Source organism: Imperialibacter sp. EC-SDR9 (genome assembly GCF_902498805.1).
Taxonomy (GTDB): Bacteria; Bacteroidota; Bacteroidia; order Cytophagales; family Cyclobacteriaceae; genus Imperialibacter.
On record NZ_LR701574.1, the window covers coordinates 1 to 57,671 of the forward strand.

General features: G+C 47.4%; 50 protein-coding genes (1 of these 50 running past the window's edge). 36 read left to right on the forward strand and 14 right to left on the reverse strand.

Annotated elements, in window-relative coordinates; genetic code table 11:
* Positions 1–368: 368 nt before the first annotated feature.
* Entirely contained in the window at positions 369–824 is a 456-nt protein-coding gene (locus GC130_RS01490; protein WP_151996484.1) for a (2Fe-2S)-binding protein, read from the forward strand.
* Positions 825–836: 12 nt separating this feature from the next.
* Positions 837–3,044, forward strand: a complete 2,208-nt coding sequence (locus GC130_RS01495) for a molybdopterin cofactor-binding domain-containing protein (RefSeq protein ID WP_151996485.1) — start codon at positions 837–839, stop codon at positions 3,042–3,044.
* Between the two features lie 856 nt (positions 3,045–3,900).
* Here GC130_RS01495 and GC130_RS28495 read toward each other — a convergent pair.
* Together GC130_RS28495 and GC130_RS01500 are read right to left on the reverse strand one after the other, a co-directional pair.
* Positions 3,901–4,044, reverse strand: a complete 144-nt coding sequence (locus tag GC130_RS28495; RefSeq protein ID WP_193217726.1) for a hypothetical protein — start codon at positions 4,042–4,044, stop codon at positions 3,901–3,903.
* Positions 4,028–4,492, reverse strand: coding sequence for a PIN domain protein (locus GC130_RS01500; RefSeq protein WP_151996486.1), 465 nt, complete (start codon positions 4,490–4,492; stop codon positions 4,028–4,030). Before GC130_RS01500 ends, GC130_RS28495 begins: the two co-directional genes overlap by 17 nt.
* 363 nt (positions 4,493–4,855) lie before the next feature.
* Between GC130_RS01500 and GC130_RS01505 the strand changes: the two genes are divergently transcribed.
* The 10 genes from GC130_RS01505 (at position 4,856) to GC130_RS01545 (ending at position 17,366) form a co-directional block, all read left to right on the forward strand.
* Positions 4,856–6,205 carry an MFS transporter gene (locus tag GC130_RS01505; protein ID WP_151996487.1) on the forward strand — a complete coding sequence of 450 codons (1,350 nt, stop codon included), beginning with the start codon at positions 4,856–4,858 and terminating at the stop codon, positions 6,203–6,205.
* Positions 6,206–6,913: 708 nt separating this feature from the next.
* Positions 6,914–7,789 carry a pirin family protein gene (locus tag GC130_RS01510; RefSeq protein ID WP_226940360.1) on the forward strand — a complete coding sequence of 292 codons (876 nt, stop codon included), beginning with the start codon at positions 6,914–6,916 and terminating at the stop codon, positions 7,787–7,789.
* Between the two features lie 186 nt (positions 7,790–7,975).
* Positions 7,976–8,308, forward strand: a complete 333-nt coding sequence (locus tag GC130_RS01515; protein WP_151996488.1) for a PadR family transcriptional regulator — start codon at positions 7,976–7,978, stop codon at positions 8,306–8,308.
* A gap of 4 nt (positions 8,309–8,312) precedes the next feature.
* The gene (locus tag GC130_RS01520; RefSeq protein WP_151996489.1) at positions 8,313–10,907 is read left to right on the forward strand and encodes an ABC transporter permease; all 2,595 of its coding nucleotides are present in this window, start codon (positions 8,313–8,315) and stop codon (positions 10,905–10,907) included.
* A gap of 127 nt (positions 10,908–11,034) precedes the next feature.
* Positions 11,035–11,208, forward strand: a complete 174-nt coding sequence (locus GC130_RS28500; protein ID WP_193217727.1) for a hypothetical protein — start codon at positions 11,035–11,037, stop codon at positions 11,206–11,208.
* Between the two features lie 185 nt (positions 11,209–11,393).
* Positions 11,394–12,941 carry a M20/M25/M40 family metallo-hydrolase gene (locus tag GC130_RS01525; protein WP_151996490.1) on the forward strand — a complete coding sequence of 516 codons (1,548 nt, stop codon included), beginning with the start codon at positions 11,394–11,396 and terminating at the stop codon, positions 12,939–12,941.
* A 354-nt stretch (positions 12,942–13,295) separates the two neighbouring features.
* Positions 13,296–14,243, forward strand: coding sequence for an acetyl-CoA carboxylase carboxyltransferase subunit alpha (locus tag GC130_RS01530; RefSeq protein ID WP_151996491.1), 948 nt, complete (start codon positions 13,296–13,298; stop codon positions 14,241–14,243).
* Between the two features lie 364 nt (positions 14,244–14,607).
* Complete coding sequence (locus GC130_RS01535) at positions 14,608–15,384, forward strand: patatin-like phospholipase family protein (protein WP_151996492.1); 777 nt, start codon at positions 14,608–14,610, stop codon at positions 15,382–15,384.
* Between the two features lie 23 nt (positions 15,385–15,407).
* Positions 15,408–15,944, forward strand: coding sequence for a 1-acyl-sn-glycerol-3-phosphate acyltransferase (locus GC130_RS01540; protein WP_151996493.1), 537 nt, complete (start codon positions 15,408–15,410; stop codon positions 15,942–15,944).
* 273 nt (positions 15,945–16,217) lie between these two features.
* Complete coding sequence (locus GC130_RS01545; protein WP_151996494.1) at positions 16,218–17,366, forward strand: DUF2911 domain-containing protein; 1,149 nt, start codon at positions 16,218–16,220, stop codon at positions 17,364–17,366.
* Positions 17,367–17,448: 82 nt separating this feature from the next.
* Here GC130_RS01545 and GC130_RS01550 read toward each other — a convergent pair whose 3' ends face one another.
* Positions 17,449–18,159, reverse strand: coding sequence for a YebC/PmpR family DNA-binding transcriptional regulator (locus tag GC130_RS01550; RefSeq protein ID WP_151996495.1), 711 nt, complete (start codon positions 18,157–18,159; stop codon positions 17,449–17,451).
* Positions 18,160–18,301: 142 nt separating this feature from the next.
* Positions 18,302–19,069, reverse strand: a complete 768-nt coding sequence (locus GC130_RS01555) for a glucose 1-dehydrogenase (RefSeq protein ID WP_151996496.1) — start codon at positions 19,067–19,069, stop codon at positions 18,302–18,304.
* Positions 19,070–19,199: 130 nt separating this feature from the next.
* On the opposite strand from GC130_RS01555, the gene GC130_RS01560 reads away from it, so the two are divergent.
* Positions 19,200–20,537, forward strand: coding sequence for an APC family permease (locus tag GC130_RS01560; RefSeq protein WP_151996497.1), 1,338 nt, complete (start codon positions 19,200–19,202; stop codon positions 20,535–20,537).
* A complete protein-coding gene (locus tag GC130_RS01565; protein ID WP_151996498.1) occupies positions 20,537–20,989 on the forward strand; it encodes a MaoC family dehydratase in 453 nt (150 codons plus the stop codon). The genes GC130_RS01560 and GC130_RS01565 overlap by 1 nt, the downstream gene beginning before the upstream one ends.
* Before the next feature lie 44 nt (positions 20,990–21,033).
* Here GC130_RS01565 and GC130_RS01570 read toward each other — a convergent pair whose 3' ends face one another.
* Entirely contained in the window at positions 21,034–21,429 is a 396-nt protein-coding gene (locus tag GC130_RS01570; protein ID WP_151996499.1) for a TerB family tellurite resistance protein, read from the reverse strand.
* A gap of 990 nt (positions 21,430–22,419) precedes the next feature.
* On the opposite strand from GC130_RS01570, the gene holA reads away from it, so the two are divergent.
* The 9 genes from holA to trmB all read left to right on the forward strand — a co-directional run bounded on the left by holA (position 22,420) and on the right by trmB (position 33,148).
* Entirely contained in the window at positions 22,420–23,442 is a 1,023-nt protein-coding gene (holA, locus tag GC130_RS01575; RefSeq protein ID WP_151996500.1) for a DNA polymerase III subunit delta, read from the forward strand.
* Positions 23,443–23,471: 29 nt separating this feature from the next.
* Entirely contained in the window at positions 23,472–26,549 is a 3,078-nt protein-coding gene (locus GC130_RS01580; protein ID WP_151996501.1) for a tetratricopeptide repeat protein, read from the forward strand.
* 11 nt (positions 26,550–26,560) lie between these two features.
* Positions 26,561–28,204 carry a hypothetical protein gene (locus tag GC130_RS01585; RefSeq protein ID WP_151996502.1) on the forward strand — a complete coding sequence of 548 codons (1,644 nt, stop codon included), beginning with the start codon at positions 26,561–26,563 and terminating at the stop codon, positions 28,202–28,204.
* 147 nt (positions 28,205–28,351) lie between these two features.
* Positions 28,352–29,164 (forward strand): SPOR domain-containing protein, encoded by an 813-nt coding sequence (locus tag GC130_RS01590; RefSeq protein ID WP_151996503.1) that lies wholly within the window; start codon positions 28,352–28,354, stop codon positions 29,162–29,164.
* Positions 29,165–29,172: 8 nt separating this feature from the next.
* Positions 29,173–29,838 carry a MotA/TolQ/ExbB proton channel family protein gene (locus tag GC130_RS01595; RefSeq protein WP_151996504.1) on the forward strand — a complete coding sequence of 222 codons (666 nt, stop codon included), beginning with the start codon at positions 29,173–29,175 and terminating at the stop codon, positions 29,836–29,838.
* A 10-nt stretch (positions 29,839–29,848) separates the two neighbouring features.
* A complete protein-coding gene (locus GC130_RS01600; protein ID WP_151996505.1) occupies positions 29,849–30,238 on the forward strand; it encodes a biopolymer transporter ExbD in 390 nt (129 codons plus the stop codon).
* A 3-nt stretch (positions 30,239–30,241) separates the two neighbouring features.
* On the forward strand, positions 30,242–31,189 hold the full coding sequence (locus GC130_RS01605) for a hypothetical protein (RefSeq protein ID WP_151996506.1): 948 nt from the start codon (positions 30,242–30,244) through the stop codon (positions 31,187–31,189).
* 7 nt (positions 31,190–31,196) lie between these two features.
* Entirely contained in the window at positions 31,197–32,489 is a 1,293-nt protein-coding gene (locus GC130_RS01610) for a folylpolyglutamate synthase/dihydrofolate synthase family protein (RefSeq protein ID WP_151996507.1), read from the forward strand.
* Between the two features lie 2 nt (positions 32,490–32,491).
* Positions 32,492–33,148 (forward strand): tRNA (guanosine(46)-N7)-methyltransferase TrmB, encoded by a 657-nt coding sequence (gene trmB / locus GC130_RS01615; protein ID WP_151996508.1) that lies wholly within the window; start codon positions 32,492–32,494, stop codon positions 33,146–33,148.
* 14 nt (positions 33,149–33,162) lie between these two features.
* Here trmB and GC130_RS01620 read toward each other — a convergent pair whose 3' ends face one another.
* The 8 genes from GC130_RS01620 to GC130_RS01655 form a co-directional block, all read right to left on the reverse strand.
* On the reverse strand, positions 33,163–33,765 hold the full coding sequence (locus tag GC130_RS01620) for an N-(5'-phosphoribosyl)anthranilate isomerase (RefSeq protein ID WP_151996509.1): 603 nt from the start codon (positions 33,763–33,765) through the stop codon (positions 33,163–33,165).
* A gap of 114 nt (positions 33,766–33,879) precedes the next feature.
* The gene (locus GC130_RS01625) at positions 33,880–34,137 is read right to left on the reverse strand and encodes a DUF86 domain-containing protein (RefSeq protein ID WP_201568474.1); all 258 of its coding nucleotides are present in this window, start codon (positions 34,135–34,137) and stop codon (positions 33,880–33,882) included.
* The gene (locus tag GC130_RS01630) at positions 34,130–34,420 is read right to left on the reverse strand and encodes a nucleotidyltransferase family protein (protein WP_151996510.1); all 291 of its coding nucleotides are present in this window, start codon (positions 34,418–34,420) and stop codon (positions 34,130–34,132) included. Before GC130_RS01630 ends, GC130_RS01625 begins: the two co-directional genes overlap by 8 nt.
* An 80-nt stretch (positions 34,421–34,500) precedes the next feature.
* A complete protein-coding gene (locus tag GC130_RS01635) occupies positions 34,501–37,185 on the reverse strand; it encodes a CHAT domain-containing tetratricopeptide repeat protein (RefSeq protein WP_151996511.1) in 2,685 nt (894 codons plus the stop codon).
* Entirely contained in the window at positions 37,186–38,043 is an 858-nt protein-coding gene (locus GC130_RS01640; protein ID WP_193217728.1) for a hypothetical protein, read from the reverse strand.
* A gap of 309 nt (positions 38,044–38,352) precedes the next feature.
* Positions 38,353–39,309, reverse strand: a complete 957-nt coding sequence (locus GC130_RS01645) for a hypothetical protein (RefSeq protein ID WP_151996513.1) — start codon at positions 39,307–39,309, stop codon at positions 38,353–38,355.
* A gap of 151 nt (positions 39,310–39,460) precedes the next feature.
* On the reverse strand, positions 39,461–40,207 hold the full coding sequence (locus GC130_RS01650) for an ankyrin repeat domain-containing protein (protein WP_151996514.1): 747 nt from the start codon (positions 40,205–40,207) through the stop codon (positions 39,461–39,463).
* Positions 40,207–40,812, reverse strand: coding sequence for a trans-aconitate 2-methyltransferase (locus GC130_RS01655; RefSeq protein ID WP_151996515.1), 606 nt, complete (start codon positions 40,810–40,812; stop codon positions 40,207–40,209). The genes GC130_RS01650 and GC130_RS01655 overlap by 1 nt, the downstream gene beginning before the upstream one ends.
* A gap of 224 nt (positions 40,813–41,036) precedes the next feature.
* Between GC130_RS01655 and mnmA the strand changes: the two genes are divergently transcribed.
* The 13 genes from mnmA to GC130_RS01720 all read left to right on the forward strand — a co-directional run bounded on the left by mnmA (position 41,037) and on the right by GC130_RS01720 (position 57,236).
* On the forward strand, positions 41,037–42,155 hold the full coding sequence (mnmA, locus tag GC130_RS01660) for a tRNA 2-thiouridine(34) synthase MnmA (RefSeq protein ID WP_151996516.1): 1,119 nt from the start codon (positions 41,037–41,039) through the stop codon (positions 42,153–42,155).
* A complete protein-coding gene (locus GC130_RS01665) occupies positions 42,139–42,837 on the forward strand; it encodes a hypothetical protein (RefSeq protein ID WP_151996517.1) in 699 nt (232 codons plus the stop codon). The genes mnmA and GC130_RS01665 overlap by 17 nt, the downstream gene beginning before the upstream one ends.
* Positions 42,824–44,479, forward strand: coding sequence for a S8 family serine peptidase (locus GC130_RS01670; protein WP_151996518.1), 1,656 nt, complete (start codon positions 42,824–42,826; stop codon positions 44,477–44,479). Before GC130_RS01665 ends, GC130_RS01670 begins: the two co-directional genes overlap by 14 nt.
* Positions 44,480–44,491: 12 nt before the next feature.
* On the forward strand, positions 44,492–45,166 hold the full coding sequence (rpe, locus tag GC130_RS01675) for a ribulose-phosphate 3-epimerase (protein WP_151996519.1): 675 nt from the start codon (positions 44,492–44,494) through the stop codon (positions 45,164–45,166).
* A complete protein-coding gene (locus GC130_RS01680) occupies positions 45,166–47,550 on the forward strand; it encodes a TonB-dependent receptor (protein ID WP_151996520.1) in 2,385 nt (794 codons plus the stop codon). Before rpe ends, GC130_RS01680 begins: the two co-directional genes overlap by 1 nt.
* Before the next feature lie 52 nt (positions 47,551–47,602).
* Positions 47,603–48,193, forward strand: a complete 591-nt coding sequence (locus tag GC130_RS01685) for a penicillin-binding protein activator LpoB (RefSeq protein WP_151996521.1) — start codon at positions 47,603–47,605, stop codon at positions 48,191–48,193.
* A gap of 123 nt (positions 48,194–48,316) precedes the next feature.
* Positions 48,317–49,726 (forward strand): COG3014 family protein, encoded by a 1,410-nt coding sequence (locus tag GC130_RS01690; RefSeq protein WP_226940361.1) that lies wholly within the window; start codon positions 48,317–48,319, stop codon positions 49,724–49,726.
* 131 nt (positions 49,727–49,857) lie between these two features.
* Positions 49,858–50,379 (forward strand): DUF4168 domain-containing protein, encoded by a 522-nt coding sequence (locus GC130_RS01695; RefSeq protein WP_151996522.1) that lies wholly within the window; start codon positions 49,858–49,860, stop codon positions 50,377–50,379.
* Between the two features lie 120 nt (positions 50,380–50,499).
* Positions 50,500–51,114, forward strand: coding sequence for a hypothetical protein (locus GC130_RS01700; RefSeq protein ID WP_151996523.1), 615 nt, complete (start codon positions 50,500–50,502; stop codon positions 51,112–51,114).
* 60 nt (positions 51,115–51,174) lie between these two features.
* Positions 51,175–52,134: an FKBP-type peptidyl-prolyl cis-trans isomerase gene (locus GC130_RS01705; RefSeq protein WP_151996524.1), complete on the forward strand. Its 960-nt coding sequence runs from the start codon at positions 51,175–51,177 to the stop codon at positions 52,132–52,134.
* 53 nt (positions 52,135–52,187) lie between these two features.
* Positions 52,188–53,309: a hypothetical protein gene (locus tag GC130_RS01710; RefSeq protein ID WP_151996525.1), complete on the forward strand. Its 1,122-nt coding sequence runs from the start codon at positions 52,188–52,190 to the stop codon at positions 53,307–53,309.
* A 100-nt stretch (positions 53,310–53,409) separates the two neighbouring features.
* Positions 53,410–55,962, forward strand: coding sequence for a DNA gyrase subunit A (gyrA, locus tag GC130_RS01715; RefSeq protein WP_151996526.1), 2,553 nt, complete (start codon positions 53,410–53,412; stop codon positions 55,960–55,962).
* 77 nt (positions 55,963–56,039) lie between these two features.
* Positions 56,040–57,236: a hypothetical protein gene (locus GC130_RS01720; protein WP_151996527.1), complete on the forward strand. Its 1,197-nt coding sequence runs from the start codon at positions 56,040–56,042 to the stop codon at positions 57,234–57,236.
* Positions 57,237–57,290: 54 nt separating this feature from the next.
* Here the strand turns inward: GC130_RS01720 and GC130_RS01725 are convergent, their stop codons facing one another.
* A protein-coding gene (locus tag GC130_RS01725; protein WP_255471483.1) for a DNA polymerase III subunit alpha crosses the window boundary here: on the reverse strand, positions 57,291–57,671 show its 3' end. Its footprint extends 2,655 nt past the window's final position; 381 of the gene's 3,036 nt are visible here — the last part of the coding sequence; its start codon lies beyond the right edge, outside the window — the gene reads right to left on this strand; the stop codon is at positions 57,291–57,293.

Consider the following 57,671-nt stretch of genomic DNA (forward strand, 5'->3'; position numbering starts at 1 on the left):
TTGAGATGATCTGCGAGAATAAGTTTAGATTTACCATGGGAGGTGTAGTCTTTTGTTGTGCAACTCAAAGCTAACTTTGAGATACTTAATTCACACCTCCCTACTCTATTCGTTTAGGACGCTATTGGTAAGGAATATACGTAGTCTTGAGAACATTCGAAGGAATTTCTGACAGCACTTGCTAGATTTTCTAGCCCTCAAGCCCTAGCACATCCCACTGGTGCGAGACTTTGGCTCGCACCGGTGGCAATCGTGACGGCACGTTCAATTGAACAGATTACTCCAGCCACCCACCCATGCCAACATTTCACTTTCACTCTTCCCTAAATAACCCTATCTTTAACATTATCCCTCTAACTAAACTACCGATGGCAATTTTCAAACTAACGATTAACGGACAACAAAAGCAGGTGGATGTGGATCCCGCTACGCCCATGCTGTGGGTGCTACGGGACAATCTCGACCTGGTAGGCACCAAGTTTGGCTGCGGCATTGCCCAGTGCGGCGCTTGCACCATTCATGTGAATGGCAACGCCACCCGCTCATGCCAGCTGCCTGTGTCGGCCGTAGGCGACAACAAAATCACCACCATTGAAGGCCTTTCCGAAAACGGAGACCACCCGGTGCAGCAAGCATGGCTGCAGCACGACGTGCCCCAATGCGGCTACTGCCAGGCAGGCCAGATCATGACCGCCTCAGCGCTGCTGGCGTCCAATCCTAAGCCCACCGATGAAGAAATTGAATCGGCCATGAATGGCAACATCTGCCGCTGCGGCACCTATGTTCGGATCAAAGCCGCCGTGAAAACTGCCTCAACACTCTAAAACCATCAGCTTATGACTTTAATAAGAACGAAATTTGGCAGAAGATCATTTCTGAAGACCTCGGCAGCCGCCGGCGGTGGACTGATGATCGGTTTTAGCTGGCTCACCCGGTGCTCGCCGGTGTCGGAGCCCCTGGTGGCCGTGCCCAACGAATGGTTCAAGATCAACGGCTACATCAAAATTGGCGATACAGGCCTGGTGACTATCTTCAACCCCAATCCGGAGATAGGCCAGAACGTGATGACCTCCATGCCCATGATAGTGGCCGAGGAGCTGGACGTGGCCTGGGACCATGTGGTGGTAGAACAAGGCATGCTCGATGAGGATGCTTTTAAAAACCCGCAGTTTGCAGGGGGAAGCCTGTCGATTATGCTTGGTTGGGATGCCCTGCGCATGGCCGGAGCCACTGGCCGCAGGATGCTGCTGGAAGCCGCCGCCAAAGAGTGGGGCGTAAAGGTGGAAGACCTGACAGCCAGTGAGGGAACTATCAAAGAGAAAAACGGAACGAGGACGATAGGGTACGGTGCCATTGCCTCCAAGGCGGTGGGCATTGAAGTGCCCGAAGAAATAGCGCTGAAGGAGCCCAAGGACTACAAGCTGCTGGGCACCGCCCAGAAGAACGTGGAGGGCCCCAAAATTGTGACCGGCAAGCCGCTGTTCGGCATCGACTTCAAAAAAGAAGGCATGCTGCTGGCCATGATCGAGCATCCGCCGGCATTTGGCATGAAGGTGAAGGACTTCAACGTAGACGAAATCAAGGCGATGGATGGCGTGAGGGACGCTTTCATCATCGACACCACCATACCGGAGCCAGCCTGGTCGGATGTAAATGCATTCAACAACCTGATTGCCATTGTGGGCGATTCTACCTGGCAGCTGATGAAAGCCAAGAAGGCGCTCAAAGCCAATTGGGAAACAGTGACAGAGCCCGAAAACACGGCCATGCACGTGCAGCGCCTGAAAGACACACTGAAAGACGGCGAAGTAGGGGGCAGCAGAAAAGACGGAGACACAGAGGTTGCTTTTGCCTCGGCCGCCAAGGTCATTGAGCGGACGTATACGTCGCCATTCCTTGCCCACGCCACCATGGAGCCCATGAACTTCTACGCCAATGTGACGGCCGACGGAGCGGAGCTGGCAGGGCCAATCCAAACGCCTAAGGCGCTGGAAGACTCTGCTGCCAAATTACTGGGCCTTCCTGTAGAGAAAATCTCTGTGCAAATGACCCGCATAGGTGGTGGCTTTGGCCGCAGGCTGTATGTGCACTTTGGGTTGGAAGCAGCGGCGATCTCCAAAAAAATGGGAGCGCCCATCAAAATGATTTACACCCGGGAAGACGATATGACCCAGGGCACCTACCGACCAGCCTACCGCTCGACGTACAAAGCTGGTCTGGATGAAAACAACAACCTGATTGCCTTTTCGGTGAGAGGGGCGGGGCTACCCGAAGGCCCTGTTTTCCCCAACAGGTTCCCTGCGGGCTCGGTGCCCAATTACACCGCTGAAAGCATTGGCTCAACGACGAACATTTCTACAGGAGCCTGGCGGGCACCGAGGTCGCACTTTACGGCAGGAGCGGAGCAGTCCTTCCTCGACGAGGTGGCGGAGCTGGCAGGCAAGGATCCCATCGACTTCAGGCTGGAGCTGTTCGACAAGGCCATTGCCAATCCTGTAGGAGAAAAATACGAATACGATGCCGAGCGCTATGCTGGTGTGCTGAAGCTTGTGAAAGAAAAGGCCAATTGGGGCGTGGAAACGCCCGGCGTGTTCCGTGGAGTGGCTGCCTACTTCTGCCATAACTCTTACGTGGCCCAGGTGATGGACGTGGTGATGGAGAAGAACCAGCCCAAGGTAAAAAAGGTGTGGTGCGCTGTGGATTGCGGTATTTTGATCAACAAGGAAGGTGCCGTGAACATTATTCAGGGAGGTGTGGTGGATGGCATTGGCCATTCGCTCTACAGCGAGTTGACGTTTGAAAACGGTGCGTCGGTGCATAAGAACTTTAATACCTACCAGCTGATCAGGCATAGCCAGGCACCGGAGGAGATTGAGGTGTTCTTTGTGGAGAATGAGATCAAACCGACAGGCCTGGGCGAGCCAGGGTTGCCCCCTGCGATAGGGGCATTGGCCAGCGCTCTTTATAAGGCAACGGGTAAACGCTACTACCATACACCTTTCAGCACGGCCGATCAATCGCCGGAAAAGATAGAGGTGATGTAGGGGCTGCATCAACCAGAAAGACAAAAGGTGATCGAAAGGTCACCTTTTTTGTTGGGGGGTATTTGTGAAGTGACAGGGTGTGCAATGGGTGGTTGAGACTCCGAATTAATACACGCCAACACAAACTCATCGGTTATTGCTGCCTGTCCGACTTTCGGCGGAAGGGAGCTAAGTAATTGTCAATTGTGATTAGCGGACTCCAGCGACTGAAGCAATCTGCCTGTTCCGAAGCCAAATCGTGGACTAGCGTACTATGGGTGCCCTGCTCCAGAACAGGCCAGAACGGCAACTAGGATCGATTTTCTCTCAAGGGTTCTGCACATTTCTTAATTTCTGTTCCACTAAAGGTTGGCTTTTGCCCTCAAGCCGGACTGGCTGTTACCGCATCGGCGGACCGTTTTTCTTGCCGTTCCCGGATGGGACAAAAAGTAACCCGCTTCGGCGGCGGTTCGCCGAGCGACCGAAAAGTCAACGAAAAATTAACGCACAAGCCAAGAGCCCGCACCCAGCCACCATTTTTCGCCCACCCGCCTGGTAGGGCGTTGCTTCTTATTAAGATTTCGTGACCGATAAAGGTTATTGTTGCGAAAACTGGAAATGACAGAGTGGGCAGTCGTTCCGAAGCGAAATCGTCGACTTTCGCCCTTTAGGTTTCCCCGATTGGGCCGGGGTAGATGGCAGTTAGGAGCAAGTGTTCTTGGCTCGAAGATACAATTGTTGACTACGATCAATCACCGACAGGGGGTGATTTACACTTTGGGACTGCTCCGCTAACACCAAATTAATGAGGTCACTATCTGCTTTGTGGCAGAGTGACCTCATTAATAGTGTCGACTGGCAGCCGTTATTGCTGAACCTAGTTTGATTTGAGCTTCTTTCTCTTCTTGAAATAGGCCAGAATCTCCAGAGGTGTTTTACCTGCTGTCTCTTTGGCTATCCGCTCACGTTCTTTTCTGACGCTCTTCACACAGTCAAAATCTTTTTCAATCGTCATTTTCATAATCGAAAATCTCTCGTGGATTCCTAATTTCTATCGCTTGATAGTCGTTCAATAAGTTCACGGCATTATAGCCATGTATTCTTTGAATATTTACAATATGCTTAAAGTTCCAGCTAGCCAGAATATCTGCCTTTAAAACTGTTGCTATCGCAATATGATAACAATCTGCCCGGCTGGTTTCTCCAACCACTTTCTTTTCGAGGTATTTCTCTGCAAGGAGAATAGCTTCCTCCGAGAGCTCAACCCTCAAAAGCGATTTTTCCGGAAGGCTTTTTACAAAATTCCTAACATTCTCTGGCGCCCCAGAAAGTTCATCCTCTGCTACGTCGGAGTAAATGAGCTTTATCTGGGAGTCAATTGCCTTTTTAAAGAACAGGTCTGTCCAGAGCTCAAACTCAGCATCAAATTTTCCCCCAAACACTGACGTGTCAATGTAAATAGTTTTCATTCCTCCTAAAATTACAACAAATGATGGGAGTATTTGCCAAGGCCCGAAGTGAAATCGCCGATCTGCTCCCTTTAGGGGCGCCCGGCTTAGGGGTGCCCGGCTTAGGTTTCCCCGATTGGGCCGGGGTAGATGGCACTTAGAAGCAAGCGTTCTTGGCTCGAAGATACAATAGTTGACTACGATCAATCACCGGCAGGGGGAGGTTAACGCTTTAGCGCCGTTCTGCTAACACCAAATTAATGAGGTCACTATCTGCTTTGTGGCAGAGTGACCTCATTAATCGTTTCCGCTGGCAGCCCTCGAAGGAACGATATTGCGTAAGTAGCCAACTCCCTCCAAAGTTTATTACCTTCACACCTTGCTATGAAAAGACGAGCGTGGGCGAATTTTCCGTTTCATCCCGGAAAGTGGCCCTTTTTTTACGGATGGATGATCCTCATCTGGGGATCTCTGGGCATCATCATGAGCATTCCCGGTCAAACCATGGGTGTGTCGGTATTTACCGACTCGCTGTTGGGCAGCCTGCATATCAGCCGGGATGAGCTGAGCTTTGCCTACATGCTGGGCACCATTGGCAGCTCCTTTATGCTGCCCTGGGCAGGTCGGCTGTACGACCGCCTCGGCGTGCGCCCTACAGCTGTGGCTGCCGCAGTTGGGTTGGGGTTAATTCTTATTTGGCTGAGTAATATCGACAACTTGCTGTCGGGCTGGATAGCTGCACAAGCCACGACTGCCATCGTCATCACGTTGTTTGCCACCTTTCTGCTGCTGCGCTTTTTCGGGCAGGGTGTGCTCACCATCGTGTCCCGCAATATGATGATCCAGTGGTTCGATCAGCGCCGTGGATTCGCTACAGGCTTTAGCAATGTATTCGTGTCGCTGGCCTTTTCTATTTCTCCACTTTTCCTCTTCACTCTCATCGAAGCCTATACCTGGGAGGGTGCCTGGGTGGTAATGGCGCTGCTGGTCGGCTTGCTGTTCCCTGTCGTGATCATCGTGTTTTTCCGCAACCGCCCCGAAGACAGCGGCCTGTTGCCTGATGGCCGCTCGCCGGGGGAGGAGCTGGCAGTGTCCGCTAAAAAGAAGAAAAAGATCCTTTTCCCGGTCATCAAGGAGTTTACCGCCGCTGAGGCCATCCGCAATTTTCCTTTCTGGGTCTTTGCCCTCATGATGGCCATGCAGGCTTTGTATTTCACGGGCTTCACTTTTCACGTCATGTCCGTTTTTGCTGAGGCCGGGCTGCCCGACACCATGGCGATCACCATCTTCCAGCCTGTGGCCATCATCGCCGTGGTGGTTACGCTGGTGGCGAGCAGCGTGAGTGACCATATCCCGCTCAAATACCTGCTGTATTTCAAAGGAGGAGGTGCCTGCCTCGGCATCCTTGGCGTGATCTTCCTTGGTACTACCAGCTGGGGCTACTACCTCATCATTATTGGCAACGGTTTCATGACAGGCCTCTATGCCGTTTTGGCCACCGTCACCTGGCCAAGGTATTACGGCCGTACTCATTTGGGTGCCATCAGCGGCCAGGCCATGATGATGATCGTTTTCGGCAGTGCCCTCGGGCCAATGCTGTTCAGCCGTTCGTTGTCCTACTTCGGCACCTACAATGCGAGTGGGTGGCTGTGCTTTGCGGTGTACTTCAGCCTGACCATCATGGCCTTTTGGGCGGATAATCCGCAGAAGGTGCTGGCGGAGAGGCGGGGTTGAGAAGGGGAGTGGTTGACGCTCCGAGTTTATATACGCTAACCCAAACTCACCGGTAATTGCTGCCTGTCCGACTTTCGGCGGAAGGGAGCTAAGTAATTGTCAATTGCGATTGGCGGACTCCAGCGACTGAAGAAATCTGCCAGTTACGCAGCCAAATCGTGGACTTGCGTACTATGGGTGCCCTGCTCCAGAACGGGCTAGAACGGCGACTAGGATCGATTTTCTCTCAAGGTTTCTGCATATTTCTTAATTTCTGTTCCACTAAAGGTTAGCTTTTTGCCCTCAAGCGGGGCTGGCTGTTACTTTTTCTTGCCGTTCCCGGATGGGACAAAAAGTAACCCGCTTCGGCGGACCGAAAAGTCAACGAAAAATTAACGCACAAGCCAAGAGCCCGCACCCAGCCACCATTTTTCGCCCTCCCGCCTGGTAGGGCGTTGCTTCTTATTAAGATTTCGTAAGAGAAGGAGTTTAGTGTAGAAAAACAGGCAATAATGTGCGGGCTCCCCAATAATCGGCAGGGGGTGTTGATTGCTCCGAATTAATTCACACCAACGCAAGCTCATCGGTCATTGCCACTCTGCCGGTCTTCAACCCCATTACTCACCTTTTTGATAGTGCTATACCAAAGTATAGTACCGTAAATAATCAGCTCAACCTGCGTTAATGACTGTAGTGCACCAGGAAGACAATAATTAACTAAAAATTCAAATGATGAGCTTACATAGAAAACTAGGAAAGACCTATACACCTGCCAATCAGCAGGGGTTTCTCGGCCCAGGTCACATTGCCAGGGCTGTGATACAAGTTCCTTATCCCGACAGCGATCCATTTATCATGCTAATGGACGATATGCTCGACAAAAAGGACGATACTCCGGTTGGCGGGCCACACCCCCATGCCGGTTTTGAAACGGTAACCCTGATGCTTGAGGGAGAAATGGGTGACGAGGAGCATACAATGAAAGCTGGCGACCTTCAACTGATGACGGCAGGAAGTGGTATTGTGCATACCGAAACCATTGACAAGGAAGCCAGAATGCGCATACTGCAACTGTGGCTTAACCTTCCTAAGAAAGACAGGCAGGCCTTGCCGAGGGTGCAGGATATTGCCCTGGAGCATGTGCCGACCAAAAGCGAAGAGGGGCTGGTACTTAGGTTATACAGCGGATCGTTGGCCGGTTTAACATCTCCCATCAAAAATTATACGCCATTCATTTTGGCAGACATTACCCTGCAACCCGGTGCTACCACCGTGCAAGACATCCCAGCCTCTTACACGGCCTTTCTGTATGCTATTGATGGAAATGTGTTGGTAGGAAATGAAGCCAGGCAGCTGAATGCCAATCAAGTGGGGTGGTTAGACAGGTTTTCAGAAGAGGGAACCAGCCAGCTTCGGTTGGAGGCAGGTGAAACGGGTGCCCGTGCAATTTTGTATGCCGGGCAGCCGCAAAACGATGAAATTGTTTCTCATGGCCCATTCATTGCCGACACACAGGAAGACATCAGGCGGCTGTATAGGGAGTATCGAAACGGTGAAATGAATCATATTTCGATGGTGGAGGAAGAACAAAAAATGGCTTGGTGATTAGGTTCAGCCTCAGAGTATGGAAACACAAAGAAGAGCGGCACGTTATGCCGCTTTTTTTATTTTGGTTATTCCTGTCGTTCGATTGGATTAGCACTGGTTTTTATCGTTTACCCAACATTTCATCTATTTAATAGAACAAATTAAAATAGCTCTCGTATATTTGTTCTATTAAATAGATAAAATATGTCAAAGGAGCATTTGGGCGAATTAGAGGAGTTGATACTACTGGTTATTCTTAAGCTTGAGAAAGACGCCTATGGTTTGGCCATCCGGCAGGAGATCATCAAACAGGCGCAACGCTCAGTGACTATCGGTGCTGTGCATGGCACTGTTAACCGGCTGGAAGACAAGGGCCTGATAGAGTCCGAATATGGAGGAGCCACAGAGGAGAGAGGCGGGCGGCGTAAGCGGATACTGACCGTGACAGCGGCTGGACTGAAAGCCCTGGAGAGGAGCAAGGACGTGAAAATGAACTTATGGCAGCAGATTCCTGTGCTGGTCGTCAACAAATCATAAAGGCATGAAACGAAGACAACCACCCAGATTGCCCGAATGGTTGCTTAGCATATTATGTCGGGAGGAGCTTGTGGAAGAGATCATGGGCGACATGTACGAATACTATGAGCTGCTCAGCCACAAACCAACATGGAAGCGCCACCTGCTTTACTGGTTCCACAGCTTTCAATTCCTCAGACCCAGAATGATCAAAAAACTACCCATTGGACAAAACAGCAGTTTCTTCGGACTTTTCAGAGCAAATCTTCGAATGGCCTTTCGCAGTTATTCAAAAAATAAGCTGGTGTCGGGCTTGAGCCTGGCCACGCTGGTATTTGGGGTCGTCTGCTTTCAGCTTGTGTATGCCTGGATAAGGAATGAGCAATCTATGGACGATTTCCACTCGAAAGGAGATCGGATTCATCTGGTGGTGGGCAAACTGAACCCCGATACCGATTGGAATGCCTTCGATGTGCAGCGTATGTTCAATATCAACTACGCTGAAATTGCTCATGTGGAGAAAAGCATGGTAGTACACAGCTACCGGCCCGATGAAATCAAACTTGTGAACAAGGGCATGGATCACCGGGGCAAAGCGTTGATTGTAGATAGCACGTTCTTCGACTTTTTCGATTTTGAGCTCACAAGGGGTGACCGTGACGTGCTGAATGATCCGCAGAGTATCGTGATCACCAAAGCCTTCGCCAACAGGGTATTTGGCAAAGAAGACCCCATGGGGCAGGTTGTCGATATTAAATGCGACCAAACGGGCACCTATAAAGTCGCAGGCTTGGTGGAAAAGATTCCATCCAATAGTTCTATCTCGTTCGACTTCCTGGTGCCCCGCCAATCGAGCCGGTTTTGGAGGCGCATGCCACAGAACATTATCCTCAGTGACGCTTTCTTTGACCAGGCCACTTTCGATGACGATATGGCCGTGGCGAAGGCCGAAAGCACCCGGTTTCCTGAGAGTGTGCTGTCGTCTTTTCCGCTGAAATCCATTTACCTCGACCGGTCGGTGGAAATTCCGCTGTTCGCCAAATATGGCAACCGAACCAACAACCAAACCATGGAAGGTGTAGCGCTGGTGCTGCTGCTGATTACCCTGGTGAGTTTTGTCAACCTGCAAACGAGCCTTCAGCTTACTTTGGTTCGAAAAATTGGGGTCAAGTACATGATTGGCGCCTCCCGCTTTGACGTCGGGCTGGAAATTGCCGTCAGCAGGCTTATCTACCTTTTTGCTGGTGGTGGGCTTGCCTTTTTGCTGTATCAGTGGCTGTTTCCTTACTATGTGGGCTTGCTGGAGCTCGATCTTGATAGTACACCATCATTTGATATGGTGAGCATGTCCACAGTAATGGGCGGTATCGTGCTGGTATCGTGGCTGGTATCGTTTGTGCAGGTGTATCGGCTCAAAACGTCGCAGGCCATCGCTGGCAAACTCAGCCTGAAGATTCCCCGCTTGCAGCGGATACTTACTACTCTACAGTATGCCATCACTATTTTGCTGCTGGTAGCCACTACTGTAGTGTTTTTACAATTGGGCTACATGCTCAACAAAGACACGGGGCTGCACCAGCACAATATTGTTCAAACCGATTTCTTCGAAATGATGCCCAATCAGGCACAAGACAGCGTGGCGATGGAACGAATGATGCGGCAGCATGACTATGTGCTCAATCAGTTGAATAACCACCCCGGCATTCGTACCGTGTCGCAGGGTACGATTCCTATCGACATGGCGTTTGAAAGCTCGTGGAAAATTGCCAGCGATGGCAATGAATATACGCCTGTGTATACGATGCCCGCCGACCCTCGTTACGACGACGTGTTTGGTATGGAGCTGGTAGAGGGCCGGTTTTTTTCTGATACGCTGGACAACAACAATGACAACAAGCTGGTCATTAATGAAGCCGCCAAAGCGTACTGGGGTATTGACGATATCAGTCAGGTAAAGCTGACTACCAACACCAGGTCGTCCAATCAAGTGGATTACACCATCATAGGGGTGGTGAAAGACTACCACTATCAGCACCTTTCTCACAAGATCAGGCCGTTGATTCTTTCTTATTCCATTTACCAGGACAGAGATGTGCTGGTAAGGGTAGAGGAGGGGCACATGGACGAAGTCGTTACTTTTTTGGGTGACCTTTACAGGGAGGTGAACCCTGGTGGCATTTTCACTTTCGAAACAATGGAAGATAAGATAGATGCCCAGTATGCCAGCGAAAAACGCCTGAGCAGCATTTACCTTACCTTCAGCGTGGTGGCTTTGGTGCTGTCGTCCATCGGCTTGTTTACTTTTGCTTTTCACGAGACCAGGCGAAGAACCAAAGAAGTAGGCATACGAAAAGTAAGTGGTGCAGGCTTTGAGCACGTGTTTTGGCTGTTGAACCTCTCTTTTTTGAAATCGGTGGCTGTGGCCTTTGTGCTGGCAAGCCCTGTTGTGTGGTATCTGATGACCATGTGGCTCGATAACTTTGCATACAGAGTAACCCTAAGCTGGTGGATATTTGCTGGTGTGGCGGTGGTGGTATTGGTGGTCGCCATGGCAACCGTGCTTTGGCAAACCGTTAGGTTATCCCGTGCCAGTCCGGTGGAGAGCCTGCGGTATGAATAGGTGATTGGCGGCATCACTGGCGCTTCAACTTTGCCCGGATAAACTTTTTTTGTACCTTTTTACATACTAGTCTCGTGAGAAACCTGGCCTGACATGTTATCTAACAGCAGCGAAAAATTCGAAACTTATGAAAAAGAACAGCCGACTTGCCACTGGGATAGCCATGGGCATAGCCATTGGCACTGCCATAGGTGCCGCAACAGATAACTTGGGCTTTTGGATTGCGCTGGGTGTCGCCATGGGTGCCGCCTTCGGGCAGTCGCTCATGAAAAAAGAAAGCGAAGAAAGTACCGACGACTAGCATGGTTGTTTGTATTGCCCCTACTCCGAAGCAGGTAGCTTTGCCTGTTCTCTTTTCTCACACCTCAGCAAACGAGCCGTCAAATTAACAGCCAGCCACTCATCAAAACCGGCTTCTTCAAGGTTGAAAATCCGATACTTTAGCAGCTCATTAATCCTGATTACAACCAAATTACCAACCAACGTATGAAGAAGATATTCCAGCTGGCATTCCTGCTATCCATTTTAGTGGCCGGGGTGGCCGTTGCCCAAGATGACGCCATCGTAGACAAAATCGTCGCTGAAGGTACCGACAATTCCCAACTCGAAATACTGGGCCACCAGTTGATGGACGTAATAGGCCCACGCCTGGTGGGCACACCACAAATGAAAGCAGCCAACGATTGGGCGGCGAAGACCTATGCTAGTTGGGGCATTACAGCCAAAAACGAAGAGTGGGGCAAATGGAAAGGCTGGGAGAGAGGCATTACGCATATCGACATGGTGTCGCCACGGGTGGCAACGCTGCACGGCACGCAGCTGGCCTGGAGTCCGCCAACGCCCAAGAAGGGGACTACCGCAGGGCTGATCACGCTGCCGGAAGTGGCAGATGCCGAGGCTTTCACGAAATGGTTGCCCAGTGTGAAAGGCAAGTTTGTGATGGTGTCGATGCTGGAGCCCACAGGTCGCCCCGATTATAACTGGGAAGAGTTTGCCACCGAAGAGTCATTCGAGAAAATGAAGAAGGAGCGGGAAGCGCAAACAGATAAGTGGAATCAGAACATAAAAAATACAGGCTACACTACCCGCAACATCAACGAAGCACTGGAAGCTGCCGGCGCCGTGGGCATTGTGCAGTCGAGGTGGTCAAAAGGCTTTGGTGCCAACAAAATTTTTGGTGCCAACACCAAGGCCATCCCGGTAGTAGACCTATCGCTGGAAGATTACGGCATGCTCTACCGCATGGTTGAGAAAGGCGATGCGCCTGTGATCAAAGTGGTGGCAGAGTCGAAGGACCTGGGTACCGTGCCCACGTTCAATACCATTGCAACAATTCCCGGCTCAGAGCTGCCTGATGAGTATGTCATGCTTTCTGCTCATTTCGATTCCTGGGACGGCGGCACAGGCGCTACCGACAATGGCACCGGCACCCTCACCATGATGGAGGCTGCCCGCATCCTCAAAAAAGTGTATCCTAATCCGAAGCGCACCATCATTATTGGTCACTGGGGAAGCGAAGAGCAGGGATTGAACGGCTCAAGGGCTTTTGTGGAAGATCACCCGGACATCGTAGAAAACCTGCAAGCTCTTTTCAATCAGGACAACGGCACCGGCAGGGTAGTAAGCATATCCGGCCAGGGCTTCCTTCACTCATACGACTACATCACCCGCTGGCTGGAGGCTGTGCCCAAGCAGTTTAAAAACGAAATTGAAACTACCTTTCCCGGCACTCCTGGTGGCGGCGGCTCCGATTACGCCTCATTTGTAGCTGCGGGTGCTCCGGGCTTTTCGCTCAGTTCCCTGAGCTGGAGCTATGGCAACTATACGTGGCACACCAATCTCGACACCTACGACAAAATCGTGTTCGATGATGTGCGCAATAACGCCATCCTGACGGCTATTCTGGCCTACCAGGCCAGTGAAGATCCGGAAAGGACTTCCCGGGAAAAATCTGTGCTTCACCTCAGCCCCCGGACAGGCGAGCCCATGACCTGGCCTGAGCCAAGGTCGCCAAACAGGGATGGGGGGAATTGAAAGATGTTGAATTTGAAGTCTTCTTGCTGATAACTGCACAGGGTATAGTTGTGAGGAATTGGCCTCGCCAGAGCCAGAAGGTTCAACGGTAACGAGAACATCAGTTTAAAGCTGTTTGATTTCGACAACTTCCATGTATTTGTTAAAGCCTCTTGTTCTCCGGTTGTTTTTTATGGTGTAAGGAAATTATCGGAGTACAACTGGTTTTTTATAGCTGCGAGAGTTAATCCCCTCGCTATCATTCAGTTCCAATCAATGCATTTGTTTCGATAGAATGTCGTTAATTAGGTTTATCATACAGTTGCGAGTAGTTAAGAATTTAATCCTAAATTTGTAGCATAAAACCACTAGGCGATGCATTTAGAATTTGAAAAACCCATAGTAGATTTAGAGGCGAAGCTGAACGAAATGAAGAGGCTGGCTTCTGACAATGGGGTGGACGTGACAGACGCAGTTCACAAGCTCGAAGACAAGATCATTAGATTGAAAGAAGAGACGTTTACCAATTTGACCAGGTGGCAAAGAGTTCAGCTGTCGAGACACCCCGACCGCCCCTACACCCTTGACTACATATACGAAATAACGAACGAATTTATAGAGTTGCACGGAGACAGAGCCGTGAGTGACGACAAAGCCATGATAGGCGGACTGGGCGAAATGGACGGGCAATCGGTCATGTTCATTGGTCAGCAGAAAGGTCGCAACACCAAGCAGCGCCAGATGAGAAACTTCGGTATGGCCAATCCTGATGGCTATCGCAAAGCGCTCAGGCTGATGAAAACAGCAGAAAAGTTCAACGTGCCCATCATCACCTTTATCGACACCCCCGGGGCCTTTCCTGGGCTGGAAGCTGAAGAGAGAGGACAGGGAGAGGCTATTGCCAGGAACCTGAAAGAAATGATGACGCTAAAAGTACCTGTGATATGTATCGTCATAGGTGAGGGGGCATCTGGCGGAGCCCTGGGTATTGGTATTGGAGATAGGGTGCTGATGCTGGAAAATTCGTGGTATTCTGTGATTTCGCCGGAAAACTGCTCAGCCATTCTATGGCGCACATGGGATTATAAAGAGCAAGCGGCTGATGCATTGAAACTGACGGCAAAAGATATGCTGGGCGTGAACCTGGTCGATGGCATTATTAAGGAGCCCCTTGGCGGTGCGCATACCGACATGAAGTCGGCGGCAGCTGAAATAAAGAAAGTGATTTTTGCTGAGCTGAAAAAGCTTCAAAAGATGTCTGCTGAAGAAAGAATTAGCTCCCGCATCGACAAATTTTGTGCGATGGGTGTCGTGTCTGAGTAGCGATCGGCAAACTCGTTAAAAGTATACCGGCCTAGTGCCGGTTTTTTGTTAAAGGAGGCGTCATGAAATAGCCATGAGGAGTACCAAGCCCGACGAAACCGGCGTGGAACGATGAATAAGTGGATCGAAAAGCTAAATATTCATTCTCATTGATAAAAGCTATTCCCGCTTCGGCGGACCGATCGCTCCGGCGAACCGGTGGCCGCTGAAAAACAAATTTTATACAGATGAAATAGCCATAAGGAAAGCCATACCCAGCGGAATGAATAAATCGGTCACGAGACTAAATATCCATTCCTCAATGGTAGAGGCTATTCCCGCTTCGGCGGACCGATCTGGCCGCTAAAAATTAAGTTTTATACAGATGAAAACAGGTTTGGCTTTATCGGGGGGAGGCGCAAGGGGCATTGCTCACCTTGGGGTAGTGAAAGCGATGTTGGAAAAAGGCATTCACTTTGACGTGATTTCGGGTACATCGGCAGGTGCCGTGGCCGGCTTGTTCCTGGCCAAAGGATATTCTCCCGACGAGGCCCTGGAAATCTTCACCAGAACAAGCGTGTACAAATTCCTCAGGCCCGCTATTAACATCAGGGGGTTGTTCAAAATAGGGAGTGTGGAATCGATCATCAAACCCTATTTTGGAGAAGCAATTTTTACTGATCTCGACACACCTTTTTATGTGTCCGCCACCAACGTGAGGACGGGCAAAATACGGGTGTTTTCAGACGGAGAACTGGTTCGTCCCGTGCTGGCGTCGTGCTGTATCCCGGTGGTGTATGAGCCAATGGCCATTGGCGATGAGTTGTACATGGATGGGGGCGTGGTCAACAACCTGCCTGTGGAGCCATTGCTGGGCAATGTCGACAGAATTGTCGGCGTTCATTGCAATCCTATTTCTGACCAATACCAGGGGCGCAATATGCGGCGCCTGATGGAAAGAAGCCTGCTGCTGGCCATCAACGAGAATGTGGCGGCACGTAAGCCCAAATGCGATTTGTTCATTGAGCCAACAGAGCTCAAAAACTTTCATGTGTTCGACTTCAGAAAAGCGAAACAGATTTTTCAGGTTGGTTACGACTATGCTTCCGACCTTCTTTCCAATAAATCTGTGTTGTCGAAGTTAAAGCAGGACGTATCTTGAAAATATAAACAACATCTGACCTGATGAGAGCTGTTTTTAGATTTCTGTTTTGGCTTTTGGGCTGGGAAGCCATAGGTACCAAACCTACGGATAAGAAGTTCATCATTGTAGTAGCGCCTCATACCAGCTTCTGGGACTTTTTTGTTGGCGTGGCTGCCCGCTCCATTTTTCGGCTTGATACTAAATATTTAGGTAAAAAAGAGCTTTTCTGGTTTCCCCTGAGCGTTTTTCTTCGGTTGCTGGGCGGTTATCCTGTCGACAGAACCAATGCCGCCGGCCTTGTCGAGTCGGTAGTAGACCTGTTTGACTCGAAGGAGGCATTCTCCATTGCACTGGCACCGGAAGGTACCAGGAAGAAAGTGAACAAGCTTAAGACAGGATTTTGGAGGATTGCCAAATCTGCCAATATCCCGATTGTTTTGGTGAGCTTTGATTTTAAGCGAAGAAGAGTAGAAATGCTTGAGCCTTTTATGCCGACAGATATGGAAACGGACATGGAGCGGATCATGGCCTACTACAAAGGTATTACCGGCAAGCGGCCCTGGCAGGATTTAAGATAACACAGTGTCTTTGCTGTTTTTGTTTCTGAAAAGCGTTTCTGGAGCATCAGCATCAACATGCTATTCTTTTCTGCCAATATAGTATAGGGGGCAAACCAGTCCGGGCTGTTAGTCCATTATTCTATTTCACCTCATTGGTATTAATAGTGAAATAGAACCAACCCCACAACCGTAGCTAACGTTATTGATTTTTATCGACCTCCTTGCGAGGTGGAATTATTTTTTTTTGTTGACCAACCGTCAAAAGCTTTTTTTACAACAAATAAACATTCTATGAACAACTCTACAAGAAAGTTGGGCTTGTCTACGGCCCTTGCATTTTTATGTGTTACAGGTCTTTTGGCACAGGGAATTACGTTACCTCCCAGCGGCGACAATCAAAAGTCGATTGTCACGCAGTATATAGGCTCCATTGCATCTGTGACAATCGACTACAACAGTCCGGACGTGACGGCACCCAATGGAGCCGACAGAAAGGGTAAAATATGGGGCCAGCTTGAGCCTTATGGAATGAATTACCTTGGCTTTGGCACAGCTACGGCCTCACCATGGAGGGCCGGAGCCAACCAGAATACCACCATTACCTTTTCTCATGACATGGAAGTAGAGGGAAAAGCGATAAAGGCAGGTACCTACGGGCTTCATATGATTATCGAGAAAGACAAGCCATGGACACTTATCCTTTCCAACAACTCAACAGCCTGGGGAAGCTATTTCTACGATGCCAAAGACGACGCTCTGAGGGTGGAAGTGCAGCCAAGGGAGGCTCCTTACCATGAGTGGTTGAGCTATGAGTTCATCGACAGGCAGCCCGAGTTTACTGTGGCAGCGCTGTACTGGGATGAGCTGATGGTACCCTTCAAAATATCGGTACCTAACATGAATGACCTGTACCTGGCCAAAATCAGAAACGAGATGGAGAATGCTCCTGGCTTCAACTGGCAAAACAGAGTGGCTGCGGTGCAGTTTTGCTTATCGAAAAACATCAATCTGCAGGAGGCGCTTACCTGGGCGGAAGCTGCATCGACCAATTCTTTTATTGGTGAAGAGAATTTCACCACCTTGTCCACCAAGGCAGGTGTGTTAACGGCGCTGGGCAAAAAGGAAGAGGCGGCCGGGATAATGGACAAAGCTATCAATCACCCCACAGCAAGTGTTTTTCAGGTACATGCCTACGGTCGTCAGCTGATCGCTCAGGGAGAAAAACAAAAGGCCCTGGAGGTGTTCCAGTTCAATGCTAACAAGAACCCTAAAACCTGGCCGGTGAACTTTGGACTGGCACGTGGATATTCCGCAGTGGGTAACTATAAATCAGCGCTTAAGTATGCCAAACTGGCGCTGGAAAATGCTCCTGACCAGCCCAACAAAGACGCTCTTGTGGCTGGCATAGCCAAGCTGGAAAAGGGGGAAGATATTAACTAGGGCAGGCTATATTAGAGTCTACATTGCACTAAAACGAGAAAGGCCCGGGTTCGGGCCTTTCTTTATTGTGAATCAGCGGCGGCTACTTCATATTATGAAAATAGCTCTGCACATCGTCGTCCTCATCAAACTTTTCAAAAATCTTCTGCACTTCGGCTTCCTGTTCTTCAGTCAGCTCTTTGGTGTCGACAGGAATACGTTCAAACTCAGAATTCACAATTTCATAGCCTTTGTCTTCCAGATAGTGTTGAATAGCGCCATACGATTCGAAAGTGCCATATAACACAACATTTTCTTCTTCAGCTTCCACTTCTTCTACGCCCAGGTCTATCATTTCCAGTTCCAGCTCTTCCAGGTCAACGTTTTCAGGCGTCACAATTTTGAAAACGCTTTTTCTGTCAAAAAGGAAATCAAGGCAGCCACTGGTGCCGAGCGAGCCGCCGTATTTGGTAAAGGCATGTCTTACGTTGGCCACTGTTCTGGTAGGGTTGTCGGTAGCAGTTTCTACCACTATAGCCACACCGTAGGGGCCGTAGCCCTCGTAAATCACTTCTTTGTAGTCTTTTTCTTCTTTTGAAATCGCCCTTTTTATTGCCCTGTCAATGTTGTCCTTCGGCATGTTGGCAGCCTTGGCATTTTGTATCAGGGCACGAAGCCTGGAGTTTGTGCTGGGATCGGGGCCACTCGCTTTCACGGCGATAACGATGTCTTTGCCTATTCTGGTGAATGTTTTAGCCATTTGGCCCCACCTTTTGAATTTTCTGGCTTTTCTGAATTCAAATGCTCTTCCCATATATGTCTATTTCAAAAATCAGATGCGAACAGCAAAACTAGTGTTTTTCCAAATTTTTGCATTTTCTATTTCAATATTCTTCACCGAATCATTGCTCGGTAGCGATACCAGCCCGTTTCTCGTTTTGTAGCTATTCTGCGATTTAGATTGTATACCCGCCGTCGGCCACAAACACGCCGCCAGTGGTATAGCTGGAAGCTTCCGATGCGAGATACAATGCCAGTCCAGCCATTTCATCTGTTTGACCAACCCTGGCAATAGGCAGCTCTTTTACTATCTTGTTGAGAATGGCCTCATTAGCCCACAGGCCCTGGCTGAACTTGGTTTGGATAAGCCCGGGACAAATGACGTTGGCCCTGATGCCAGTTGCACCCCATTCCCGTGCAAACACCTTTGTGAGTGAAATCAGTGCCGCCTTGCTTACGGCATACATGCCCATAAATGGCTCAGGACTGAGACCTTCAATGCTGCTGATGTTGATAATAGAGCCGCCGCCACGTTGTTTCATGATAGGGAAAGCCAGCTTGCTCAGCATAAAAGGCCCCTTTACATTCACCTGCATGATTTTGTCAAAAGCGGCTTCATCTGTTTGCACTACAGGGCCGAACACCGGATTGGTGGCGGCGTTGTTGATGATAATGTCGACACCACCAAATGCCTTTTCTGTCGCCTTCAGCAAGTTTTCCAGGTCAGCTTTTTCACCTGCATTGGCAGCTACGCCAATGGCTTCAATGCCCTCAGCCTTTAGCTTTTTAGCCACCTCGTTCACGGGATCTTGCTTACGGCTGCTCACCACCACTTTGGCACCCGCTTGTCCTAGTGCCAGGGCCATGGCCTCCCCAATACCTTTGCTGGCCCCGGTGATCACAGCTACTTTTCCATCGAGCCTGAATTTTTCCTGAATCGTCATTGGATGTCTTTTAGGGGAAGATAAGTAAATAATACACCCACGACATGAATTTGCCCCATTTAAAGTCGAATCATGCCTTTGATTGGGCTGTGTACAATTTGTTTGATCGAAATACCTATTTTCGGCAACGATGAAAGACAAGATCAACGACATAGAGCCGAAGCTCGGTTTGTTCGACACCACCATGATAGTGGTCAGTTTGGTGATTGGAATAGGCATTTTCCGCACACCCTCTCTGGTAGCCAATGCGGCAGGCTCGGAGTCTGCTTTCTTCCTGGCCTGGGTAATTGGCGGTGTGATTGCCCTTTTTGGGGGCTTGACGTACGCCGAAATTGGCTGTAGAAAGCCCATGGCGGGTGGGTATTATAAGATCGTGTCAGAAAGTTTTCATCCTGCGCTGGCCTTCATGCTCAACTGGATTGGGATCATCCTGGTGCAGGGGGCCGGCATGGCGGCGGTGGCCATACTTGGCTCAGAGTACATTCAACCTTTTGTTCCCATGACGTTTTTTCAGGGCGAAACAGGTCTCCAATGGCTCGCTGGAATGATCATTGTGTTGTTGTTCCTTATCAATTTTGCAGGGCTTAAGATGGGGGCCAGGGTATTGAACGCAATCACGGTGATCAAGATTGTGATGATCTTGCTTTTTAGCCTTTTGGGGCTTCTTGCACCGGAAGTGGCACAGGTTGCTGTTAAATCAGAGCCTTCCGCATTCAATTTCGCAGGCATTGGCATCGCCCTGATCTCCGTGTTTTACACCTGTGGCGGCTATCAGTCGATCATGAATATGGGCGGCGACGTGATCAACCCCAGAAAAAACTTTCCAAGGGCAGTGATAGGAGGGGTCGCCATTATTTTCTTTCTCTATTTGTCCATTAACCTGGGTTATGTGGCCGTGCTTGGCTTTGAAGGTGTTAAATCTGCCAACCTCATCGCTGCCGACATGGCTGAGGTGGTGTTCGGAGAAGTAGGAAGAAGGATCGTGTCTGTCACGATATTTATTTCGGTGCTGGGTTTCATCAATGCCACACTGATGCAGCTACCCAGGGCCTACCACGCCATGGCACAGGACGATGCCGTACCCCGGCTGTTTATGAAGGTCAACCCCAAAACTCAGGTACAAGAGTTTGCCCTGTCAATATTTACCGGGCTGGTGCTGTTTTTTATCATTACACAGGGTAAGTTCGACCAGATCATCAACCTTGTGATGTTCAACGATACGCTGATACTGGCAACGGCTGCCGCTGCTATTTTTGTGCTCCGGAAAAAGATGAAAGACAAACCGTACAGTGGATTCAAGGTGCCGCTCTATCCGGTCATTCCTGTCGTGTTTATTCTCTTTCTTCTTATCGTTTCTTTCAACGCCCTTTTAGAAAACCCGATGGCGGCTCTGGTAAGTACTTTGTTTTTGTTAGCCGGATTTCCCATTTTCCTCTTTTTAAGAAAGATTAACTCAAAGAAGCACTAATGATCGAAATCACCAGCATTAAGCAAATGGAGGCTCTGGTAGGGCAAGAGATAGGAACCTCTGACTGGCTGAAGATAGACCAGGGCATGATCAATGCATTTGCGGCTGCTACCGGCGATCACCAGTGGATTCATGTGGATACTTCCAGGGCGGCTGCCTCGGCCTTCGGCACAACTATCGTTCATGGCTTCTTCCTGCTTTCACTTCTTCCCAGGCTGAAAGCGCAGCTTGTTGAGTTTAAACTGGCAGCTATGGCGATCAATTACGGCAGTGAAAAGATCAGATTTCTTGCACCAGTGCCAGTAAATGCCAGGGTGAGGTTGAAGACAAAGCTATTAAAAATAGAGGAGGGAACTTCTGGCATTAAACTATTCACTAAGAACAACCTGGAGTTAGAAGGAAGTGAAAAAGATGCATTGGTAGCGGAAACTATTACGCTGCTAATGGCATAAAAAAAGGCTCACTAGTGAGCCTACATTTAAGATTTTAAATCTGGTTATGCCTTCTTAAACGCAAGAACTTTCTGTCTTAAATGCGCTTTGTCGGATGTGATGGCTGGATCAGAATATATTTTCGAAGAGAGTTCAGCGATTACGGCTTTGTCAAAACCAAGCCTCGTAGCTATTTCCTGGCAATAGTTAATCTCACTATAATATACCTCTCTGTCAACTTTCATCAGCAACACCAAGTCATAAAGCAACTCAAATTTCTGGTCGTCATTTAACGAATCCATATCTACCTTTTCCGGACGCAGAATCAACTCCTCTATCTCTCTCTCACTTATTTTGTGTGCCTTCCCAATAGACAGTATTAAATGCTTCTCATTATCAGAAAAGTCATGGTCAACAAGTGCAAGTCCTATCAGGGCACTCAGGTGTTTTCTAACATTCATTAGTCTGTCGTTTTAGAGTGAACTTGTTCAGATGAACAATTTACTGTGTAATAATCGCAAATTGTAATCTTTGTCTGCAAAATTTATCGTTACTTTTTTTCAAAACTATAAATTTTGCAACAAGCCATATGACTATTTATATAGCCAAATGCTCTCCACCCTTAAATATTTTTAGTTTCTAGCTTTAACTCAAAAAACTCCAAGTTATCATGCACTACGGCATCAACCAACTTGTCGACTTCGGTTACTTTTGTTGTGATCTGTATCTGCACGACGTCCCGTTGGAGCGTTTTCGAGGAAGTTTTCTTTTAAAAGTACAAAATATTTCTGTCTGTACTTTTAGAGAGTTATTATTTGGAGGCCGTCTTCTTCTTCCCTTTGAAGATTTCTACGATAACCATTCCCAAATGATTTAAGTCTTTGATTGCTGATTTTACTCTCATGATTTCTATTTTTTTGACAAAAGTATGATCTATTAAACTGCTGGTGGGTAAAAAGCGACCAAGCCGAGTTTTGCTTAGATGAAGCGCACGTGGCAGTCGCCGAAAGCTCTTTAGATCGAGTGATTCCTCTTTCTTTTCCCTCTGAACATTTCAACGATCATTAATCCCAGGTGATTGAAGTCGGCAAATCTGTGTTGAATTCTCATAGCTGTAAAGTTTTTGTTTTATGATGTTTCAAAGGTATGCTACATTGGGTCGGGATATTCGCTCATTTAAAGTGAAGTATTATCGGTGTAAGGTTTTGGGTAATTTTTGCCAATTAGCGAAGCACCGGCACTGAAATGGGACTTGTATTTCCCGTTGAGTATGTTTAAGGGCTTTGCAGTGAATGTAATTTTTAGCGCCGCTTATACATTTAGTGGCATTAAATGGAAGATCGAATTAAACCTTACCTTTTATCAGCCAAAAAGAGATAATCCTGAAAGGGCAGTCTTCACTTTTGTTCGAAGTAACTATCTTAGCAGCCGAATAAATCAATCTGCTTTTCATGCCTAAAGGCTATCACGAAATTCTCAAAGACGTAAAATCCAATACCTATGCGCCTATTTATTGGCTCCAGGGAGAAGAACCCTTCTTTATTGATTCAATAGCCGACTATATTGAGCAGCATGCCCTTGATGAAGGGCTCAAGGGCTTTAACCAAACAGTTCTCTACGGCAAGGAAAATAAGATCATAGATATTTTAAATCACGCCAGGCAGTTTCCAATGATGGCCGAGCGACGGGTGGTGCTCGTGAAAGAAGCCCAGGACATTGCCGATTTGAATAGGGAAGAAGGCGAAAAAGCCCTTACTGCTTATCTGGAAAAGCCCAACATAAGCACCGTGCTGGTGTTCTGTTACAAATACAAAACAATTGATGCCCGGAAAAAGCTGGCCAAGGAATTGGAGAAAGCCTGCGTGGTGCTGGCTGAGAAAAGGATTTACGACAACAAGGTGCCTGAGTGGATCAAGGTGTTTGCCGCCGACCTTCAGCTAAAGTTGAGCGAAAAAGCTGTGTATATGCTTTCAGAGCATATTGGTAACAACCTTGAAAGGATACATAACGAGCTGAAGAAAGTGAAGGTCAACCTGCCTGGTGACACGGTGGTGGATGAGCATCATATCCAGCGGTTTGTGGGCATCAGCAAAGACTTTAATGAATTTGAGCTTCAGAAGGCCATTGGAATGAAAGACCATAAAAAGGCTTTTCAAATTGTCCAGTACTTTGGAGCCAACACGAAAAGTCACCCCGTTATTCCGCTTTTGGTTATTCTGTTCACTTACTTCACCAAGCTGCTGCTCTTGCACAAAAATAACCAGGCGTCCGACGACGAACTTGCACGAAAAATAGGAGTTTCTCCGTTCTTTGTGAAAGAGTACAAGGTGGCAGCCAGAAACTACAGCGCTATGATGGTTATTCGCAATATCCATTTGCTGAAAAACGCTGACCTTCAGGCAAAGGGCGTTACCAGCAATTCAATCAGTGAAGAGGATTTAATGAAAGAATTGGTATACAAGTTGATGCATTAAATCGTTCAAGGGGTTAAACCTACTTTCAAGTGACCAAACAGATAAGGACAGGTATTCTAATATTGATCGCAGTGATGTTTGCAGGAAGCTTCGAGCTTCTGTTGGCGCAAACATCCATCAGCGACTCCCGTGAGGGGAATTTTTACCAGCAAGGGGTAAACTTGTTCAATCAAAACAAGTTTGCGGCTGCCCGAAAATCGTTCGAGGCTTATTTAAAGGCTGACCCGAGTGGTTCGAATGTGGCTGATGCGCTCTATTTTCAGGCTTTTTGCGGACTCTCACTACAGCATGCTGATGCAGAGGGTCTTTTCGAGAGGTTTCTTACAGAATATCCAAACCATCCAAGAGCCCTTACCGGTTACTACGAGGTTGGTAACTTCTATTACCGACAGGAAAACTATAGCAAGGCAGCAGAGTTTTATGCCAAAGCCAAACCTGAGCGCCTCCCCACGGCTGAAAGACCTGAATTTTACTTCCATTGGGGTTTTTCGCTATTCACGCTGAAGAAGTTTGAAGAAGCCTTGCCACATTTTAATCTGGTGAAGAAGCCGGATGGAGAATATAAAGCGCCAGCCCATTACTACGCAGGCTACATCTACTTCCAGCTCAAGCAATACGACAATGCCCTGGCTGACCTTAGGGTGGCAGGAGAAAGCGACGGCTATGAAACGATTGTTCCTGAGTTGGTAGCCGCCACACTGTACAGAAAAAATGATTTCAAAGAGCTGGTTAGTTATACCAGGCCGTACCTGACTGGCACGAAGGAAGCGAAGAATGTTGATCAGGTGGCATTGTATGCTGCTGAAGCTTACTACGAGCAGAAGGACTACGCAAAGGCTTTGCCTTATTATGAGCAGTACATGAAGCCGATGCGCAAGAAGCCTGTAGCGCCGGTGCTCTTCAGGATTTCTTACAGCTATATGCAGGCAAAACAGCCCGCCAAAGCTATTGAGAACTTTAAGTATGTGGCCCTGGAGAAAGATGAAATAGGGCAGGCTGCCTCTTATTACCTGGGCGATCTTTACATCATGGAGGGCAATAAGTCATTTGCAGTAAGTGCCTACCAGCAAGCTGCCGACACTGAATACGACGAGAAGGTAAAGGAACGGGCTATGTTTAAGTTGGCGCAGGTGCACATGGACCTGGGGAACTACGAACAGGCGATTCCTGTGCTTGAAAAATACATGCGGGAGTATCCTCAGTCGTCCGACAAGGGAGATGCGCAGGACATGATAGCCGAGGCCTACGTCAACTCCAGCAACTACGACAGGGCGCTGGCCTATTTCGAGAAAGTGGGCCTGGGAAGTCAGCGGATCAAAAAGGCCTATCAAAAAGCAGCCTTTCTCAATGCCACTCAGTTGTTCAACAGCGGTAAGTTCTATGAGTCGGTGCAGATGTTCGACAACTCTCTGCGCTACCCGCTGGATCCAGAATTAGAAATTGACGCATGGTTCTGGAAAGGAGAGGCCTTCTCGACAGGAAAAAAATATGAAGACGCCATTGGCAGCTATACGATGGCACTGCAAAAGGGACGGAGGAGCAATTCCTTAACCGTCCACAAAGCCAACTATGGCATGGGCTATGCCCTTTTTAACCTAAACAGATACCCTGAGGCTGTCACCTATTTCAAGGCTTATGTAAACAACCGTCGGCCCGACAACAACCGTGATGCAGAGGTGAGGCTGGCAGACTGCCTTTATGCTCAGAAGAAATACGATGAAGCCCTGACCTTCTACCAGCAGGCAGGCTCTAACGGATTTAAGGAAAGGGACTACTTGCTCTATCAGCGGGGGGTGATTCTTGGTTTTCAGAATAGGCGAGAAGATGCAAAGAGAGAGCTTGATCAGGTGACAAAGGCTTTTCCTAACTCTCGCTATGCTGACGACGCCACGTTCCAATCGGCTCAGCTCGACTTCGAAGCTGGCGACTACGCCAGGGCCAAAGCGGGTTTTAGCAGCGTTATTAGCAAATACCCCAACAGTGGGTTTATGCCTTACGCATTGGTGCGCCGGGCATCAAGCAGCTACAACCTGAAGGAGTATCCTGCCTCAGCTAACGACTATAAGAAAGTGCTGGAAGAATACCCGCAGCATACTTTGGCCAATAGTGCTTTGCTCGGGCTGCAAGAGGTATTGGCACTAATGGGCAAGTCAAATGAAGTTGATCAATACATAGCCCTTTATAAGAAGGCCAATCCCGATGACAAAGCGTTGGAAAGTGTTGAATATGAAAGGGCCAGAAACCTCTATTTTGAGCAGAAGTACACAGAAGCGGTCAATGCTTTAAGAGCCTATAGGGTGTCGTACCCCCAAAGTATCAATGCTGCGGAGGCACTTTATTACGTAGGAGAGAGCTATTACAGGCTCAATCAAACAGCACCAGCACTAGAGGCATATTATCAGCTGATTGGAGACATGCAGACGGTGTCTCCGGCCAAGGTATACCAGCGGATCGGCGCATTGGAGTATAGCAACAAAAACTATCCCGTGGCCATCAAATACTGGCACAAGCTTAGGGTGTCGTCCGATAGCAAACGGGATTTGTACACCGCCAGAGAAGGACTGATGGAGTCTCATTTTGCCGCCAATGCGCTGGATTCGTCCCAGGTGTATGCTGAGAGAATCCTGGGCGACGACAAGGTGGCATTCAATGCCCAGAACAAAGCCGGCACCTATGTGGGGAAAATTGCATTCGAACGTAATCAGTATGGTGCTGCATTGGATGAGTTTTTGGCCGTGGTAAATGCCGCCAAGGACATAAATGCCGCTGAGTCACAATATTACGTCGGATTGATTCAGTACAAGCAAAAAGAGTACAAGCGTTCGCTTGAAACGTTGTTTGGCCTGAATAAGTCATATGCAGTTTATGACTATTGGTTAGGAAAGTCATTTTTACTCATTGCCGACAACTACCTGGCGTTGAATGAGCTGTTTCAGGCAAAAGCAACCCTGGAGTCGGTGATTACCAACAGCCCGCTGCCTGAGATGAAAGCCGCTGCACGAACCAAGTTGCAGGAAGTGGACAAAAGAGAGGTCGAGGCGGTAACACAAAAAGACAGCGATGAGTCACCGATTAAAAAGGATAGCACAAGTCAAAAGAGAAATTAATTATGCCGAAAATGTATAAAAGCTTACTGTTCTGCATTTGTCTTTTGATGAGTCTGCCGGCCTGGTCGCAGGAGCAGTGGGAAGAAGCGGGGGAAATACAGGAAGCAGAAGTTGTAATAGAAAAGGACAGGGAAATAGTATTGCCCTTTCAGCCCCGAAGCTTTGAGAAAATACCTCCTGTAGCCATTGAAACGGGTGGTATCAAGCAGGAATACGTTTTCCCCGCCCTCGACGTAACGGTTCCGCCTACGACCGTCGACATCAAGGCATTGAAGCTTCAGGCGGAGCCATTGGAAAAGTATTATGGTAATCTGGTGAAGCTTGGCTATGGCAACTACAACTCCCCGCTGGGTGAGCTTTACCTCTACAACAAAAGGAACAAGCAGTACCTGGCCGGGTTTCAGGCAAAACATCTTTCATTTGGCAAAGGCCCTGTTGACGGCAGGAACAGCGCATCAGGAGAGACCCTGCTGAAAGGGGAGGCGAGCTATTTTGGGGATGGGTTTACTGCATCGGGAGATGCTTACTACAAGCTTTCACGCTTTAATTTTTATGGATACGACCCGTCAGTTTCAGTAACTGAGGGAGAGGACAGCCTGAAGAGAAACTTCAATAAGTATGGCGTGTCTGTAAATATCGACAACTCATCGTCCGAGTCTGATATCAGTATTTCTGGAGGCCTTGCCTACAATGGACAAAGTGACAACCTGGATATCTCGGAAAACTGGGTGAAAGTGAATGCGGATCTTTCCATGGAATTGCAAAGTGCACTCACCGGGCATGTGGGCGTTTTCGCTGACTTAATAGGTTACAAAGATTCTTTGAGCACCAGCAGGCAAAGAATTGGGCTTGAGCCTTCCGTGGTGTACACTGGCGACAATTATCAGGTATCAGCTGGTATTCGATATGTATATCAGTCCGACTCATTGGTGCCTGCCTCGCAGGTATACCCCGTTTTGAAAGGGAAATACCAATTCGGCAAATCCTTTGGCATTTTTGGTGAACTATCAGGAAACAGCCAGTTGAATACATGGCAGGGCATGAGTGCACGCAATCCTTATCTAGCTCAGGGAGTAGATATTCATAATTCCAATAATATCTTGAACCTCGGGCTGGGTGCACAGGGGAATCTGGCTTTTATGAGCTATAAAGTGGGCCTTTCGCAAAAGGTCTTCAAGCAATTTGGCGTTTTTCTCAACTCGCCTGATGACCCGTCGAAGTTTATTTTGGCCTACGACACCGCCAATTTCAAAGTATTGGATTTGTACATGGCCAGCGACTTTTACCTGGGAAGTTCCATCAATTTGGGTCTGCAAGTCAATTATTACAATTACAGCTCCGATACTTTTGAAGAGGCCTGGCATATGCCGGGTTATAGAATAGCATTCAATGGAAGTTTTCTTGCCTTTAACAAAATGAGAACAAAGGCAGGTTTAGCATACCTCGGAGGGATAAAAGCCTACGACTGGAATTTAGGACAATCCGAAGAATTGAAAGCAGCGACTGACGTTTACATTGATCTTGATTATTTGCTATCTGAAAGAGCAACAATATTTCTTCAGTTTCACAATTTAGCCAACCAGCAGTATCAATTACTTTCAAATTATCCGGTAAGGGGGCTTACTTTCAAAGCAGGTTTTTCTTATTCATTCTAAGGTGTTCTTAAATTATTCCAAAAAAGTTTCTTTATTTGCGGCTAGGAATTTTTTCATTAAAACATAAGAAATTTCTATTTTACGGAATTGTTACTTCAACTGAGTTTAGCTTATAACGAATCTAAAGTACTCTCAACCTCTTAATAAATGGCTAAAAGCAAAGCAAACAAAGACAAGGAAGAACAGAGTGGTTCAAACGCACCCCAGGATGATGAGGACTTCGGACTTCCGGAACTTGAATATGAAGCACTGGATGACGATGAAGACGAAGCTGAGGACGATTCTTCCAGCGATACTCCAACTGAAGAACCCAGCTCGGTTTTTGGTGAGCCAGAAACGTCTTCTTTTCAGGAAGATGATAGCCAGGTGAGTTCAATTTTTGACGTTGAGGAGCCAAGCCATGAGGAGGTTTCAAATGTATTTGGCGGAGCTCCCCCTCCATCGTTCAAACAACAGGCTTATCAGGAAGCCAATGAGGGTGGCGACTCTGCCAAGAGCTTCACAAGGATTATTATCATAGGGGCGGTGGCCTTTGTTCTTATAGGTTTTGCCTTTTTGTACTGGCATCATAAAGATGACGACAAGAAAGTAGTTGCCAAAGCAACGCCAAAAGTCGAGAAAGCGGAGCCTAAGCCGGTTGAACCAAAGCCGGAGCCTGTTAAAAAAGAAGAGCCTGTAGTGAAGAAGCCAGTTAACACAACCGGCGAAGTCGTTACACTAACTGAAAGAACTGGTCGTTCTTATGTAATAGTGGGTAGCTTTTTCGATGGGGATTTAGCCGATGACTATGGTAAGAAGCTGGCAAAAGAGGGTTTGAACTCAACTGTTATCAAGCCCTTCGGGAAATCGAGGTTTTACAGAGTGAGTATTTCCGATTTCGACTCTTATCAGGAAGCAGTGGATGAAGCCGAAAAAGCTAAGTCAACCTACGGAGGTGAAGTTTGGGCTTTAAGGTATTGATATAACATATGATGTTACTGCAAATTGACACCGCTGATCTTGCCGTTGAAGATCAGTCGGTCACTCTTATTGATTTGATGTTAAAAGGGGGATTCTGGATGATCCCCATTTTATTATTGTCCGTCGTAGCCGTTATCATTTTCGTGGAGCGGTTTCTTACATTGAGAAAGGCAGGTGAGACTCCCGACCACTTTACAGACGACATCAGAGCCAAAGTATTGGCTGGAGATGTAAATGGTGCCAAAATGATTTGCGCCCAAACTGGCACACCTGTTGCCAGAATGATCGAAAAAGGCCTTTCCCGACTGGGGAGCCCTTTGAAAAACATTGAGGTGTCTATTGAGAACGTCGGCAAAATAGAGATTTACAAGCTGGAGAAGAACCTTGGAGTTTTAGCGACCATATCAGGCGCAGCCCCCATGATCGGTTTCCTTGGCACTGTAACGGGTATGATACAGGCCTTCATTGCCATTGCGCAGGAAGAAGGTTCGGTTAGCCCAAAGTTGCTGTCGTCAGGCATCTACGAAGCCATGGTGACTACGGCGGCCGGCCTCACTGTCGGTATCATTGCCTACCTGGGCTATAACTACCTGGTGACCAGAATGCAAAAGGTCATTCATAGAATGGAATACAGTGCTATCGAGTTCATCGACCTGCTACAGGAGCCTAAATAACCACTGAAGCATGGATCTACGCCCAAAAAATAAGGTTGATGCATCATTCAGCATGAGTTCGATGACCGACATCGTCTTCCTTCTGCTGATATTCTTTATGCTCACGGCTACGTTTGTTACACCTTCAGGCTTGCCGGTCAATTTGCCTTCCAGCAAAAGCTCAACCATTGTACTTCAAAAAGTAAGTGTCACCATTAGCAGCGATTTACGTTATTATGTAAATGACAAGCTGGTGAACCGGAACAACCTGGAAATGGTTTTAAGGAACGAGCTCGCTGGCAAAGAGGGAGTTGTTGTGCTGCATGTTGACAAATCTGTTCCTACGGAGCACTTGGTTTATGTGGCAGGCATAGCTACTGCTTTGGAGGCTAAAGTATCGATAGCGACAAAACCGAATTAGGTAATGGAGTTTCAGAGCAAAGAAGAAAAGAAAAATGAAAGAATAGGCACGGCGGTCTCTCTGGGCGTCCATGCACTGCTTTTATTGATTTTCGCCTTTCTTTTAGCTTGGAAAGAACCGAATCCACCTATTCCCGAGTACGGCATAGAATTAAACTTTGGCCTTGATAGCCAGGGGTCTGGTGCTGTTCAGCCGGAATCTACCGTGGAGCAAAGCGAAAGCACGTCAGATGCTGAAGAGGTCAATGAAGATGTTCCTGAGGAGACCAACGAGACTGAAGTAACGGAACCAGTAGAGGAGACATCAGAGCCTGAAGTCGTAGAAGAATTTACGAACGCACTAGAGGAAGCTGTAGTTACACAAAATGTAGCCAGCCCTGATGTGCGGAAGGAAGAACCTGTGAAAACGCCGGTTACCACGCCTAAGAAAGAAGAAGAGAAGCCTAAGGAGGTGAAAAAGGAAACCAAGCCCGTAGTGGCAGAAACGAAACCCACTCCGGTAGAAACGAAGAAAGAGCCCACAGAAAAGCCTGCTGAGAAACCATCAGGAGGTGTTGCCTCCGATAAAGTAGTAGCCTCCAATAGTCAGGGCGATAACACTGCTGCTACAGGTGATAAAGGAAGCAAAGAAGGAACTGTCGATGCCCGTGCGCTGTATGGAACACCGGGTGGCGGAGGTGGCGCTGCTCTTGATATGGCAGGTTGGGCGTGGGAGGAGATCCCCAAACCAAATGATACCTCCAACGAAAGCGGACGTATAGTCTTTGAAATCACTGTTGACGACAATGGCGAAGTGATAGGAATCAAAACCCTGGAGAGAGGGGTAAGTGCCGCTGTTGAGGCAGTGTATAGGAGAGAGGTCGAAGGCCTCTACTTCAAAAGGAACCCACCGAACAGTCCCGCTCCACCGAGATCGACAGGAAGAATCACATTTATTATCAAATCCCGCTAATTAGCCGATGACGTACCAGGCAACGCTGGACTACCTCTACGGTAGTCTTCCGATGTTTCAGCGGGTGGGGAAAGTGGCCATCAAAAAGGATCTCACCAATACTTTGGCGTTGTGTAATGCGCTTGACAATCCCCACAACAAATTCAAATCAGTCCATATTGCCGGCACGAACGGAAAGGGAACAAGCGCTCATTCTATTGCTGCCATTTTGCAGGCTGCAGGCTACAAAACTGGTCTGTATACGTCCCCTCATTTAAAGAACTTCACAGAACGGATCCGGGTCAGTGGAGAGGAGATGCCCCAGGACAAAGTGATGGCTTTCGTGGAAAGAATGAAGCCGGTGCTAGAAAAAGTAAAACCGAGCTTTTTTGAAACCACAGTGGCCATGGCCTTCGACCACTTTGCGTCTGAGCAGGTCGATATAGCTGTGATAGAGGTGGGCCTTGGTGGGCGACTCGACTCAACGAATGTGATCAATCCACTGGTGTCGCTGATTACCTCTATTAGCTATGACCACATGGACCTGCTGGGTGACACTTTGGAAGAAATAGCAGGAGAAAAGGCAGGAATTATTAAGAAAAGCACACCCGTGGTGGTCGGAGGTTATTACGGGTCGTTGGATGCGGTGTTTATTGAGAAGGCGAAAAAGGAAAACAGCCCGGTCGTCATTGCCAGGGACGGCTATAGGGTTGAAAGCAAGGAGTATAGCTTGTTTTCAAGAGTGGTTTCGGTAGCTAAAACTGGTGGGTCTGACCCGATGACATTGAACCTTGACCTAACAGGTCAGTATTACCTCAAAAACCTACCGGGAATTCTCAGTGTCGTCGATGTGCTGCGCACGAGAGGATATGACATTTCCGATGAAGCAGTAGCAAAAGGACTCAGCAATGTGAAGGGGCTGACTGGCCTGAAAGGTCGCTGGCAGGTGTTGCAAAAGCAGCCGCTGATAATATGCGATGTGGGCCACAATGAAGAGGGCATGAGGGAGTTGTTCGGACAGCTCAGCGAGAACATCCATGGGCAACTGTACATCGTTATCGGGGTCGTGAGCGATAAGGACAGGTCGAAGCTGTGGAGTGTATTGCCGAGGGATGCCTACTACTATTTCACTGCGGCCAGCATTCCCAGAGCGCTGCCCGCTGAACGGCTTTATGAGGAAGCAAGAGCGGAGGGATATTCAGGAGAGGTGGTTAGTGACGTAAATGAAGGAATTGGCAAGGCCAACAAAAAAGCTGGAGAGAAGGATGTCATTTTTGTAGGCGGAAGTACTTTTGTAGTAGCAGAAATAGATCAGTTGTAGTAGTGAGAAACAAGACCGATAGGTACAAGCAGAACCGTGAAAGCAGGAATGTGCTTGAAGAAGGGAAGCCGCTTTTTGAGGCGATTAAGGGACGGTGGAATGACGAATTTTTTGATAACGACTTGCCGCTTGTGGTAGAGCTTGGCTGTGGCAGGGGAGAATATTCTGTTGGATTGGCGGAACGGTTCAGCGACAAGAACTTTATTGGTGTTGATATAAAAGGAGATAGAATTTGGAAGGGAAGCCAGCGGGCACAGGCACTCGGGCTTACCAATGTGGGGTTTCTGCGCACGCAAATTCAAATGATAGACAATTTTTTTGAAGCAGGGGAGGTGTCTGCCATTTGGATTACTTTTCCAGACCCCAGGCCGAAAGACCGAGATGTGAAGCGTCGTCTTACTTCGCCCAGGTTTCTTGATATGTACAAAAGCATGTTGAAGAAAGACGGTTGGGTATATTTTAAAACCGACAGCACGCCACTCTTTCAGTACACATTAGACTTGTTGAAAGAGAAGTACACTACCGTTGATATGGAGTACACTTTTGATCTCTATCAGTCCGACCTTTGGGAAGAGCACTACGGGATCAAAACCAAGTACGAGTTGATTTTCACCGAAAAGGGGGAAACCATCAAGTACATGAAGTTTCGGTTTGCCTAGTCAGCCCGGTCTTGTCAGTCGTCTGCTTCGAGGGCTTCCAGCATGTCAGCCAGCTCGTCATAGTCCTTGAAGCCCGGCTTAACTTCCTGGCTTCCTTTTAGTGCAAATCCGTTCACGTTATCTGAAGCTAAAAGTCTTTCTACCTGTTCGGGGCTGACGTCGTAGCCTACCAGCAAAGGTACCTCTGAATTTGCACTAACGACTTGCTTGACGCTTAATTGGTTATTAAGCTCAGCAAAAATATACGCTACTGCCGGGGTGTTTTTGGCCAAAGTCATGGCCGTATTAAGGCTTGCTTCTGTGGTGGCCTTTATGATAAAAGTTAAGTCTGTGTGCTTCAGTGATTCCAACAGGGGTAAATCACTTATTTCCAGACAATCGAGCTCATATTGAACCAGTTGTGCCCTGATGTTTTCTTCTGAAAGCCCATGCGCTTCACCCACCAGCTTTACGCCAGCCACCCAACCGGTTATTTCCTGAAACTTTAGCGGATTGACGTATTCTGGGCTTGCCGGGTTGATATCAAAGCCGAGCATATCCACACCCATGCCAGCACAATACCTTGCATCACTCAGATTGGTAACACTTCCTACTTTTACTATTGCTTTTAATGCCATTAAGATGCTTCCTTTTTTACTTCGTGTCGTTTCTGGTTTCGTTAATAAGACCCTCTATGCTATCGATTAGCACCTGTAGATGTTGCTCAATGATCGACCAAACAATTTCATAGTCTACCCCAAGTATTCATGAACAATACGATTGCGGAAGCCTCTTAACCTATCCCATTCGATATGTGGGTTGTTTATCTTAAAGTCTTTGTCAATTCGACTCGACGCCTCGCCGATGATCTCGAAATTACGAGTCACAGCGTCTATTGTTTTGTCAACATTAATGAAGGTTTCATATGACAAGCCCTCGGTATACTTTTTGATTTTTAAAGCCGATTCCAGAATATCTTCCAGGAGAAAGAGAAGATCACGGCTAGACATAGATCAACTCAGGTTTGATTTTTTCGAAGTACTTTTCTTTTATTCCGTTTCTTGACACCACATCAACTGTAAAGCCTATCAATTCCTCTATTTCATTGGCCAGGTCAATAAATCTTATGCCAATTTTATCGTTGAATTCGACTAATACATCAAGGTCACTGTCAGCTACCTGTTCATTTCTTGAATAAGAACCAAAGACCGCCATCGATTGAATGGGGTACTTGTTGAACAAGTATTGCTTATTTTTCCCAAGAGTAAGTTTGATGTCTTCGAGCGATTTCATGGCGCCGGATAGTATTGATTCTCTGCTATCACAAAATTAGCAATTCACTACCAATTGGAACAAAGTAACAGCTATAATCGTCACAAACCTACCAAAATAAAAGGAGCCCAGTAGTACGGATCCTTGTAATTTTCAGAGTTGAGCAGGCTTAATTTTGCCTTTCGAAGGTCGTCGGCAAACAGGTTATTGTCAGAATGATAAAGGTGTTGCTTATAAAACTCGATCATCAGGGATGCGGTTGATGCATCGGCCACCTGCCACAGGGAAACGATCAGGTTTTTGGCTCCGGCGTACATCAGTGCTCTGCTCAAGCCAATAATGCCTTCACCACGGGTAACCTTGCCAAGACCCGTTTCGCAAGCAGACAGGTTGACCAAATCGGCATTGATACCGAGGCTGTAAATCTCTCCGGAGTACAGGCTGCCGTCTTCATTGTTTCCTGGCGAAAGAAATATCCTGGAAAGCTCCGGCTTTGCTTCATTCACCATGCCATGGGTGGCGAAGTGCAAAAACTTGTACTGCCCCAGTTCATCCGACTTAATGAAGCTCTCCGAAGCGGAAGCACTCAACATAAGGTTTGCCTTCTGATCGGATCCGGTAAATAGAAACTTGATCTCCTTCACTTCTTTTTCCGTGTCTGGCAGCGTCTGCATGACCACTTCGTTCTTTTCGAAGGAAAGCGGTGCTGATAGTAAAATACCATTCCCGGTGCTGGATGACTTACTGGCGATTCGTTCCGCAAGGAGTGTAGCTGAGTAGTCATACGAAATGACTTTTTCACTTATGAGGTAGTTGATGCTGCCGTCTTTGCTTCGACCTGTCACCAGCGACTCGAAAGGTACAGCGCTAATCGGGCCATCGGGAAGTACAACAAGCGAGCTGATGGAGGCCGACAGTTTGGGTATAAGTTGTTCGTACAGCGCTTCAGATGCCTTTTGGAACACCTCCTGCTGCCTGTACTTAATGGCGTTCCTCAGGCCAATAATGTTCCTGGCGAAATCAGGGTCTTTCTTGATTGTGGTGGCATTAAGCCGGTTGCTAGTTACCAGAAAGACATACACATTCTCTTCGCCTATGAAATAGGAGAGGATACCTTGATTCTCACTCAAAAGTGGTTGTAGTGTTTCAACTGATGCCAGGGTATTGCTGTATTTGAGCTTGAAGTATTCCGGGTACTGATCTTCCAGCTTTTCAATAAAGCTTCTCAGGGCGGACTCAAAGGTGAATAGTTCTGCCTCCAGCTCTTCTTCTTTTTCAGCGGAAATAGAGCCTCCTGCAAGCTTTTGTTCAATAAAAATAATTTGATCCTTCAGGCTGTCTTCCAGCGCTAGCTCCTCGTCAGGGATGCCAGCGAAGTGCTTCGCTTTGGCATCGTTGATGGCGTCGAGAAGTACCGCCGACTTGCTTCTTTCGCAGAAATTGAAGGCAAGCTTTTGGTAGTATTGTTTCTTAAATGTTCTTTCGCTCAGGTAGAGCGCAGTACTAATGCCATTTTCATACACTTCATAGGCAACCGCACCAAGGCGGAGCTTGTCAGCCTCGTTTAACCGAATCTGTCGAATGCCGGTGATCAATTCATCACAGGCAACGTAGGCAGCAAGGGCTCCGTCAATGTCCCGGAGCTTCAGCGTTTTTTCGAAATGGAGCGCCTCCATATTCTTGGCCTTTGACTGCAGTGACGAAAGAAGGATGTCGGCGTTATAGTAGTCTCTCAGCTCAGGCAGGTCGTAAATGGTCTGATAATCCTGGGAGTAGAGATTCGCATAAATGGACTTTTGAAAGCTTTCCACAGCCAACTCAAACTTATTCTGCTTTTGGTAAATTGAGCCGATAAGAAAATAGGTGTTAGCTATTTCCGGATGTTTCTCCCCATAGAGATGTTGGTACATCTGCAGCGCTGCTCCCTGGAATGCCAGTGCCTCTTCAAGTGCTCCCTTCATCTCAGTCACACGGCCTTTGTTGCTGGTGGTAAAGGCCTTATTGGGGTGGTCACCAGAGTAGGTGGCATTCCAAATAGTCATTACCTGATCGAGGTAAGCTATGGCCTTGTCGTAGCTTCCCTGGTTAGCAGTGGCGAAAGCCAGGTTACTGTATCCGCTGGCTACTTTGGGGTGGTTGTCACCTAGATTGTCTTTGTAAATGGCCAGTGCCTTGTTAAAATAGTCGACAGCGAAGGAGGGCAGGTCTTGCAAATAAATAAGCCCGATGTTGTTGTAGGAATCTGCAAGCAACACAGCCTTGCCTGCGCCCGCCGATTGACGAATGCTTAGTGCCTTTTCGTGGTATTGCAGGGCCAGTTCCCGGTTGCCGTTGTTCCAGTACACCACACCCAGGTCGTTGTAGCATTTTGCTTGCTCAAGGCTATTGGCAGGCAGTAACTTTTCCGCCTTAAGAAGCTCTTCCAGCGCAAGGTCGTTTCTTCCTGATCTGAGGTAAATATCGCCGAGGATATTCAGGGAGATGGCGCTGAGGTCGCCAGACCCCTTAATAATCTCCGCCAACTCGTCGCTCTGAACAATGGCCTGAGCCCACTGTGGCTCGCCCATGGCCAGTTGGCATTCCGCCATGCGAAGCTGGCAAAGTGCAGCCTGTTCTTTTTGGTTGGCTTTGAGAAAACTGGCGGAGGCTTCTTCGAAATGATCGTAGGCCTCAGCGTAGTTAGCCTTGATTTGCTCGTTTTCTGCTTGCTCCAGCAAAGACTCCTGTGCCTGGCTAGTAATGGAGATAGACAGAAAAAGCCAGAAAAATAGGTTGATTTGTTTCATTTAGAATTTATAAATGAATGAAACATTGTTGACAAACTCTCTCGACAGCCCGTCAGGGTTAGTAGGTCGTTTCACCAGCCGGAAACCATTGATTACTTTGAGGCCAAGTCTTGTGTTGAATTGATAGCCTCCGCTGATCAGCAGCGTTAGCGCAAGACCCTCCGAACCATCAATGATTTTGTCTTTGTAGCCAACCACCTGATCACCTTCCAGCACTGGTATGTTAATTACGTCTTTATTGATCCTGTAAATTGGCAAAAGCCCTGTGCTGAAGTTGAAATTTGTAAACCTGAAGTTGCGCTCCACCCTGAACATGATATCCGTTCCTCTCACTAAAGACCTGGCTTGCGTGTATTCCAGTGCTTTTTTTTCCAGCGGATCACCAATCCAATCGCTCCAGAGAAAGGTGCTATTGATATCACCAAAAGGCCGTTGAATACCAGTTGCCAGCAGCCATTTGGATGTAATGAAGGAAATACCAGCCACAGCGTCGTAGGTACCAAGTCCTGTTTGGTTATACATAGGCAACGATTGCCCCTCGGCATTTTTAATATTGGCATCCCCCGTGGGGATTTTGGAGCCCACTGTTGCGTTTACCTGAAACGCTTCCCTGTTGACGATGTTCCGGGTTAAGCTGACACTCAAATCGCCAATTCCGTTGGTATTGGCCAGCGCACCGTCGACGAAAACATAAGGCACTTTCAATTGAACAGTAGTTTTGCTGTTGAGACCTACATTCACATCGGCCACATAGTTGTAGACCACGTCTTTGAACCTTGTCAGACCGACATAGTGGGTGAACTCTATCGACCGCAGTTTAACCTGAATACGGCTATTGTAGCCTTGATCAGGTTTCATAGCACCCATGGTACAAAAGCCAGCGTCGCTACAGCCCTGTGACCAACTTAAGCGGGTGATAAGTAAGGAAAAAAATAAAAGTTTGTACTTCATAGAATAAATGGTTATTTCTACGAATCGCTTCGGTGAACTAATATGAAAAAAATATCCGTATTATCGGATTGACCAAAGTTCAAATGTAACGCTTTTGACTTGATCTTCTAAAAGAAAAATGAGAGTAACACGGGTTCTTGAGATAGATTGGAGTGCATTGAAAGCCGTTTCCGTGACTGGTAAGGGCTTGTTTGCCAGATAGTAGACGACGTTCAATCAAAATTTGTAGACCAGGGAAATATTATTGACAAGCTCCCTCGACAATCCATCGGCGTTTTTGAATCTTTGTTTCAACCTGAAGCCGTTGATCACTTTTATACCCAGCCTGCTGTTGAATTCGTATCCTCCGCTGATTATCAGAGTCAGGGCCAGACCTGTCGATTCAGTCACTATATGATCGTAGTATTTGATGAAGTTTCCTTCTGAGTCGAGCTTTGGTAATCTGATGACATCGGCTGTGAGCCTGTAAATAGGTAACAAGCCTGTGCTGAAATTGAAATTGGTGAACCGGAAATTGCGCTCTACCCTAAACATGACATCTGTCCCTCTCACCAGGGCTCTGGCTTGTGTGTATTCGTTGGCTTTGCTTTCAAGCGGGCTTCCATCCCAATCGCTCCACAGAAACTCATTGCTGTTTTCTCCAAACGGCTTTTGGATGCCGGTGGCTATCAACCATTTTGAGTTGATAAAGGAAATACCAGCGATAGCATCGTAGCTGCCGAGTCCGGTTTGGTTGTACATCGGGAGCGATAGTCCTTCCGCTGTTTTTATATTTGAGTTACCAGTGGGAAGCTTTGTGCCGATGGTGGCATTTACCTGATAGCCTTCCTTCTCAACAATATTTCTGGTTAAACTCAGGCTTAAGTCCCCAAGGCCGGCAGTGGTGGCAAGGGCGCCGTCGACCCGCACGTAAGGTAGTTTCATTTGAAGGGTAGTTCTGCCATTCATTCCGATATTGACCTCCGGAACGTAGTTGTAGATCACATCGCCAAATTTGGTGAAACCAACGTAGTGGGTTAGCTCGACAGATCTGAGCTTTATCTGAATCCTTCTATTGTAGCCCTGATCTGGTCTCATGGCTCCCATGGTACAGAAGCCTGCATCGCTGCAACCTTGGGCCCAGCTTAGTGAGGCGAGGCAAATGAAAACTATCGATAGAAAATATTTCGCCATTGGTAGGTACTCAAGGAAGTGCCCGTGTTTTGAGCGATCCGTATTTTGTTTACGAAGTCAAACTAGCCTATAATAAGCAGTCAGCCAATTTGAAGGTGAAAGAAGAAAGTGATTTGTATCGCTGGCGACATTCATCACAAAGAACATTCATTCAACTTCCCCTCAAGTAGGCGTTGGGCACATTCAAAGGTTTATAGTCGATGCCGTGAGCCTTTTGGAGTAGCCTGGTCACAATGGCCGCAGTAGTGGCCTCGTTTCTGTGCATTTGAGGAAGGAGGCCCATCATAGCGTAGCTGATCGGATTGACAGAGGGAATGAGGGTTTCCCAGGGGTAACCTCTCCCCCAAATAATGCCAGACACAGTAATTTGCAGGTCAGCGCCATTATCCAGGCAAAAGTTGAGCATATCAACTGACTGATTATTGTTTTGATTCACTGTGTGGAATATGGGAGTCTGCCCGCCAAAACCGTGCGTATCCACTCCGGCTTTTGCGTTGATATCAGCTCCATTCTCAATCAACACTGTTGCACATGCCACATGATTGAACTCTGCGCAGATATGAAGAAGGGTTACTTCAAAAAGGGGCGTATAGGCGCATCTCAAACTATACTGCTGGGAAATCAATGCAGGATTGGTCTTTAACTGGTTGGCAAGTGCCTCTACATCATCTAAGAGCACGGCCAACAAGACCTTGTCTTCAAACTCCAGCCCCGCATCAACAAAAGCCTTTACGCAAGCTTTGAACCGGGGACTTCTGGTATACTCACTGGTGAGCTCGTAGATAAGCGATTCATCCTGGAAAAGGTCATTTGGGTTGACTCCTTCTTGAAAGCACTTTTTGATGCCTTCAACGGAATGGAGTTCAATTTGGGTGATGATGTCCTTTAAGGGGTTCATTATGAGTGGTTTAATGTTCTTTGGGCAATCAAGTAAACATGCTTCTGGGGATGTTGATCCAACTCCAGATGCATACATAGGCAACCGCTTTCGGCGATCACTCTTAAGTTTTCAGTGATACCTATTGTGCTGTAGTAGAAAGTGTCGTTTCTCCATTGGTTTTCGTGCTCGCCATAGTCGTTACCAAATGAATAGATAAGTATACCATCGTGGTTCAACATCCCGCAAAGTTTGGAGATTACGAGCGCCTGTGATTTGAACGGCAGGTGAAATATGCTGTCCCAGGCAACAATAAAGTCGAATTTGGAGGGCGACTGCCACTTGCAAATGTCATCGTTAATAAAATTAACCTCCGGGTGATTGGCCCTGGCAATTTCAATCATTCGGGTCGACACGTCTAGCCCGGTTATACTGAATCCGCTGGCAATCAATTCTTTCGTTATTCTTCCGCCACTGCCGCAGCCCACGTCGAGAGCACTTCCTTTGTTTTGGCAATAGCTGATGGCCCTCTTGATTTGTTCCACACCATAGTGCGAGGTAAGGTGCCCTTCATGCCACCATTGGGCAATTTTATCATATTTTGTGCCTAACAACTTGGGATCCATATTAGCTGCTGTTTCAGAAAATCTGCATGGTGAAGTGAGAAATGTGAAGTAACTAATTTATTAAAAATGATGCAGAGCGAAGAACATAAAGTTTTTCCCAAAAACTTATCGTAATTTTGTGCCACAAGCGAACCATTTCCGTTCGCTTCGTCTTTTTGAGGGACGTCCTCAGAGACTTAATCGATGTAAAAGTCAGGCTTTGAACCTGGCGAAAGACACACTTAATGAGTAAACACGGAAGAGTACTGGTGGCCATGAGCGGTGGTATTGACAGCTCCCTGGCAGCCGTGATGCTTCATGAGCAAGGCTATGAAGTCATCGGAATGACAATGAAAACCTGGGACTATGCGTCCGCAGGCAGCTCCAAAAAGGAGACAGGCTGTTGCAGCCTCGATTCCATCAACGACGCACGTAATATTGCCGTCAACCTGGGTTTCCCTCACTACATCCTGGACATCCGCAGTGAGTTTGGCGACTATGTGATCGACAATTTCACCACCGAATACCTGGCAGGTCGCACACCCAATCCATGCGTATTGTGCAACACGCACATCAAATGGGAGGCGCTGCTGAGACGAGCCGACAAGCTGGATTGCCAGTTTATCGCCACCGGCCACTACGCAAAGGTGAGGCAGGAGAATGATCGTTATATTATTTCCAAAGGAAAGGACGAAAACAAAGACCAGTCATATGCTTTGTGGGGAGTGGGACAGGAGAGCCTGAGCCGCACGATGTTTCCACTTGGGCACCTGCGCAAGCCTGAAATAAGGGAAATGGCCAGTGAAAGAGGTTTTATAGACCTTGTGAACAAATCTGAGTCATACGAAATCTGCTTTATCCCCGACAATGACTACCGTGGCTTCCTAAAAAGGAGGGTGGAAGGCCTTGAGGAGCAAGTCGACGGTGGTGAGTTTGTGCTGGAAGACGGCACGGTGCTGGGTAAGCACAAGGGCTATCCTTTCTACACCATCGGTCAGAGGAAAGGCCTGGGTATTACTTTGGGGTATCCGGTTTATGTGACCGAAATTCAAAAAGAGAAGAACAGAGTCGTGCTGGGCACCTTTGACGAACTGTCCAGAGACGGCATGTACGTGAAAGGCCTCAACATGATGAAATACACTGACCTTACCGGCCAGCGTTTGGATACTATTACCAAAGTGCGTTACAATGACGACGGTGCACCAGCCGTCATTGAGCAGGTAGGCGACACCATGAAGGTGTTCTTCGGCAACGGAGTCAACGCTATTGCCCCAGGGCAGGCGGCGGTTTTCTACGAAGGCGACGACGTAATAGGTGGTGGCTGGATTCAGTCAAGTTTCAGACAACATGCCAAGGCTGTTTAAAATACCGACACTATGGGTTCTCCTGATCGCTTCAATGAGCTGTCAGGAGGAAACCATTGTGCCAGACACTTCCAGGCTGGGTGCCGACTTTTTCCCAATGGAAAAGGGCCTTTTCTGGGAATATGAGGTCGAACTTACTACCTACAACCTGCTCGACTCCATGCCTTCCCACTACTTTCTCAGGGAAGTGGTAGCGGACACTTTCACCGATTTATCAGGCAGCCTGAGCTACAGGCTGGAGCGGTTTAGCCGGGAAACAGCCGAAGTTGACTGGCAACTCGACTCTGTCTGGACGGCAAGACTTTCTCCTACTCAGGCGGTTCGTATTGAAAATAATGTACCCTTTATCAAGCTGACTTTTCCATTGGCTGAAGGCAAAGAGTGGAATGGTAATGCATTGAACAACAGGGGAGAAGAGTCCTATCAGGTGAGTGGGCTTGGGGCGGCCCTTGAGGTGGGAGACACCACATTCGAAAACACGCTCACAATCCTTCAGCGAGAAGTGCTGGACACTATTGTCTTCCAGGATGTGAGAAGAGAGTACTTTGCCAAGGAGATTGGATTGGTGAAAAAAGAATTTATTCAGCTAAATTACTGCAGTACAGAGGAGTGCTTTGGTCAGAAGATCATAGATTCTGGCCGGAAATTATATATGGAACTTGTTGCACATGGTAAAGAGTAGAGGAGCTCTGACTATTTTGATTTTACTACTGTCCGGGCTTTCGCTGAAAGCTCAGGTCAACCGGTATGTTGTTCAATTTACAGACAAAGCAGGTAGTGAATACACGGTGGACCGGCCGGAAGATTTTCTTTCAGAGAAAGCGATTCTGAGAAGGGAAAAGGAAGGGGTTGAGGTTGGCGAAAGCGACTTGCCGGTTAGCCAGACTTACCTCGATCAACTGGCCGCAACCGGCGTTGAAGTGTACCATACCTCCAAATGGATGAACCTGGCGTTGATCCAATGCAACGTCAACAAGGTGCTTACGGTAGATGCGTTGCCCTTCGTTTCACGGGTTGAGCTGGTGGCACCAGGTGCTCGTTTGACGAAAGAGGAAACCGCAAACGGCCGGTTCAAAAGCAAAAGCGCTACAGGCAGGGTACTCGCCACCACGGAATTTCAAAACAGTCTTCTTTCGATTCAACACATGCACAGGCAGGGATTCTACGGGCAGGGCGTGCTGATTGCCATATTTGACGGAGGTTTTGGAGGCGTTGATGCCGTTCCGTTTTTTGAGGACGTTCGCAGCAGTAACCGAATAATACAGACATACGACTTCGTCACGAACGGGCAACAGGTATACACATTTGATGATCATGGCACCAGGGTATTTTCTACCATTGGGGCTAAAATGGTCCAGATAGAAGGCAAGGACACCACACTGATTTTGGGCACAGCTCCCGCAGCAGATTTTGCCCTTTTCGTGACGGAAGATGTGAAAAGCGAGTATCGGATCGAGGAATACAACTGGCTTTTTGGCGCTGAAAAGGCCGATAGCCTCGGCGCTGACATCATTCATACTTCGGTGGGCTATAATGTGTTCAGCGATTCGCAAATGAACTACACAAAGGCACAAATGGATGGCAAAACGGCTATCATCACTCAAGCTGCCAACCTCGCTGCCGACAAGGGCATTTTTGTAGTGGCCAGCGTAGGCAACGAAGGAAGTAATAGCTGGAAAAAGGCCACAGCGCCAGCCGACAGTCCCAAGGTATTGTCGGTTGGGGCAGTTGACAACAGCGGCAAGCTGGCGAGTTTCAGTTCTATCGGCCCCACGGCCGACGGTCGCATCAAGCCGGATGTTGTGGCGCTGGGGGTTTTCGCTACAGTGGGGGCAGAGAGCGGCTCGCTGATCACTGCGAATGGCACCAGCTATTCGGCTCCTATGGTCGCCGGTTTTGTGGCCGGATTGATACAGGCAGAGCCGGAAAAAACAAGGGAAGAGCTCTTTAACGATATTCTGAACTCAGCCAACAGGTCAACCAATCCTGATACCTTGTTTGGCTACGGTATACCTGATTTCGTCAAAGCAACGGGCGGAAAAATCCTTTCAGTGGATGATGTGATCAACGACAAGGTGAAGGTATACCCCAATCCGTTTACGGAGAACAGGCTGAGTATAAAAATCAATAATGAACTGGCTATCAATAGCCTCTCTGTGCAGATGTTCGATGCCAATGGGAAGATGATTGCCCAAAAAGAATACAATAGCTACGACATCAACGACGTTGTTATATTTGAATTTTCGGGCACAACTCCCGGAGTTTATTTTTTACGGTTGTCGTCAAGCACATTTGAGAAGCAGGTAAAACTGCTCAGATACTAAGAAAACCTATTCATGAACTTTCCACTTATTGCCCCCTCCATACTTGCCGCCGACTTTGGTAACCTTCAGCGAGATGTGCAAATGCTCAACAGCAGCAAAGCCGATTGGCTGCACATCGACATCATGGACGGTACCTTTGTACCTAATATCTCCTTCGGGTTTCCGGTCACAGCAGCCATCAATAAGCACACGAAAAAGCCTCTCGATTTTCATTTAATGATCGAGCAGCCCTCTCGTTATTTCAAACAGTGTGTAGAGACCGGTGCCGAGGTGATTTCCGTGCATCATGAAGCCTGCCCAAACCTTCACAGGGTGTTACAGGAAATTCGTGAGCTGGGCTGCAAGGCAGGTGTGGCGCTCAACCCGCATACTCCCGTAAATGTGCTGAAAGATATCATGGAGCTGACCGATATTATCTTGCTAATGTCGGTGAACCCCGGCTTTGGAGGTCAGAAGTTTATTGAACGAACTTTCCAAAAGGTGAGAGATGCCAAAGAGATGGTTCTCAACGCCGGTACGCATACCATGATCGAAATAGATGGTGGTGTAAACATGAACAATGCAAAGGAGCTTTGCCAGGCGGGAGCAGACATTCTGGTGGCTGGCAACTTCGTTTTCAGTGCATCTGATCCATTGGCAACAATCGCCCAACTTAAAACTGTGACCAGCGAGGAAAAATTCGTTTGATGCGCAGGAGCTTACTTACCATTACTTTTTTAGCTTTTTCTTTTGCCATCTGGGCACAACAAGCCTGCATCCAGGGCATTGTGCTCGATTCCCTGAATGTGCCGCTACAAGGCGCTACTATATCTGTTCCATCCCTTTCTAAAGGAACCAGTGCTGAAAAAGACGGCACGTTCCTGTTATGCCTGGAGCCTGGCAATTATCAGCTTGAAATAAGCTTTGTAGGCTATAAGGCAGTTCAAAAACCAGTGTCCCTTGCCGCAGGCGATAGTTTGGTTATCCAGGCCACGTTGAATGAAGATAAAACGCTTCTGGCCCAGGTAACTGTGGTAGGCAAAAGAGAGCTGGGCCCTCCAAGGGCTGGAGAATTTCGTGTATCGAGCAAAGAGTTGGCAAATTTCCCTGCAGCCACAGCAGATATTTCGAGGATATTGGCCACGCTTCCTGGCGTGGTAGCCAGCAATGAACTGTCTTCCAGTTATTCCGTCCGAGGTGGTAACTTCGACGAGAACCTGGTGTACGTGAATGATATTCCGGTCTACAGACCTTTTTTGGTAAGGGCAGGCCAGCAGGAGGGACTGGGTTTTGTCAACCTCGACATGGTGTCGGGAATTACCTTCTCATCCGGTGGCTGGCAGTCGAAGTACGGAGATAAGCTGTCATCCGTGCTTAATGTTGGCTATAAAAACCCCGTTGAGCAAGCTGGATCGGTCAATCTGGGGCTATTGGGTGGCTCAGCCCATGTGGAGGGCGTGAGCAAAAATGACCGGGTAAACTACACTGCTGGCGTTCGTTACAAAAACTCCCGGTATTTGCTCAACACGATTTCCGTGAAAGGCCAATACTTGCCTCGTTTCGCTGATTTCCAGTCTCTTGTTTCCATCAAGCTGGGCAAACAAACAGAAGCACACAAGCAAAAGATTTCAATCCTTGCTTCCTACGCCCAAAACAGGTACTTCACAAAGCCAGAATCACAGGAAGTCGAATTCGGCACGTTTGGCAGGTCATTCCGCATGGTAGCCGCTTTCGATGGTAAAGAGGTACTTGACTACGACATTTATCAAACGGGCGTAAAGTGGAGCAACACCTGGGATGATAAGTTCAATCTGGATGTGATTGCTTCAGGTGTTTATACTGCTGAGAGAGAATACTTTGAAGTGGAAGGAGCGTATAGGCTCTGCGATGTGAACAACAACCCGGCTAGCGACCAGTTCAAGGACTGCGTGGTGATTCTTGGCGTTGGCAGCAATTACCACTACGGCCGCAACAAGCTGCAGGCGACGCTTTTGAATACTGAAAGCCGGTTTTCAGCTCGCTGGAACGACCTCCAGCTAACAGAAGCTGGCATTGGTGCCAGAAAGGAAAGAATAGAAGACGTGCTGAATGAGTACATCTTTCAGGATTCTTCCGGTTATGCCAGCACCACCGACAGGGTTTGGGCAGAAAACCTTGTAGACGGGTACCATGTGACGGCGTATTTGCAGCATACAGTCTTTTCGAGAGATTCGATCCATATTCTGAATGCAGGTGTTCGTACAGCCTACTGGACGGTAAACGGACAGATGCTCGTGAGCCCGAGGATGCAATATGTGTTTACGCCGACCTGGTCACGCAAAATAGCCTTTAAAGCGGCAGGAGGTGTTTATCAGCAGCCACCTTTTTACAGGGAAATGCGGAACAGGCAGGGTGTTATTAACCGTGACCTGAAGGCTCAAGTGTCGTACCATGCCCTGGCTGGCATGGACTATTCATTCCGAATGAACGGAAGAGACTTTGTCTTCTTTTCTGAGGCCTATGTCAAATACCTGGATCGCCTGGTTCCTTACGACATCGACAATGTGCGTCTTCGTTACTTTGGCGACAACCTGGCCAGAGGGTGGGCTTACGGTGTTGATTTCAGAGTAAACGGCGAGTTTATTCCGGGCACAGAATCATGGTTTAGCCTCGGTTTGCTTCGAACCATTGAGGACATAGAAGGTGACACCCTCGGCTTTATTCGCCGTCCGTCAGACCAGCGTGTCACGCTCGGTATCTTCTTTCAGGATTACTTGCCCAATGACCCTAGCGTAAGAATTTACGTCAGTGCCCTCTATGGCAGTGGTTTGCCCTTTAGTGCTCCAAATAATCCAGCATATCGCAACTTTTTCAAAGGAGATGAGTATTACAGGGTTGACGTTGGTTTCACAAAGGTGTTTTCGAAAAAGAACGATGGTAAAATTTTCGGAGGGTTGAAGTCCATCTGGCTGACCGCCGAAATCCTCAATTTGCTCGGTGCTGAAAACACAATTTCGTACACCTGGGTGAAAGACGTCTTTAATCAACAATTTGCCGTGCCAAATTCATTATCGGCAAGGTTTTTGAATGTGAAGCTTTCAGGTAGATTCTGAGGTATTCTGCCTATTTTTATAAGTGATACAAGACAAACAAACAATTATGAGAATGCAATCAATAGTTAAAGCTTCTGTTTTTTCTTTAGCCGTTTTATTCATCGCCGCTGGGTGCTCGCAACGCACCGTTACCAGGGTAAGTCCCGATCAGCAAATTGACCTTAGTGGCCGCTGGAACGACACCGATTCCAAACTTGTGGCGGAGGAAATGATTCGTGATGTGCTCAATCGTCCATGGAGAGAAGACTTTAGCAGAGCAAAGAATGCCAAACCGGTGGTAATTGTTGGGCTGGTTACCAACAAAAGCCACGAGCATATTGAATCTGAAACTTTTATCAAGGACATCGAAAGAGAGTTCATCAACTCAGGCATGGTCAGAGTAGTACAAAATTCTGTTTTCCGTGAGAAAATGCGTGAAGAAAGAGCTGATCAGCAGGAATTTGCTTCGCCAGAAACCCAGAAGAAGTGGGGCGCTGAGTTGGGAGCTGACTTCATGCTGTTTGGCACGATCAATTCTATCGTTGACTCTTACAATAAAGAAAAAGTGGTGCTGTACAAAGTTGACCTTGAACTTGCCAATCTTCAAACCAACGAGAAAGTTTGGATAGGAGACAAGGAGATCAAGAAGTTCATAAGGAACTAATCTGACGCTATTCAAATATCGAAACAGAATAAGGTAACAAGCATCCGGTTGCCGGTGAGTAATATCTCCACAGTACCGGTTGCTTGCTGCTCAGTCTCAAAAAGCTCTTCAAAAACAATATCTGTGCGTTTTCCGATCAAAATCTTATTGCTTAGCGGCCTGCTGCTGGCTTCCTGTGCAACCTATTACCAAATGAACTATGAGTTCAACCAGAGTTTCGAGGCTGGTGACCTGGAGCAGGCAGCAAGAGTGTTGGAAAAGAACAAAAAGGCAGCCGAGGGAAAGGCCAGGTTCCTGTATTTTTTGAACCAGGGCATCGTTCAATCACTGCTCGGCAACTACGAAATCAGCAACGAAGCCTTTGAGCAAGCCTATATTTTCGGTGAGGACTATCGGATGAATTACCTCAATGAAGCAGCCTCGTTACTTACCAACCCTACGATGACAGAGTACAAAGGGGAAGATCACGAACATTTGTTGCTGCTGTATTACAAGGCTATTAACTATTTGAAGCTAGGCGACTATGAATCAGCATTAGTGGAGTGCCGCAGGTTAAACATCCGGTTGGGGACACTTTCAGACAAGTATAAGAACCCAGATAAATACAAGAAGGATGCGTTTGTGAACAACCTGATGGGCATTATCTATGAGGCATCTGGAGATGTTAACAACGCTTTCGTCGCTTACAGAAACGCCTACGAAACCTACGAAGGCGATTACAAGAAATTATTTGGCATGAGTGCTCCCGATCAACTGAAGGAAGACCTGCTCAGAACAGCGTATTTGAATGGTTTCAGTGACGAAGTTCGCCGCTATGAAGAAGTATTTGGCATGAAATTTACGCCTTCGCCAAGGAATGGGGGAGAACTTGTTTTCTTTTGGAACAATGGACTGGGGCCGGTGAAAGCGGAGTGGTCGATCAACTTTTCTGTTATTCATGGTCAGGGCGGTTTGGTTACATTTGCAAACAGCGATTACGGCTTTAACTTCCCTTTCTTCCTGGAAAGCAACGAAGAAGATAAGAAACAAGGGCTCGCAGCTCTGGAGTTTTTCAGAGTAGCATTTCCCAAGTATGTGGAACGCCCGGTGCTTTTTAACAGCGCCACGTTGTCAGCCAATGGGAAAAAGTATAACCTGGAAGCAGCCGAGGATGTCAACGCCATTGCGTTTAAATGCTTGCAGGAACGCATGCTGGCAGAGTTTGGTAAGTCACTGTTGAGGGTTGCGCTAAAAAAGGCTGCGGAATATTCGGTAAGAGGCGAGAATCAGGATCTGGGCGCCGCTATCGGACTTTTTAATGCGCTAACTGAAAAGGCTGATACCCGCAACTGGCAAACGATCCCACACACTATTTACTACTCAAGAGTGCCCTTGCCAGAAGGCGAGCAAAAAGTGCAATTGAACCTGGCTTCTGCAACAGGTAGGACGCAGCAGCAAGAGTTTACTTTCGACGTTCGTAAAGGAAAAACCGTCTTTCATGTTTTTCAGTCGTTGGAAGACATACCTGCCGCCAATCCTTACCGTACCTGGTAGTTTAGCACCATTCATTCGCCATTCATAGTCGTATAAGGGTATAAATACCTTTAGGAGTTGGTATTTAAGCAAGATTTCCCTTTTTTGGAGGTTGGAAAAAATTATAGTTTTAACAAAAACCAATAAATACAATGTTCAAAGCGATGACGAAGAAAGCGAAGTTAATGTTGATGTTAGCTTTTGTAGCTAGCCTTTCCCTTCAAAGCTCTTTTGCACAAGATGCCGATGCTGTAACCGATGAAGAACTGACGCAGTACGCTACTGTGATGAATAAAATTGACTCAATGAAGGAGGACCTGCAGGTTAGATACAATGAGGTAATCAAGAATAATGAGCTGATGGACGAGGGCCGAAGGTTTCTGGAATTGAAAAAAGCCTGGGGCGACGATGCAAAGCTAGCTGAAATTAGTGCCACAGACGAGGAGAAAGCGGCATATCAGGGAATTCTTGATGAGTATGATAACATGGTGGCGGAGTTTAAGGAAGTATATCCGAACTTGATAAAAGATGATTTGGGTGCGGCGTTGTATAACAAGGTCAGGAACGCAATGAAAAGCGACACTGAACTTAAAACAAAATACGACGAACTACTTGCCAGTATGCAAAGTACTGACGAAGGCGATAGCGAAACCGACGCCGGCGGGAGTAACTAGTCAAACATGAAAACTTAAGGGCTGTTATCAGCCCTTTTTTTATGCTTACTGAAAATCAACTGGTGATTTATAATTAGTAAGTGCTATATTTAAAGGATCACTTAATATCCGCCTAACCTCATGTTGACAGAATTCGAAATTGAGACAATGATGGAGATTCCGGCCATCCTTGAAGCCACTCAGAAGTTAAAAAAAGACTTTATCAGGACTGATGCGCCTTACCTTGAGATAGGTGATCATGATTTCTTCGGGCTTATCATGCTGGCCCCAACAGTGGGGGTGGCGCTGGCCAATGGAAGTGTGAGCCTGTTTGAAGAGCTGGCGTTGAATAAAAAGGCCAGGAAGGCGTCAAAAGGCGGCTATTTTCTCAAAAAGGACCCCACTGTGTATGCCATGAAATTTTTGCTCGACAACTACACCAAGTGGGAGGAGAAGTTCTTTGACGTGCTCAAGATAGCGATGAACAGTTCCTTCGATATCGACAAGCTAAAGACAAAAGAGGCTGCTGTTGTCGACGGCGACTACGACCAGTACAAAAGGAATGTGCTGAATACACCGTATATACTCATTCGGTTTATCTCCTCCTTTTTCCTTCAGGACGACGAGCATATTATTCAGCGAAGATCCATGAATAAAACCGATTACGAGCGGCTTCTGGATATTGGACAGAAGCTTGACTTGCACAGAATTCCTGTTTTTCAGCAGTTTTGTCTGACATTCAAGGTAAAGGGGTAAAGGGCCCTGGATTGTTGGTACTATTTCTGATAGCATTTCGTTAGCATAAGAAAGATTTCCATGAATAAACTTTGTGTGTTGGCGGCGGGCGTGTGGCTGTTGATGGGACTGGCAGGCTGCAAGGACAAGGATGAGCCGCTACCGCTTCCTGAAGACCAGGATTTGACTATTCAGAACTATTTGGTAGAAAATGAGATAGACAGTGCCACAAAGTCGGATCAGGATTTCTATTATTTTCCTGTGGTAGAGGGAAACGCTATTCCCAATTCATCCAATATTATTTCGTTTTACTATACAGTAAAAAACATAGATGGCGTTGTTGTGGCTTCCCACACAGCCAGCAGCGGAGAGCCAATTAAGGCACAAAGAGATACCAAAACAATCTATCCTCCGGGGCTCGACGAAGCCCTTCAGATACTCGGCACCGGTGATAGCTATGTTTTTATATTTCCTTCGCATAAAGCTTACGGTGCTCTGGAGGTGTCGGGCGACCTGCCCGCCAATTCTATTGCCATCATCGAAATAGAAGTAGTGGCTGAGGAAAGCACTAATCAAATCAGACAAAAAGAACTGCAGTTGATCAACAACTACATCAGCGATTTTGAAATCAGTAATAACCCTGATACTGTCATTAATCTTGGTTCAGGGCTTTCTATCATCAAGACAAAAAGAGATAAACAGGCTGCCGAGGTGCCCTCGAGCGGCACTGTAGCGATTAATTGGGCCGGAAAATTCTTTAGCGGCGACTCTTTCGGCAGCGAATCAGGTTTTGAAGTGAATATGGGGGCTGATGAAGTCATTACAGGTTTGGAAGCAGGGCTGAACAATATGCGGCTTGGCGAGGAAGCTCAGCTGCTCATCCCGTCTGAAATGGCCTATGGAGCGAGCGTTCAGACGGTGCCGCATAGTGCTGGTTTTCAGGATTTACTGATTGAAAAGCAGATTATTCCTGACTACGGGGCAGTTATCCCACCCTACACGCCATTAATCTTTGTCGTAACTGTAGTTGAATATCAATAGTTGGGGCTTTTTCCTAAAAATTGATTAATTTCAAGGCTGGAAAATTAAACAGGTTGAAGTTATTTAAGCTTATTTTTATTCTTTTTGGTGTATGGATACTTTGCGCCGAGACTGCGCTTGGGCAAAAACCTGGATTTGTACCTCCACCACGCCGAAAGTCGAGCGACCTTTACAGAAACCCTGTGAGGGTGATGCTCAATCAGTTTTCTATCACCGGAACAACTGGTTATGGCCTGGCCATGTACAGCCATGAGCTTAACAATGTTTATTTCTATCAGTCGCAAAGCAATCAAATCATCGTTCCTATTGTTGATGGAGAGCCTGCCCCAACAGGAGTAATAGCAGGCAATAGCAACTGGTTCAACAGAAGCACCTACGGAGACACCCTGGATCTGACAAATTATTTTGAAGTGCCATACAGGCCTTTAGACGAGCCTGTATTCAATCCCGAGCTAAGGAGAGAGTTCAGTATGGCAACCGACACCATGCCATTGAAGTTTAGGTCATTGTCGCACAGTATCCCCATAGGAGTGGTTGTACATTTCAACTATCAGAATTTCCGGGCAGGAGCGGGGGCAACATTTGAAAGGCAGTATTTCACCTCTTTTAAGCCGACCGCTTTTAAAGAAACGATCCGGCCTTTCGAACCGGAGGTGTCTCCGGTGTTCTTCCAAAGGTATTTTGTCACGGTGGGCTACAAGTTCTACGATTTCTGGAGCTATTCTTTTGCCGGTGAAGCACAAATAGGCGTTTTGCGTGGGGGAGGTAAAATAAAAGGTGAGCAGCCCATTTATGACTATGCTGTGATACAGCGGGGGGCTTTCTTTAATTTGGGGGTTTCAATTGAAAAGAACCTTTCTGAGTATTTCAGGGTAATTGTGAAGCCCTCTTTTGACTACCACACATTCAATACCAACCTCGAAGAAGCCGGTATTGCTATTCCACATAAGCAGCAAACGTTCTTTATTCAAGCTGGTGTTTCTATCAATATTCCTGATATCCGGCGTTGCCCTTTGCCTTCCTGTGCCATTCAGTTGAAGCATGCACACAATGGCAACAACGAAATTGTAAGAGGCCAGCCCATCACAAAACATCAGAATCCAAAAATGGGGCAAAACCATAGAAAACTCTTCCGCTACAAGTGGAAAAACCGCAATAAAATTGAGCCTTATTAGGTCATGAAAATGATCACTTATCCATTGCATTTTTTTTAGTCGTCAACAATAATTTTAACTAACTTGCGCTCTGTTTTTTCGGAGCGTTTGAACATAATTTATGGCAGAAGAAGACAAGTCAAATATCATCCCAATTAATATTGAAGATGAGATGCGGGGTGCCTACATCGACTACTCCATGTCGGTGATTATTTCCAGGGCACTTCCCGACGTTAGGGATGGTCTTAAACCGGTTCACAGAAGGGTGCTTTTCGGCATGCTTGATCTTGGTGTGAACTACAACAAGGCATATAAGAAGTCGGCGAGAATAGTAGGTGAGGTACTGGGTAAGTATCACCCTCATGGTGACTCGTCGGTGTACGATACCATGGTACGTATGGCTCAGGATTGGTCATTGCGCTATCCGCTGGTCGATGGTCAGGGTAACTTTGGTAGTGTCGATGGCGATTCACCGGCGGCCATGCGTTACACTGAAGCACGACTGAAAAGAATTGCAGAAGAACTGCTTGCAGACATCAACAAGAATACGGTTGATTTTCAGCCCAATTTTGACGACTCGCTGGAAGAGCCTACTGTGCTACCCGGTAAGTTTCCTAACCTGCTGGTGAATGGAAGTAGCGGGATTGCCGTAGGTATGGCTACCAATATGGCCCCTCACAACCTGAGTGAGGTGGTGGATGGCACTATTGCCTATATCGACAACAAAGAGATTACTGTTGAGGAGCTGATCAAGTACGTAAAGGCACCTGATTTCCCAACCGGGGGCATCATATATGGCTACTCAGGAGTAAGAGCTGCGCTTGAAACAGGCCGGGGCAGAGTGGTGATGCGTGCCAAAGCTGAAATCGAGGCAATGCCGTCTGGCAGAGAGCAAATCATCGTTACGGAAATTCCTTACCAGGTCAACAAGGCCTCGATGATTGAAAAAACTGCCGCATTGGTAAACGAAAAGAAGATAGAAGGTATATCTGACATCCGTGACGAATCGGACAGGGACGGCTTCAGGATCGTTTATGAGCTAAAAAGAGATGCGGTTGCCAATATCGTACTCAACAAGCTGTACAAATATACTCAGCTTCAGACTTCATTTGGAGTAAACAATGTGGCGCTTGTTAAAGGACGTCCGCAAACGCTCAACCTCAAAGACCTGATTCACTATTTTGTTGAACACAGGCATGAGGTGGTGATCCGAAGAACACAGTTTGAGCTGGATGAGGCTGAAAAGCGTGCCCATATCTTGCTGGGTTACCTTATTGCTTTGGACAATCTGGACGAAGTAATCAACCTGATTCGCTCATCAAGGGATCCTGACACGGCGAAAACGGGGTTGATGGAGAAGTTTGGCCTGAGCGAAATACAAGCCAAGGCCATTCTGGAAATGAGACTTCAGCGCCTTACAGGCATGGAGCGTGAGAAAATCCAGAAGGAGTACGATGAAGTAATGGCGCTGATCGACAGGCTGAAGGAAATTCTGGAGAAAGAAGAGCTTCGTATGGGCATTATCAAAGACGAGCTCCTCGAAATGAAGGATAGATATGGTGATGAGCGTCGCACGGCCATTGAAATGGTTGGGGATGAATTCACCATGGAGGATATGATCGCCGACGATGAAATGGTCATTACCATTTCACATCAGGGCTATATCAAGCGTACACCCCTTGTTGAGTACCGGACACAGGGTAGAGGTGGAGTTGGCTCGAGAGGAGTGACTATGAAGGACGATGATTTCCCTGAGCACCTTTTTGTAGCTACAGCTCACAACTACCTGCTGATTTTCACGGCGCTGGGACGAGTGTTTTGGTTGAAAGTGTATGAAATTCCTGAAGGTGGTAAAGTAACCAAAGGAAGGGCGATACAGAACCTTATTAATATTGAGCCAAGTGATTCCGTAAGGACCGTTATTAACGTGAAGAATCTTTCTGATGCGGATTATATAAATAATAACTACATCATGATGTGTACTAAGTTAGGTACCATCAAGAAAACCTCGCTTGAAGCGTACTCAAGGCCAAGAACAAACGGTATCAACGCCATCAACGTGGTGGAGGGAGACCAGTTGCTAAGCGTGAGCCTTACCAATGGCGACAACCATATAGTGATCGCCAAGAGCAAAGGAAAGGCAATCCATTTCCACGAATCAGATGTGAGAGCAATGGGACGGAATGCGACTGGAGTGAAAGGCGTTACCAGAGAAGGAGTCGACGATGTAGTAGTTGGCATGGTTGCTGTATCAAGGGAGGACACCAACCTGTTGGTGGTTTCTGAAAAGGGCTATGGTAAGCGTTCTTCAATCGAAGACTACCGCATTACCAAGCGTGGAGGAAAAGGTGTTAAAACCATCAACATCACAGAAAAGACTGGTTCGCTGGTGGCTATTAAAGAGGTTGTGGATAGCGATGACCTGATGATTGTGAACCGTTCGGGTATCACCATCAGGATTTCGGTAGAGGTGCTGAGAGTGATGGGACGAAACACCCAGGGAGTGAGACTTATTAAGCTCAACGATACTGATGCGATTGCTTCGGTAGAGAAAATTGAAGCCATTGAGGAAGATGAAATAGCGGAAGAGGGTGGTGAAGTCGACGGCGAAAACACAAGTTCTGAAGCGTCAGAGGCTGAAAACGCTAATAACGATGAGCCACAAGACGAATAATTCTAAATGATTTGTAAATTTGTTCAATCGAACCAACCAAAGGAAATAAACTAAAACTGCAAAAGAAGATTATCACTATGAAAAACATGCTGTTACTTCTCGCTGGTGTGCTTTTGTTCACGGCGAGTTATGCTCAAAAAGGCAATGTGGTGAAGGCTGAAAGTCTCCTTAATAAAGGAGATGTTGCTGGCGCCAAAGCCGAGATAGATGTTGCTGTTACTATTGAAAAGAATGCAAGTAAGAGTAAGACCTTTCTTACAAAAGGGAAAATTTATAAGGCCATAGCAACGAGTGAAGATCCAGCAGTCAGTGGACTTATGGGGACAGAGGAGGCCATTGCTGAGGCTTCGGGAGCACTCAAAAAAGCATTGGCTATGGAGTCGGAAGGTTCGGTGAACTACAACTTTGCTGAATACGAAATAGAGGACTTTTGGAGCAAGTACCTGAATACAGGCGGAGAAGTTTATGGAGAAGAGGACTACAAAGGTGCGTATGAGAACTTTTACAAGGCATCTCTTATCAAGCCAACCGATTCACTGACGCTGTTTTATGCAGGTGTGGCGGCTCAACAGGCTGAGTTGACAGATGAAGCCATGACTGTGTATTACAAACTGATCGAGCAGGGCGACGCCAATGAGGACATCTATTCAACCATGGTGTACCTTGAGAGAAGCGAAAAGAAAAATGATGCTGCGGCTTTGGCACTTCTTGAAAAAGCGAAGGTGGCTTATCCTGAGAATGCGGACTTCATGCGTGAAGAAATCAACATTCTTATCGCTATGAAAAAAGGCCCCGAGGCCATTGAGAAGCTGAAAGGTGCTATTGAAAAGGAGCCAGACAATGCTTCGCTTTACCTTAATTTGGCTGTTCTTTATGATAACTTGAGCGTGGGCACTGAGGAAGCGGGAAATGCTGCTGAAACGCAGGATTTGATAGCTAAAGCTCAGACAAATTATGAAAAAGCACTGGCTATCGAGCCTGGTAACTATGTTGGGAACTTCAACCTCGGCGTTATCTGGGTGAACAGAGCCAAAGTATACTACGACAAGGCGAGAGCCATGGATTTGAAAACCTATCAGAAAGAAGGCGGTAAGCTGGTGGAAGAAGGTGATAAGGTATTGGCCAAATCATTGCCTTATCTTGAGGCGGCCCACGTTTCTGAGCCTGAAGACTGTTCAGTAATGGGGCCCCTAATGTCGGTGTACACACAATTGAAGAAGAATGCGAAGGCAGAAGAAATTGCTGATGCACAAGATGCTGCTGGCTGTAACTAATATTGTTTGACTTCGGTCGAAAAAGGCCCCGCTGGAGATACCGGCAGGGCTTTTTTATGCACTTTCCATTTTGATACTGGAAAGCAAAGCTTCCTTTTCCATTTCCGTCACCTCCAGACTATAGAAGCCAAATTCGTCAACTACTTTTCCTGTCAATCTGTAGAACCCTTTGCCACGGAAGGGATACTTCCTGGCAACCTGTGGAAAGTGCGTGGTGTCAATGAAGTTGCCTTCCTGATCGATGAACGTGCCAAAGTGCATAGCGTCCCCCTTGAGAGTACTGGTGTTTTTTGTAGCTATAAGGTAGCCCAGCATTGTGACGGTCTTCCCGAGAAAGTTTGGAAATTGCGACGCCATGACCGGCTGAAAGGGAATATCTCGCAATAACAAAAATGGGTCGCAGAGGGGGTAGCCGAGTAGATCCAGCTCGTCAAA

What these genes read in the sequence shown, in the direction of transcription:
- GC130_RS01490 (WP_151996484.1), top strand. Translation starts at nt 369, where the DNA reads ATGGCAATTTTCAAACTAACGATTAACGGACAACAAAAGCAGGTGGAT.
- GC130_RS01495 (WP_151996485.1), top strand. Translation starts at nt 837, where the DNA reads ATGACTTTAATAAGAACGAAATTTGGCAGAAGATCATTTCTGAAGACC.
- GC130_RS28495 (WP_193217726.1), bottom strand. Translation starts at nt 4,044, where the DNA reads ATGAAAATGACGATTGAAAAAGATTTTGACTGTGTGAAGAGCGTCAGA.
- GC130_RS01500 (WP_151996486.1), bottom strand. Translation starts at nt 4,492, where the DNA reads ATGAAAACTATTTACATTGACACGTCAGTGTTTGGGGGAAAATTTGAT.
- GC130_RS01505 (WP_151996487.1), top strand. Translation starts at nt 4,856, where the DNA reads ATGAAAAGACGAGCGTGGGCGAATTTTCCGTTTCATCCCGGAAAGTGG.
- GC130_RS01510 (WP_226940360.1), top strand. Translation starts at nt 6,914, where the DNA reads ATGATGAGCTTACATAGAAAACTAGGAAAGACCTATACACCTGCCAAT.
- GC130_RS01515 (WP_151996488.1), top strand. Translation starts at nt 7,976, where the DNA reads ATGTCAAAGGAGCATTTGGGCGAATTAGAGGAGTTGATACTACTGGTT.
- GC130_RS01520 (WP_151996489.1), top strand. Translation starts at nt 8,313, where the DNA reads ATGAAACGAAGACAACCACCCAGATTGCCCGAATGGTTGCTTAGCATA.
- GC130_RS28500 (WP_193217727.1), top strand. Translation starts at nt 11,035, where the DNA reads ATGAAAAAGAACAGCCGACTTGCCACTGGGATAGCCATGGGCATAGCC.
- GC130_RS01525 (WP_151996490.1), top strand. Translation starts at nt 11,394, where the DNA reads ATGAAGAAGATATTCCAGCTGGCATTCCTGCTATCCATTTTAGTGGCC.
- GC130_RS01530 (WP_151996491.1), top strand. Translation starts at nt 13,296, where the DNA reads ATGCATTTAGAATTTGAAAAACCCATAGTAGATTTAGAGGCGAAGCTG.
- GC130_RS01535 (WP_151996492.1), top strand. Translation starts at nt 14,608, where the DNA reads ATGAAAACAGGTTTGGCTTTATCGGGGGGAGGCGCAAGGGGCATTGCT.
- GC130_RS01540 (WP_151996493.1), top strand. Translation starts at nt 15,408, where the DNA reads ATGAGAGCTGTTTTTAGATTTCTGTTTTGGCTTTTGGGCTGGGAAGCC.
- GC130_RS01545 (WP_151996494.1), top strand. Translation starts at nt 16,218, where the DNA reads ATGAACAACTCTACAAGAAAGTTGGGCTTGTCTACGGCCCTTGCATTT.
- GC130_RS01550 (WP_151996495.1), bottom strand. Translation starts at nt 18,159, where the DNA reads ATGGGAAGAGCATTTGAATTCAGAAAAGCCAGAAAATTCAAAAGGTGG.
- GC130_RS01555 (WP_151996496.1), bottom strand. Translation starts at nt 19,069, where the DNA reads ATGACGATTCAGGAAAAATTCAGGCTCGATGGAAAAGTAGCTGTGATC.
- GC130_RS01560 (WP_151996497.1), top strand. Translation starts at nt 19,200, where the DNA reads ATGAAAGACAAGATCAACGACATAGAGCCGAAGCTCGGTTTGTTCGAC.
- GC130_RS01565 (WP_151996498.1), top strand. Translation starts at nt 20,537, where the DNA reads ATGATCGAAATCACCAGCATTAAGCAAATGGAGGCTCTGGTAGGGCAA.
- GC130_RS01570 (WP_151996499.1), bottom strand. Translation starts at nt 21,429, where the DNA reads ATGAATGTTAGAAAACACCTGAGTGCCCTGATAGGACTTGCACTTGTT.
- holA (WP_151996500.1), top strand. Translation starts at nt 22,420, where the DNA reads ATGCCTAAAGGCTATCACGAAATTCTCAAAGACGTAAAATCCAATACC.
- GC130_RS01585 (WP_151996502.1), top strand. Translation starts at nt 26,561, where the DNA reads ATGTATAAAAGCTTACTGTTCTGCATTTGTCTTTTGATGAGTCTGCCG.
- GC130_RS01590 (WP_151996503.1), top strand. Translation starts at nt 28,352, where the DNA reads ATGGCTAAAAGCAAAGCAAACAAAGACAAGGAAGAACAGAGTGGTTCA.
- GC130_RS01595 (WP_151996504.1), top strand. Translation starts at nt 29,173, where the DNA reads ATGATGTTACTGCAAATTGACACCGCTGATCTTGCCGTTGAAGATCAG.
- GC130_RS01600 (WP_151996505.1), top strand. Translation starts at nt 29,849, where the DNA reads ATGGATCTACGCCCAAAAAATAAGGTTGATGCATCATTCAGCATGAGT.
- GC130_RS01605 (WP_151996506.1), top strand. Translation starts at nt 30,242, where the DNA reads ATGGAGTTTCAGAGCAAAGAAGAAAAGAAAAATGAAAGAATAGGCACG.
- GC130_RS01610 (WP_151996507.1), top strand. Translation starts at nt 31,197, where the DNA reads ATGACGTACCAGGCAACGCTGGACTACCTCTACGGTAGTCTTCCGATG.
- GC130_RS01620 (WP_151996509.1), bottom strand. Translation starts at nt 33,765, where the DNA reads ATGGCATTAAAAGCAATAGTAAAAGTAGGAAGTGTTACCAATCTGAGT.
- GC130_RS01625 (WP_201568474.1), bottom strand. Translation starts at nt 34,137, where the DNA reads ATGTCTAGCCGTGATCTTCTCTTTCTCCTGGAAGATATTCTGGAATCG.
- GC130_RS01630 (WP_151996510.1), bottom strand. Translation starts at nt 34,420, where the DNA reads ATGAAATCGCTCGAAGACATCAAACTTACTCTTGGGAAAAATAAGCAA.
- GC130_RS01635 (WP_151996511.1), bottom strand. Translation starts at nt 37,185, where the DNA reads ATGAAACAAATCAACCTATTTTTCTGGCTTTTTCTGTCTATCTCCATT.
- GC130_RS01640 (WP_193217728.1), bottom strand. Translation starts at nt 38,043, where the DNA reads ATGAAACCTGATCAAGGCTACAATAGCCGTATTCAGGTTAAACTGCGG.
- GC130_RS01645 (WP_151996513.1), bottom strand. Translation starts at nt 39,309, where the DNA reads ATGGCGAAATATTTTCTATCGATAGTTTTCATTTGCCTCGCCTCACTA.
- GC130_RS01650 (WP_151996514.1), bottom strand. Translation starts at nt 40,207, where the DNA reads ATGAACCCCTTAAAGGACATCATCACCCAAATTGAACTCCATTCCGTT.
- GC130_RS01655 (WP_151996515.1), bottom strand. Translation starts at nt 40,812, where the DNA reads ATGGATCCCAAGTTGTTAGGCACAAAATATGATAAAATTGCCCAATGG.
- mnmA (WP_151996516.1), top strand. Translation starts at nt 41,037, where the DNA reads ATGAGTAAACACGGAAGAGTACTGGTGGCCATGAGCGGTGGTATTGAC.
- GC130_RS01665 (WP_151996517.1), top strand. Translation starts at nt 42,139, where the DNA reads ATGCCAAGGCTGTTTAAAATACCGACACTATGGGTTCTCCTGATCGCT.
- GC130_RS01670 (WP_151996518.1), top strand. Translation starts at nt 42,824, where the DNA reads ATGGTAAAGAGTAGAGGAGCTCTGACTATTTTGATTTTACTACTGTCC.
- rpe (WP_151996519.1), top strand. Translation starts at nt 44,492, where the DNA reads ATGAACTTTCCACTTATTGCCCCCTCCATACTTGCCGCCGACTTTGGT.
- GC130_RS01680 (WP_151996520.1), top strand. Translation starts at nt 45,166, where the DNA reads ATGCGCAGGAGCTTACTTACCATTACTTTTTTAGCTTTTTCTTTTGCC.
- GC130_RS01685 (WP_151996521.1), top strand. Translation starts at nt 47,603, where the DNA reads ATGCAATCAATAGTTAAAGCTTCTGTTTTTTCTTTAGCCGTTTTATTC.
- GC130_RS01695 (WP_151996522.1), top strand. Translation starts at nt 49,858, where the DNA reads ATGTTCAAAGCGATGACGAAGAAAGCGAAGTTAATGTTGATGTTAGCT.
- GC130_RS01700 (WP_151996523.1), top strand. Translation starts at nt 50,500, where the DNA reads ATGTTGACAGAATTCGAAATTGAGACAATGATGGAGATTCCGGCCATC.
- GC130_RS01705 (WP_151996524.1), top strand. Translation starts at nt 51,175, where the DNA reads ATGAATAAACTTTGTGTGTTGGCGGCGGGCGTGTGGCTGTTGATGGGA.
- gyrA (WP_151996526.1), top strand. Translation starts at nt 53,410, where the DNA reads ATGGCAGAAGAAGACAAGTCAAATATCATCCCAATTAATATTGAAGAT.
- GC130_RS01720 (WP_151996527.1), top strand. Translation starts at nt 56,040, where the DNA reads ATGAAAAACATGCTGTTACTTCTCGCTGGTGTGCTTTTGTTCACGGCG.